Genomic DNA, 54,377 nt, shown 5'->3' on the forward strand with positions numbered 1-54,377 from the left:
CGAGCAGGCCGGCCCGCCGGAAGGCCGCGGCATAGACCGCGTCGGGGCGGGCGAGCGCGCCGGTATGGGTCACGGCGGCCCGGGTGTCGGGCCGGTGCCGGCCGGCGCGGAGCACCACCACGGGCTTGGCGCGGGCCGCGGTTGATGCCCCGCTGGATCTCGCCCAAAATCCCCCGGACCTGGCCGGTGGCCGCCTTGGCCTGGTCGGCGAGCAGCTTCATCTCGGAGGCCACCACCGCGAAGCTGCGCCCGCTCTCGCCGGCCGCCGCCGCCTCGATGGCGGCGTTGAGCGCGAGCAGGTGCGTGCGCTCCGAGATGTCGTTGACCGTCTCGATGATGTCGCCGATCGTCTGGGTCTTCTCCGACAGGCTGACGATGTTGCCGGCCACCGCCTCGGCCTGCTCGCGGATCGCGTCCATGGCCTTGGCGGTGTCGGAGACCGCGCGCAGGCCCTGGCGGGAGGTCTGGGCGGTGGCCTGGGCGGTAGCGATCACCTCGGTGGCGCGCTTGCCGATCTGGGCGCCGGAATGGGTGATCTCGTCGACCGTGGCGGCGGTCTCCTGGACGGCGGCGAATTGCTGCTCGACGGAGGCCGCCTGCTGCTGGGCGGAGGCGCGGATCTCGGCGGCGGCGGCGTTCAGATCCGATGTCGCGGCGCGGTTGGTCCGGGCGAGGTCGGACAGGCCGTCGACCATGGCGTCGAGGGTGCGCCCCAGCCGGGCGATCTCGTCGCGCCCGCCCGAGCGCAGACGGCCGGAGAGGTCGCCCGAGCCCACGCGCTCGACGAACCCCATCACCGCCCCGAGGGGCCGGACGATCAGGCGATTGATCGCGATCCCGATCCCGGCGCAGATCAGCAGCGTGAGCAGGGTGCCGCCCCACAGGGCGAGGCTCTCGTTGCGCTCGGCCCGGGCCACCCGCTGGTTCAGCGCCGCCCGATTGGCCTCCTCCAGGCCCTCGATGGCGCCGAGCCGGTCGCGCAGGGTGTCGAACAGCTGCTTGCCCGTGCCGTCGGCCTCAATCCGCACCGCCCCGGGCCGGGTCGCCGGATCGGCCGCCCCCTGGATGGCCGCCTGGCCGATATCGGTCTGCCAGCTGCGCGCCGCCGTCACGGCATCGGCCAGCAGGCGTGACGACGTGGCATCGGTGCCGATCAGGCCCCTGAGGTTGTCGATCGCCGCGTCCAGGGCCGGCCGTCCCTGCCGGTAGGGTTCGAGGCTGCCGTCCCGGCCGGTGAGCAGGTATCCGCGCAGGCCCGTCTCCTGGTTGAGCATGGCGTTGCGGAACGCGTCGAGGCCGCGGATCATCCGGTTCGCGCGGTCGAGCGCCTCGTTCGCGTCCTGCAGCTGGCCGCGGGTGAGCACGACCGCCCCGCTGCTGAGGACCGACACCAGCGCGATGATCCCGATGGCGCTCCCGAGGGTGCGGTTGAGGCCCAACGTGTTCGGCATGTTCGGCTTTTCCTGACCAGACTGGCGGACGGCCTCGGGCGGCCGCAGCAACCGGTGGCGGCGTAAGCCCATAGCGCCCAAACCCAGCCGGTGCGAGCCGCGGGCGGCGACCGTGCCCGTTCCTCCCGGAGATCGGCCCGATCCGGCCCTGGCGGAGGCGGGCGAGCGCCGACGCCGTTCAGTGCGGGCGCTGCGGCGGGGAGCGATTCAGGAGCCGTTCGACGTGAGGATGGCGAGCGGAGGATGAGGGGCATCCTCTGTTCCGGAGAGGCTTGAGATTGTGGGGCCGTGAACCCGCACAGGCCTGTGGACCTTCCGCCCCGTACGCGGTAGACTGTGCGTGAGGTTGATGACCGGTTCGTAATAACGTTTCAGGACCCGGGGGCGGTACCCGGCGCCTCCACCAGAAACATCCTGCCCCGGATATCGCGCGGGGGCAGTGCAGGCAGCCGTGGATGGGTTGCTTGCCGCGAGGGTGCTTTTGCTGGGGGCGAAGTTAGGTTCGACTGGACGGTAAAGGGACCGCGAGTTCTACCCTGTTTCGGCAGGATAAGATGCGACTTTCGGTAAGGACTCGACCGGTTCGGCGCAGGCAACCCCTGTTCCGGGCACCTGACCAAAACTCTAAATGCCAACGATAACGTTGTCATGGATGCCCGCCTCGCGGCGTAAGCATCTTGCGGCAGGGCAGCCGTAGAAACAGAACCCGGGGCTTCGGCCCCGGGGCCCACCTTTTCGGATAGAGCGAAGACGAAAACACGCTCCGCGGCGATGCCCGGGGCGCTCGACGCATGTGTGCCGCCTGGGTGGTGCTACGGCGTTGTCTTGTCGTGATCCATTTGCCGTCGACCTGCCGGTGCTTAAATCGGCATCCGGTTCGACGATATGGCTGCTCGCACGAAGCGCCTCGACGGCCTCAACGATCGGATCGTGGATCTTGGGCAACCCTTCGCCGTCGCGACCTCGCAGCGCTGCTCGATCTGGATCAGGTCGTGATCTTCGGGGGGGTAATGCGGCTCTGAGAGGCGCCGTCGGCCCGCAACGGGCCGGCTAAGTCATTGAGAATGGTGGAGACGACAGGGATCGAACCTGTGACCTTTCCCATGTCAAGGGAATGCACTACCGCTGTGCTACGTCTCCGTTCCGGACTGCTTAGATTCATCGAACCTGAAGCCGCCGAAATCGTTCAACCGGGTCTGCGACTTATTGGGAGGACCGCTACCATGTCAAGGTAGCGCTCTCCCGCTGAGCGACGCGCCCGGGCCGGTGCCGTGCGAGCACCGGTGGGCCGGGCCTATAGCCGGTGCTCGGCGGGGGCGCAAGCGGAAGGTTGGCGGTCGCGGTCGGTGGCCGGGGAAAGCCGCGATGGTGCACGCGGGGAAGAAAATGCGCTATGGGCCTGCCGACCGGCATCCGGCCGGGCCGCCGAGGCGGTTCGGGCATTCCGCCGCCTCAAGCTTCGGGACATGCGCTACTTCATCGATCACGATCACGGCGACTCGATCCGCGGCTGGATCGTGCCGGACAACCCCCTCGCCATCAGCCGGGTGACGGTCTCCGTCGGCGGCCAGCGCGTGGCCGAGGTCGCGGCCAGCGTCACCGACGAGGCATTCAAGCGCAACGGCTGGCATGCCACCGGGCAATGCACCTTCGTGGTGACATCGGCGGAGGTGCCGGGGTTGCCGGAGATCCCGCGCCTCGAACTCTACGACGCCGACACCAACGTCCTGGTCTATCGCCGCACGCCCCCGGACGGGCTGGTGCGGCTGCGGACCATGCTGATCAACACCGGGATCGAGCCCGAGACCGCGCTCCAGGCGGCTTTGTTCCCGCATTTCCAGCATTGCTATTTCGGCATCCACAAGCTGCCGGACGAGATTCTGACCTGCGTCCTGACCGGCCCGGCCGCCCCCTCGGCTTTCCTGTCGGGGGCCGTGACGATCCCGCGCTATGAGAACTTCATGACGCCGGACCTGATGATCACCGCGATCCTGGTGCAGGACCCCTACACCGAGATGGCGACCCGCATGCTCTGGCTGAAGGCCCGGGCCGGCGATGCCCTCGACCCCACCCGCGGCTGGCGCCTCGGGCCGCTCGCCGAGGCCGCCTCCTTCTCGGAGGACTACGACTTCACCGACGTGAAGAGCCTGAAGCGCTACTTCCGCATGCTGCCGGAGCCGGCCTACCGGCTGCTCTACAACCCGCTGACCCGCCAGCTCGGCACCCGCATGCCGGAGGACCGCCTGCATCCGGGCAATTCGATCGCTGCGATCGAGATCCTGGCCCGGGTCGGCATCGTCGGCCACAAGACCCGGTACCACGCCTTCGCGTCGACCCTGTTCGACCAGCTGGGCATCCACGCCCCGGTGCCAGCGCCGCCCCCGGTGCCGGCTGAGACCCAGGCGCTGGCCGAGCGCCTGCGCACGGTCAAGGCGGTGGAGGAGATGCTCGTGTTCGACGTCGCCATGTCGGATGCCGTAAAGGATTCGATCGACAAGAGCTGGAGCTGATGGTGCGGTCGACGGAGACGGGGGCGCCCGAAACGCGCCTTCCGCCGGCGCACCTGACCGGGACCGGGCGCAGGCGGCGCCCCCTGCCGGTTCGGGCGGCGGCGGACGGGTTGCGCATCGACCTCCCGGGGCTCGCCGGCCGCTGGCTCGAGATCACCCTGTCCAACGACCCGATGGAGGGCCTCGACACGGTCCCGGCCATGGCGTTCGCCGGACCGGAGGGGCGTCCCGGGCCGCTGCTGCCCCAGGAAGCGGCGGGCGGCGGGGCCTTCACGTGGATCGGCCGCCTCCCCGAGGGCGTCGTCGCGCTGCGCGTGGCCGATCCCGCCGGGCGGGTCCCGGCCCGGCTGCGCCGGGTCACGGTGCGCCGCCTCGACCGGCCGGTCCTGGTCCCGCGCGCATTGCTGCGCGAGCCGGCGCTGACCCTGCAGGCGCTGGTCTGGCGGATCCTGGGCAAGAAGGTGCGGGCGCGCGGCCTTCTGGGCCGGGCGCTCGCCCACCGCCGGGTGACCGGGTACGAGGCCTGGATCCGCGCCTACGGCTACCGCCGGGGGGAGCGCGCCGGGATCGCCGCCGAGATCGCCGCCTGGGCCGATCCGCCGCTGATCTCGGTCCTGATGCCGGTGCACGATCCCGATCCGAAGGTGCTTCAGGCCGCCCTCGCCTCCCTGCGCGCGCAGCTCTATCCGCACTGGGAGCTGTGCGTCGTCGACGACGCCTCGACCCGCCCGGCGATCCCCCGGATCCTGCAGCGCGCCGCCGAGGCCGACCCGCGCATCCGCGTGCTCGCCCGATCCGAGAACGGCCACATCGCCCGGGCGACCAACGACGCCCTGGGCCTCGCCTGCGGCACCGTCTGCGCCTTCATGGACCATGACGACGAGCTCACCGAGGACGCCCTCTACGAGGTCGCCCGGGCGCTCCGCCTCGATCCGGACCTGGTGCTGATCTACAGCGACGAGGACAAGATCGACGCACGCGGCCGCCGGTTCGACCCGCATTTCAAGGCGGGCTTCGACCGCGAGCTTCTCTACGCGCAGAACTACATCAACCACCTGACCGTGGTGCGCACCGACAGCCTGCGGGCGATCGGCGGCCTGCGCCCCGGCTTCGAGGGCAGCCAGGACCACGACCTGCTGCTGCGTCTCACCGACGGCCTCGACCCGTCCCGCATCCGCCACATCCCGCGGGTGCTCTACCATTGGCGCGCCGCGCAGGGGTCCGGGACGTTCTCCGACCGGGCGCTCGCCCGGGCCGAGGCGGCGCGCCTGCGCGCCCTCGACGAGGTCGTGGCGCCCTGGGGCGGCCGGGCCGAGCGCGGGCCCGGCGGATTCAACCGGCTGATCCGTCCGCTGCCGCTGCCGCCCCCCAGGGTCTCCGTGATCATCCCGACCCGGGACCGCGCCGAGATCCTGTCGGTCACCCTCGACGGGCTGCTCGCCAGCACCGACTACCCCGATGTCGAAGTCGTGATCGTCGACAACGACAGCCGGGAGCCCGAGACGGCGGCCCTGTTCGCCCGGTATCGTGACGACGCGCGGGTGCGCGTCGTGCCGGTGCCCGGGGCCTTCAACTTCTCGGACCTGTCGAATCGCGGCGCGGCCGCCGCCACCGGCCCGGTGCTCCTGTTCCTCAACAACGACGTCGAGGTGCTGGAGCCCGGCTGGCTCGGGGAACTGGTCCGCCACGCAGTGCGGCCGGAGATCGGCGCCGTCGGGGCCAAGCTCCTCTACCCGGACCGGACGATCCAGCACGGCGGCATCGTGCTGGGGATCGGGGGCGTCGCCGGGCACAGCCATCTCGGCGTGCCGGACGCGGATCCCGGCTATTTCTGCCGCATGGTCATCGCCCACGAGGTCTCGGCGGTCACGGGCGCCTGCCTCGCGATGCGCGCCGAGGTGTTCGATGCGGTCGGCGGCTTCGATGCCGAGGCCCTGAAGGTCGCCTTCAACGACGTCGATCTGTGCCTGAAGATCCGCCGGGCCGGCTACCGCATCGTCTGGACGCCGTTCGCCAAATTGATTCACCACGAGTCGAAGAGCCGCGGGGCCGAGGACACGCCGGAGAAGCGCAAGCGCTTCGAGGGCGAAGTCCTGACCATGCTCGATCGCTGGGGGCCCGAGCTGCGGGCCGACCCCTACTACAACATCAACCTGTCACGGAATTCGGCGCATTACCGGGTCTAGGACGGCGCACCGGCCCGGCCCCGCCGGGCCGGATTTGATCCCTTCCGGCGTGCCGCCCTCCTCGGGGTGCCATGCATGCGTCAGTGGGTGAACTTGCGTCGGAAGCCGGTTGCGATACCTCTGCACTTGCCGCATGAGGCGGTTCCGGCCATGGCGCCTGAACGAGCGCGCGGCGAGGGCGGCAGTCGACAATGAGTGCGAACACCCCAATGGCCTCGGCCACGACCCTGGAGCACGATGCTCAGCAGGCGATGGGAGACCACAAGGTCCACCCGAATGAGATCGCCATCGGCGTGGTCATCGGCCGCGCATCCGAATACTTCGATTTCTTCGTCTTCGGCATCGCCTGCGTGCTGGTGTTCCCGAAGGTGTTCTTTCCGTTCGTCGATCCGCTGACCGGCACGCTGTACGCCTTCTCGATCTTTGCCCTCGCCTTCATCGCCCGGCCGATCGGCTCGGTGATCTTCATGGCGATCGACCGTCGGCACGGCCGCAGCGTCAAGCTCACCATCGCGCTGTTCCTGCTCGGTGCTGCGACCGCGGCGGTGAGCTTTCTGCCGCGCTACGACAGCATCGGGATCTCGTCGGTCTACATCCTGGCGGTGCTGCGGGTGCTGCAGGGGCTGGCGCTCGGCGGCGCCTGGGACGGGCTCGCCTCGTTGTTGGCCATGAATGCGCCCCGGGAGCGCCGCGGCTGGTACGCGATGATCCCGCAGCTCGGCGCGCCCCTGGGCTTCATGGTCGCCAGCGCCCTGTTCGCGTTCTTCCTGGTCAACATCGACGAGGCCGACTTCATCGATTGGGGCTGGCGGTTCCCGTTCTACTGCGCCTTCACCATCAACGTCGTCGCCCTGTTCGCCCGGCTGCGCCTGGTCGCCACCGAGGAGTTCGCCCGGATGATGGATCTGGACCGGCTGCGGCCGGTTCCGGCCCTGGACCTGTTCCGCCACCATGCGGGCGACGTGATCCGCGGCGCCTTCGTGCCGCTGGCCGGCTTCGCGCTGTTCCACCTCGTGACGATCTTCCCGATCGCCTGGCTGGCGCTCAACAACACCCATCGCTCGCCGGGCGAGTTCCTGATCGTGCAGTTCTCCGGGGCGATCGTCTGCGCCGGCGCGATCGCGGCCTCCGGGCTGATCGCCGACCAGATCGGCCGCCGCAACTGCCTGATCATGAGCGCCTCGCTGATCGGCTTCTTCGCGGTCGGCAGCATCATCGCGCCGCTCCTGTTCGGCGAGAGCGCGATCGGCCAGACGATCTACGTCACGATCGGCTTCATGCTGCTCGGCCTCGCCTACGGCCAGACCGCCGGCGCGGTCACCGCCCGGCTCGGTAACCGCTACCGCTACACCGGCGCCGCGCTGACCTCCGACTTCGCCTGGCTGGTCGGCGCCGGCTTCGCCCCGCTGGTGGCGCTGTTCCTGTCGCAGCGCTACGGCCTGGCCATGGTCGGGGTCTACCTCCTGTCCGGCGCAGCCTGCACCCTCGCGGCGCTGTTCTTCGACCGCTCGGAAATGCGCCAGATGTAGCCGGCAGCCGCGCGGCTCGGGCCGCGCGGCCTTCTTCCAGAATCTGCCGGGAACGCCGCGTCACGCGGCGCGGCAGGGACGCCGCGCATGCGGCTTGGGATAAAGAGACGAGTGCTGTGACCGCTTCGACCCCTCTCCCGGACAGGATCGCGCCCGCCAGAAATCGGGGCGGCCTTGCGCGGCGCCTCGTGCCGCTCCTCGCCCTGCCGCCGGTCCTGGCGCTGCTGGGCGGTTGCAACCTCGTGGTCATGAGCCCGGCCGGCTACGTCGCCGAGCAGCAGCGCAACCTCGTGCTCGCCGCCACCGGGCTGATGCTCCTGATCATCATCCCGGTGATCTTCTTCACCCTGTTCTTCGCCTGGCGCTACCGCGCCTCCAACGCGGATGCGGTCTACGATCCCGAGTGGCACCACTCGACCCAGCTCGAGGTGCTGATCTGGACCGCGCCGCTGATGATCATCATCGCGCTCGGCGCGCTCACCTGGATCGGCACCCACACCCTGGATCCGTTCCGGCCGCTCAGCAAGATCGACGCGAAGCGCGACATTCCGGCTGGCGTCGAACCGCTCCAGGTCGAGGCGGTGGCCATGGATTGGAAGTGGCTGTTCCTCTACCCGCAATACGGGATCGCCACGGTGAACGAGCTCGCCGCCCCGGTGGACCGGCCGATCCAGTTCAAGATCACCGCAACCGACGTGATGAACACGTTCTACGTCCCGACCCTGGCCGGGATGGTCTACGCGATGCCGGGCATGCAGACCCAGCTCCACGCCGTGATCAACCGCGAGGGATCCTACGAGGGCCGCTCGGCGCATTACAGCGGCGCCGGCTTCTCGAACATGTTCTTCAAGTTCAACGGCGTGACCAACGAGGCCTTCGACCAGTGGGTCGCCAAGACCAAGGCGCAGGGCGGCGCGCTGACCCAGGAGGCCTATCTCGATCTGGAGAAGCCGAGCGAGTCCGAGCCGGCCCGCTTCTACAAGTCCTACGCTAAGGGCCTGTTCGACCGGATCATCGGCATGTGCCCCCGTCCGGAGCAGATGTGCGTCGGCGAAATGGTGAAGATCGACGCACGGGGCGGCGCCTCGGGGGCGGAGGCCCAGGCCAACTACGACCGGCTGCAGTACGACAACCGCATGGCCGATCGCGGCAACGAGGCCCCGGGCGCGACCGGGCCGGCCTCCGGGACCGGCCCGCACGGGCAGACGCAGCCGCAGGGCATGAAGCCCCGGCCCGACATGGGCAACCCGGACTCGCGCGGTCAGGGCGAGGCCGCGCTGCCGGGCCAGGAGAAGGCGCCGGAGGTCAAGGCGCCCGACAGCCAGGGCCAGAAAGAGGGCGGGCAGATCGCGCCCAAGCAGCTCAACCAGTAAGAACGCTCGCGTGAACGCGAGCCCCACACCCAAAACCGGCGGTCGCCGTCGAACCCATTGAACGGGCCGATCCCATGTTCGCAAACCTGGACCTACAACAGTTGATCCTCGGCCGATTTACGATCGAGCAGATCCCGTATCACGAGCCGATCCTGCAGGCGACGTTCGCCGGCGTGGCCGTGGTCGGCCTCGCTGTGCTCGGCGTCATCACCTATTTCAGCTTCTGGGGGCCGCTGTGGCGTGACTGGGTCACGTCCATCGACCACAAGAAGATCGGTATCATGTACTGTATCTTCGCGCTGATCATGCTGCTGCGCGGCTTCGCCGACGCGTTGCTGATGCGCTCGCAGCAGGCGGTGGCGTTCGGTTCGGAGCAGGGCTTCCTGCCGCCGCACCATTATGACCAGATCTTCACCGCCCACGGCATGATCATGATCTTCTTCGTGGCGATGCCGTTCGTCACGGGGCTCATGAACTTCGCGGTGCCGCTTCAGATCGGCGCCCGCGACGTGGCCTTCCCGTTCCTGAACAACTTCAGCTTCTGGATGACGGTGGCCGGCGGCATCCTGGTGATGGTCTCGCTGTTCGTCGGCGAGTTCTCGCGCGCCACCTGGCTCGCCTACCCGCCGCTCTCGGGCGCCGCCATGAGCCCCGGCGTCGGCGTCGACTACTACATCTGGGCGCTGCAGATCGCCGGCATCGGGACTTTGCTCTCGGGCATCAACCTGATCGCGACCATCGTGAAGATGCGCGCGCCCGGCATGACCATGATGAAGCTGCCGATCTTCGTCTGGTCGTCGCTGTGCACCAACATCCTGATCGTGGCCGCCTTCCCGATCCTCACGGCCGTTCTCGTGCTGCTGTCGCTCGACCGCTACGTCGGCACGCACTTCTTCACGAACGACCTCGGCGGCAACGCCATGCTGTACTTCAACCTGATCTGGATCTGGGGCCACCCGGAGGTCTACATCCTGATCCTGCCGGCTTTCGGCGTGTTCTCGGAGATCACCTCGACCTTCTGCGGCAAGCGGTTGTTCGGCTACACCTCGATGGTCTACGCGCTGGTGGTGATTACCATCCTCGCCTACCTGGTGTGGTTGCACCACTTCTTCACCATGGGCTCGGGCGCCGACGTGAACTCGTTCTTCGGGATCACGACGATGATCATCTCGATCCCGACGGGCGCGAAGATCTTCAACTGGATGTTCACGATGTACCGCGGCCGGATCCGGTTCGAGGTGCCGATGCTCTGGGTGGTGGCGTTCATCGTCACCTTCGTGATCGGCGGCATGACCGGCGTCCTGCTGGCGGTGCCCCCGGCCGACTTCGTGCTCCACAACTCGCTGTTCCTGATCGCGCACTTCCACAACGTGATCATCGGCGGCGTGCTGTTCGGCATGTTCGCCGGCGTGACCTTCTGGTTCCCCAAGGCCTTCGGGTTCAAGCTCGACGAGTTCTGGGGCAAGATGGCCCTCGTGTTCTGGGTGAGCGGGTTCTACATCGCCTTCATGCCGCTCTACGTGCTCGGCCTGATGGGCGTGACCCGGCGCATGCAGCATTTCGACGATCCGTCGCTGCAGATCTGGTTCGTCATCGCGGCCGGTGGCGCGGTCCTGATCGCCTGCGGTATCGCCTCGCAGATCATCATGTTCGTGGTCTCGATCCGCAACCGCGAGAAGCTGCGCGACCTGACCGGCGACCCGTGGGGCGGCCGGACCCTGGAATGGTCCACCTCCTCGCCGCCGCCGGACTACAACTTCGCCTTCACCCCGGTGGTGCACGATTCCGATGCGTGGTGGGACATGAAGAACCGCGGCTTCGCCCGGCCGATGACCGGCTACAAGCCGATCCACATGCCCAAGAACACCGCCAGCGGCGCCATCCTGGCGGGTCTGAACTTCACCTTCGGCCTGGCCATGGTCTGGTACGTCTGGTGGCTGGCGGCGCTCTGCTTCGTGGCGATCCTCGTCGTCGCGATCCTCCACACCTTCAACTACAACCGCGACTTCTACATTCCTGCCGACACGGTCAGTCGGACGGAAGGTCAGCGGTCGCGTGAACTGGAAATGGCCTGATTCGATGATGCACGGGGAGACTGCACCCCCCGGCGCCGCGGCGCCGGTCTTCTACCAGACCGACGAGGAGGGCCATCATTCCGAGGGCTCGACGATGCTCGGGTTCTGGCTCTACCTGATGAGCGATTGCCTCATCTTCGCGACCCTGTTCGCGACCTACGGCGTGCTCGGCCGCAGCTACGCGGCCGGGCCGACTCCGAAGGACCTGTTCGACCTGCCGGGCATCGCGGTGAACACCGCGATGCTGCTGTTCTCGTCCATCACCTACGGCTTCGCCATGCTGGAGATGGACCGGAATCGGATCAAGCAGACCCAGATCTGGCTTGCGATCACCGGCCTGTTCGGCGTGGCCTTCGTGTCCCTGGAGATCCGGGAATTCGTCCACCTGTTCCATGAGGGCGCCCCGCCCTGGCGCAGCGCCTTCCTGTCGTCGTTCTACACCCTGGTGGCGACGCACGGCCTGCACGTCTCGGTCGGCATCCTCTGGCTGGTCGTGCTGCTGGTGCAGCTGCGCAAGCACGGTCTGATCGTCGAGAACAAGCGCCGGCTGATGTGCCTGTCGATGTTCTGGCACTTCCTCGATCTGATCTGGATCGGGGTGTTCACCGTCGTCTACCTGATGGGAGTGCTCGAATGAGCGCCGACGCGCACCACCTGACCGGTCACGGCCAGGACACCCACGACGCGCACGCCCACAGCGAGGGCGGGCACGGCTCCTTCGGCAGCTACATCACCGGCTTCGTCCTGTCGGTGATCCTGACGGTGATCCCGTTCTGGCTGGTGATGGGCAACGTGCTCGACAACAGCCTCGTCACCAGCCTGGTGATCCTGGCGCTGGGCGGCGTGCAGATGGTCGTGCACATCATCTACTTCCTGCACATGAACACCAAGTCGGAGGGCGGCTGGACCTTCCTGGCGCTGATCTTCACCATCATGGTGGTGGTGATCATGCTCGCCGGCTCGGTGTGGGTGATGTACCACCTCAACCACAACATGATGCCGATGGATGCCCACGACGTCATGAACAACGCCCGCTGAGCGCGCGTCCTGAGATGAGGTCCACGGGGTCGGGAGGGGGGGCTGAGCCGGGCTCGGCCCCCTCCCCGGCCCCGCTCTCGTTGCTGCGGCGCGTCGTGTTCGGCGTCGCCGTGGGCTTCGTGTTCGTCGTCCTGATCGGGCTCGGGACCTGGCAGGTCCAGCGCCGGGCCTGGAAGCTCGACCTGATCGCCCGGGTCGAGGCCCGGGTCCACGCGCCCGCTGCGCCGGCCCCCGGCCCGGCCGAATGGCCGCGGATCGGCCCCGACGACGCCTACCGGCATGTCTGGCTGGCCGGAACCTTCCTCCACGACCGGGAAACCCTGGTCCAGGCTGTCACCGAGCGGGGCGGCGGCTTCTGGGTGCTGACGCCGCTGCGCCGGCCCGACGGCAGCCTCGTGCTGGTCAATCGCGGCTTCGTGCCGGGGGCGAACCGCGACCCCGCGACCCGGCAGGTGGCGGGCGAGACGCGGGTGACCGGCCTCCTGCGGCTCACCGAGCCCGGCGGCGCCTTCCTGCGGGCCAATGACCCGAAGGACGGGCGCTGGTACTCCCGCGACGTGGCCGCCATCGCGGCCGCCCACGGCCTGACCGACATCGCCCCCTACTTCGTCGATGCCGATGCGATGCCCAATCCCGGCGGCCTGCCGGTGGGCGGGCTCACGGTGATCGCCTTCCCGAACAGCCACCTCGTCTACGCGCTGACATGGTACGGGATGGCGCTGATGCTGGCGGGCGCGGTCTTCTACATCCTGCGCAACGGGCGGCGCCACAGACCCCCGGGGGAGTAGCCCGGTTCCCGGCGGTGTCTATAATGGTGCGACAAACGCCATAACGAGTCAGCACCATGACCACCCGCATCCCGAACTTCGCCGAGATTCCTTGGGTCGGCGACCCGCTTGCGGCGGCGTCTCCGGCCTTGCCCGAGCCCTGGATGACCCCGGAGGGCATTCCGGTGAAGGGCCGCTACGGACCTGAGGACCGCGAGGGCATCGAGTTCCTCGACACCTATCCCGGCATCGCGCCGTTCCTGCGCGGCCCCTACCCGACCATGTACGTCACCCAGCCGTGGACGATCCGGCAATATGCCGGCTTCTCCACGGCCGAGGATTCGAACGCCTTCTACCGGCGCAACCTCGCGGCCGGCCAGAAGGGCCTGTCGGTGGCCTTCGACCTCGCCACGCACCGCGGCTACGATTCCGACCATCCGCGCGTCTCGGGCGATGTCGGCATGGCCGGCGTGGCGATCGACTCGATCTACGACATGCGGACGCTGTTCTCGGGCATCCCGCTCGACGAGATGACGGTGTCGATGACGATGAACGGCGCGGTGCTGCCGATCCTCGCCCTCTACATCGTGGCCGCTGAAGAACAGGGCGTGCCGCCGCAAAAGCTCGCCGGGACGATCCAGAACGACATCCTCAAGGAGTTCATGGTCCGGAACACCTACATCTATCCCCCCAAGGGATCGATGCGGATTATTTCCGATATCTTCGCCTATACGTCGAAGAATATGCCGAAATTCAATTCGATCTCGATCTCCGGCTATCACATGCAGGAGGCAGGGGCGACGAACGACCTGGAGCTCGCCTACACGCTGGCCGACGGCGTCGAGTACATCAAGGCCGGGCTGGCCGCCGGGCTCACCATCGACCAGTTCGCCCCGCGCCTGTCGTTCTTCTGGGCGATCTCGACCAACTTCTTCATGGAGATCGCCAAGATGCGGGCCGCGCGCCTGATCTGGGCGAAGCTGGTGAAGGGGTTCGATCCGAAATCGGAAAAATCCCTGGCCCTGCGTACCCACTCGCAGACCTCCGGCTGGTCGCTCACCGCCCAGGACGTGTTCAACAACGTCACCCGCACCAACATCGAGGCGATGGCGGCCACGCAGGGCGGCACGCAATCCCTGCACACCAACGCGCTCGACGAGGCGCTGGCGCTCCCCACCAACTTCTCGGCCCGGATCGCCCGCAACACCCAGCTGTTCCTGCAGCAGGAGAGCGGCACCTGCCGGATCGTCGACCCGTGGGGCGGCTCCTACTACGTCGAGAAACTCACCGCCGACATCGCGGCGCGGGCTTGGGAGCATATTCGCGAGGTCGACCAGCTCGGCGGCATGGCCAAGGCGATCGAGGCCGGCATCCCCAAGCTGCGGATCGAGGAGGCCGCCGCCCGGGCCCAGGCCCGGATCGATTCCGGCCGCCAGACCATCGTGGGCATCAACAAGTTCAAGGCCGACGACGACATGGCCATCGACCTGCTGCGGGTCGATAACGGCAATGTCCGCCGCCTGCAGATCGACAAGCTCAAGCGCCTGCGCTCCGAGCGCGACGAGGCCGCCGTCACGGCCCGGCTCGAGGCGCTGACCAAGGCCGCCGACACGAACGAGAACCTGCTGGCGCTGGCCGTCGACGCGGCGCGCGCCAAGGCCACCGTCGGCGAGATTTCCGAGGCCCTGGAGAAGGCCTGGGGCCGGCACCGCGCCGAGATCCGCTCGATTTCCGGCGTCTACAAGCGCGAGGTTGGGGGCATGTCGCCAGTGGTCGAGGAGGTCCGGGCGCTGGTCGAGGCGTTCGAGGAGAACGATGGCCGCCGGCCGCGCATCCTGGTCGCCAAGATGGGCCAGGACGGGCACGACCGGGGCCAGAAGGTCATCGCCTCGGCGTTTGCCGATCTCGGCTTCGACGTGGATATCGGGCCGCTCTTCGCCACCCCGGCCGAGGCCGCCCGGCAGGCGGTGGAGAACGACGTGCACATCGTCGGCGTCTCGTCGCTGGCGGCCGGCCACCTCACCCTGGTGCCGGAGCTGAAGGCGGCGCTCACGGAGCAGGGCCGGGACGACGTGATGATCGCCATCGGCGGCGTGATCCCGCCGGGCGACTACGACGCCCTGGTGGCGGCCGGCGCCTCCGCGATCTTCCCGCCCGGCACGGTGATCGCCGAGGCCGCGGTCAAGCTGATCCGCGCCCTGAACGAGCGGCTGGGGTATGGGGCGCGGCAGGCGGCGGAATAAGCGAGCCAGGGGACAGAACGGAAGCACGGCCCCTGGTGGGCCGTGCGGATCGCCGAACTCATGAAAGAGCCTGACAGATGGATGCGGGGTCGATCGTGGACGTGAAGCAGGCTGTCGCGAAAGCGAGGGACTATCTCAAGGCCGTCTTCTCGGATGAGCAGATTTCTGAATTGCGGCTTGAGGAAGTGGAGTTCGATAAGCGCGATGATGCGTGGTTGATAACCTTCGGGCTCTTGCGGCCTGGTAGCGAAAACCTGGCGCGGTTTGGAGCAGTCCCCGGCGGGACAATGTTGAACCGAACCTATAAGGTTGTTCGCATTCCTAATGACGAAAACGAGTTGCCGTCGATCAAGATCCGTGAACTGGCCGAGGAATGACGCGTTCCATTCTTCTCGATACGCAACTGATGGTCTTTCTGGCCGTCGGTCTGACATTGGCCGGCATCATCGCCAAGCATAAGAATCTCACCGAATTCACGAGCGACGATTTCGATCTCCTTGTCCACTTGCTCGGTCACGATTGTCGTCTGATCCTGCTGCCCAACACGGTGTCCGAAGCGGCCAACTTGCTGCGGCATCACAAAAATCCCGAACGCAGAGCGATCATGGAGACGTTCAGGAGCCTCATCGCCGGCAACCGCGAATACTACATCGAGAGCGCGATCGTGGCGGCGCGCGACGAGTACCATCGGCTCGGCATCACCGACTCTGCGATCCTCCAATGTGGCTCGCCCGATCGTGAAATTCTGACGGCGGATGCCGGATTGTATGTCGCGGCCATGCAACTCGGGATGCATGCGACGAACTTCAATCACAAGCGTGAAGAGTTCGGCCTGGTCTGAGGGCCCCCGCACTGTCTCTGTCGCCCTGCGGGGAGCCCTGCGCCCTTACCTCAATTCAACGCCTGCGGGTCCGCCTCCGTGAGGAAGGCCGCGACCGCGTGGAGGAACTGCATGCGGTTTTTCTCCATCATCACCGTATGCGTGCCCTCTCCGAGCTCGATGAAGCGCTTGTAGGGGGCGTGCGTGAGCGTCGTGAAGTATTCCTGCGCCTGGTAGCTCGGCAGGTCCGCATCCCATTCGGCGTGGATGAGCAGCACGGGCACGCGGATATCGCCCGGATCGTAGAGCGGCTTGCCCGCCGCCCAGTACGCGTCCTTGTCGGCCACGGTGCCGTTCGGCGCGCGCAGCACCGGCGGCGATTGCCGGGCGCCGACCGGGTCGGTGGCGAAGGTCGCGTCGGCCCATTGGTCGAACCAGCCCGGCGGGATCAGGTCGGCCTGCTTGTCCTCGGGCACCCCGGTGAGCCAGCGCGCCTTGGCGCTGTCCCGGCTGACGCTGCGATAGGCGCCGAGCGGCCCGGAGCCGCCGGCCATCAGAGCCGGCGTGCGCGCCAGCCATTGCGGCGCGTAGAGGACCAGCCGGTTGACCCGGTCGTTGTGGGTGCTGGTGTAGAGCCCCATGGTCGAGGTCCCCCAGGACCAGCCCATCAGGTCGATCTTGTCGACGTTGCGCCGCTTCAGGATGAAGTCGACGACCTGCCCCACCACCTTGGCCGCGTCCGGCGTGCGCATGAACGGCGGATTGTCGGCGGCCGGGGCGCTCATCGGCGCCGGGCGCCCGGATTGCCCGTAGCCCGGCAGGTCCACGAGGTAGACGTCGAACCCCTGGCCGGCGAAGTAGTCCATCGCCGACATCCCGCCGAGCGGCAGGTCGAAGGCCGTGGAGGCCGGGTAGGTCGAGCCGTGCACGAACAGCAGGATCCTGTCGCCCGCGAAGCGGTCGGTTCCGGCGGGGTGCTTGTTGCGCACGTAGATGTCGATGCCCGGCTCGCTCCACGGCAGGCGGAATTCCTCCGTCTGCAACCGTGTCGACGGTGCGGCCGTCGCGGCGGAGGGCGGCAGGGCAGCGGCGAGGCCCGCCGCCGCGACCGCTCCGAACATCTGTCGCCGCGGCAATCCGGTCTCCGGTCGTGTCCTGCCCTGGCGCGGGCGCGTCTGCGAGGGTCCGTCCGACATGTATCCTCCCGGCCGCCTTATCTGGCGGGTCGGGCGATACAACCGTCGCGACCTGGCGGGCGCAACCGCTGGTGAACCGGACCGACACACGAAGAACCGGTTTCGTCGCCCGAACCGTTCAAACCGCTGTGACAAAGCGGGCGCTATTCCGCGCCGGACGGATGACGCCGGGCCCCCGGGCGGGCATTGAGGCGGGAGATCCAGGGAGACGTCGCCGCGATGCCGACCCCGAAGCACATCGACACCACGCCCTTCCCCGACCAGAAGCCGGGGACCTCCGGGCTGCGCAAGAAGGTGCCGGTGTTCCGGCAGCCGAACTACGTCGAGAACTTCGTCCAGGCGATCTTCGACACCCTGCCCGACAAGGCGGGCGCCACCCTGGTGCTCGGCGGCGACGGGCGCTTCCTCAATCGTGAGGTGGTGCAGAAGACCCTCCGGCTCGCCGCCGGCAACGGCTTCGGCCGGGTGCTGGTCGGGCGCGGCGGCCTGCTCTCCACCCCGGCGGCCTCCTGCGTGATCCGCAAGGCCCGGGCGATCGGCGGCATCATCCTGTCGGCGAGCCACAATCCGGGCGGCCCGGACGGCGATTTCGGCATCAAGTTCAACGCCGCCAATGGTGGCCCGGCCCCTGAGACGGTCACCGATGCGATCTTCGCGCGGGCCAAGGCGCTCACCCGCTACAGCCTGGTCGAGGCCCCGGATCTCGACCTCGACACCCTGGGCGAGATCCGGCTCGGCGCCATGACGGTCGCGATCATCGACCCGGTGGCCGACTACGCCGAACTGATGCGCACGCTGATCGATTTCGACGCGGTGTCCCGCCTGTTCGCCGCGGGCTTCCGCATGCGCTTCGACGCGATGAGCGCGGTGACCGGCCCCTACGCGGTCGCCATCCTGGAAGGCATGCTCGGCGCGCCCGAGGGGACGGTCGTCAACGCTATTCCAAAAGAAGATTTCGGCGGCCATCACCCGGATCCGAACCCGGTCCATTGCCACGACCTGTTCGACCTGATGCAGGGGCCGGACGCCCCGGATTTCGGCGCGGCTTCCGACGGCGACGGCGACCGCAACATGATCGTGGCCCCGGGCCTGTTCGTGACGCCGAGCGACAGCCTCGCGCTGCTCGCCGCCCACGCCCACCGGGCGCCGGGCTATGCGGGCGGCCTGGCCGGCATCGCCCGGTCGATGCCCACGAGCCGCGCCGCCGACCGGGTCGCGGCGGCTTTGGGCATCCAGGCCTACGAGACGCCCACCGGCTGGAAGTTCTTTGGCAATCTGCTCGATGCCGGCCTGATCACCCTGTGCGGCGAGGAGAGCGCCGGCACCGGCTCGAACCACGTGCGCGAGAAGGACGGGCTCTGGGCGGTGCTGCTCTGGCTCAACATCCTGGCCGCCACCGGCGAGCGCGCCGACGCGCTGGTCCGGGCACATTGGCGGACCCATGGCCGCGACTACTATGCCCGCCACGATTACGAGGAGGTGGACTCGGACGCCGCCAACGGCCTGATGGACGCGCTGCGCGAAAAGCTCGCCGGGCTGCCGGGCACGCGGCTGGGCGACCTCACGGTCTCGACGGCCGATGAGTTCGCCTACCGCGATCCCGTCGACGGCTCGCTCACCGAGCGCCAGGGCATCCGGATCAGTTTCGCCGAGGATGCCCGCGTGGTCTTCCGGCTCTCGGGCACCGGCACCGCCGGGGCGACGCTCCGGGTCTATCTGGAGCGCTACGAAGCCGATCCCGCGCGGCTCGATCTGCCCGTCGCCGAGGTGCTGGCCCCGGTCGTGGCGGCGGCCCGCGCCGTCGCGGAGATCGAGCCCCGCACCGGCCGGGCCGAGCCGAGCGTGGTGACCTGACCGGTCCGGGTTTCCAAAGGGCTCGGCCCTTTGGCGGGGTCTCGGGGCGGAGCCCGATAGCAAGGCTCTGCCCTTCACCCACGCCGAAGGTCGCTCATTGATCCTCGGCGCGCGCATAGACCCGCAGGCGATGCCCGTCCGGATCGACGGCGACGAAGCTCCGGCCGAAATCGAGATCGGTGGGCTGCAGCAGGATCTCGGCGCCCTTGGCCCGCCAGTCGTCGTGGATCGCGTCGACGCGTGCGGCCGTGTCCACCCGGAAGCCGATCTCACTGCCGCCGCCCGCCTGCGTGGGGGCCGGTACGATATCGGTCCGCGCCCACAGGCTCAGCGCCAGCCCCGAGGGCAGCGCGAACAGCACGAAGGTCGGGCTCGCCTCGACCGGCTCCCGGCCGAGCAGGCGCGCGTAGAGGCGGATGCTGGCCTCCGGGTTGGTGACGTAGAGAAGGATGTTGGTGGGCTCAGTCATTGGTCGCTCCTGTCGGTGGGGGCGCAACCTCGATATCCGGTGCTCCTGCCAGATTCCGGCAGCATCAGGCCGTGGCGTCGGCGATCCCCTCAGTGCGCCGCCAGTCCTTGAGCAGGGCCTGCCGACGCTTCGGGTAGCGGGTGTCGAGCAGGTCCGCCGCGGCGATCCGGTCGGTGCGGAAATGCCGGAAGCCCTGGCGCAGCTCGCACCAGCCCAGCAGGATGCGGGCGGCGTCGAAGAACGCCAGCGCGAACGGCCAGACGATCCGCTCGGACGTCGCCCCCGCCCCGTCGCGATAGCGGAGCGCCAGCTTGCGCTCGGTCCGGATCGCCTTGCGCAGCAGGGCGGGATCGACCGCCTCAGGTGGGGCGGGCGTGCCGGGGCCGACCAGCAACGCCGACCCCTCGAAGGTCTCGCGCAGGTCGTCGGGCAGGACCGCCCCGATCCGGGCGAGTGCGCTCCGAGCCGCGCCGCTCAGCCGGTCGTCGGCGCGGTCGGCCACCCAGCGCGAGCCCAGGACCAGCGCCTCGATCTCCTCCGGGCTGAACATCAGCGGCGGCAGCAAGAAACCCGGCTTCAGGACGTAGCCGATTCCGGGCTCCCCCGCGATGGACGCCCCCATCGCCTGAAGGCTCGCGATGTCCCGGTAGAGGGTGCGCAGGCTCACGCCGATGTCTTCGGCCAGCACCCGCCCGCTGACCGGACGCCGGTGGCGCCGCAGGGCGTGAAGCAGGTCGAACAGGCGTTCCGAGCGGGACATGGGGTGCATCTACGCCGGCATCGCTGCCAGCGGATGACAGCATCGGCCGGGTCAGTCCCTCTGCGGGGTGCCGGCTGCGAGGTCCTTCACCATGTGCACGATGATGTCGTCGTCCAGCGTCCGGCCCGGGCCGTCATACGGCTCCTCGCGCTCCACCCGGTAGCCGAGGGCGGCGTAGAGGCGCAGGTTCGCCGTGTACTTTTTATTCGTGTAGAGGCGCAGCCGCGAGAGCCCTGCCTCGGCAGCGATCGACTCGGCCTGTGCCAGGAGACCGGTGCCGTAGCCCCTGCCCTGATATTTCGGATGCACCGCCACGTTGACGACCAGCAGATGGTCGCTCTCCTGCGTCGTCTCGAGCAGCGCCGCCAGGTCTTCACCGGAATGCAGCAGGTCGAAGCGGTGGGCCAGCACGGCCTGCGCATAATCGGCCCGCATCGGCGTCGGCAGGCGCCCGATCAGCGGGATCCACTTGGCGTAGGCCGCATCCACCAGCGCCCGGATTGCCGCCGCGTCCGCCGGCTCCGCGCGCCTGATCTCGCCTGTCCCGGCCACCCCAAAAGACCTCCTGTGGTTGACCCGGGCGGGTCCATCCCCTAAAGACCCGGCCGTCGATGGGGCTCCGCACGGGGCCCCGTCGCGTTTTCACGCGCACCCGTGGGCTGGATCCTCCCGCCCTGTCGTCCCGGACCTGAGCGTCCCGGAAAAGGAGGGCGCGTTCCTCAATCTCGGTCACGAGAGGACGCGAAGTCATGTCGAAGCGGATTCAGGCGAAGCACAAGCTCGACCGCCGCATGGGCCAGAACATCTGGGGCCGCCCGAAGAGCCCCGTCAACCGCCGCGAATACGGCCCCGGCCAGCACGGCCAGCGCCGCAAGGGCAAGATGAGCGACTTCGGCACGCAGCTGCGCGCCAAGCAGAAGCTCAAGGGTTATTACGGCAACATCACCGAGAAGCAGTTCCGCCGCTACTACGCCGAGGCGATCCGCCTGCGCGGCGATTCCGGCGAGAACCTGGTCGGCCTGCTCGAGCGGCGCCTGGACGCCGTGGTGTACCGGGCGAAGTTCGTGGCGACCCCGTTCGCGGCGCGCCAGTTCGTCAACCACGGTCACGTCAAGGTCAACGGCATCCGGGTGAACATCCCGAGCTACCAGGTGAAGGCCGGCGACCTCATCGAGGTCAAGGAATCCTCCCGCCAGCTCGAGATCGTCATCGTGGCGACCCAGCTGCCCGAGCGCGACGTTCCGGACTACATCGAGGCCGATCACGCCAAGATGACCGCCCGCGTCACCCGCATCCCCAGCCTGTCCGAGGTGCCCTACCCGGTGCAGATGGAGCCGAACCTCGTCATCGAGTTCTACTCCCGCTGAGTGTTTCGGGATGCGTACCCCGGGGCCGAACCGGCGTCGGGGTGTGCGTCCGGAATTGGACGTGCGAAAAAAGGGGCTGCCCGCAGGGGCGGCCCCTTTGCTTATGCCGGCTCAGCAGCCGTGGCAGATCGTGCCCATCGTGTGGCGCATCTTGCTGTCCCAGGCCTTCGAACGGGCTTCGGCGGCCTTCTGCGCCTTGAGCATCGCGACCTCGTTCACCGGCCGGGACGTGCCCGTGACGGCCGGGCTCGGCGGCTTGGTCTGGCCCGTCGCGGTGATCCGGCGGCCGATCCGGGCGCCGTCCGGATTGGCCGGGCTCTGGGCCAGGGCCGGCGCCGCCCCGAGCAGGACGCTCAGGATCACCGCGTGACGGATCGTTGCCATGGACCTGATCTCCCCGACGGCGGGTTGTCTGCCTGCCCCGCCTCAACTGCCGATGACATTAGTGCCGCATCGGAGCGCGTTGCAATTGGATGCGGCGAGCGCTCTAGCCGCCCGCGGCGGCGAAATCATGGTGCCTGAACCGGAGGCCGCCCGGTGAGCGGCCCCCTGCCCCCACCCCGGAACCGCCGCGAGGCCGTGGCCGAGGCGCTCGCCCGCATCGCCCCGCGCCTGCCCGCCTTCGAGGCCGACGCCACCCTCGACCGGGCGCTGGCGAGCCCGGGCCTGCGCGGCGCCGCTCCCGAGACGGCCGCGCGCCTCGCCCTGGTGACCTATGCCCGCCACGTCTTCACCGATTACGACGACCTCCTGGGCGAGGGCTATGACCGCGACAGCGCCCGACACTTCGTCCTCGACGATCTCAACGCGACGCTGACCGCCTGGGGCGCCGCGCCGATTCCGGAGGAGGAGGAGGCCGAGGCCGATCCGGAGGGCGACGACCCGGGTTAGCGTTTCGTCCCGGTGGCGGGGGTTCGGGATGAGGGAATGGGAAGCCAGCTCTGGGCTCACGCGCGACGATGCCGCCCGACAGCCCGGCACCCGTCGCCGGCACGCTGTCGCGGATCACGATCGCGGTGCCTTTTGGAGGGGCTGCCTCCGACCAAAAGCGGCCTTTCGCACACCCCCCAAACATATGCGTGGCGTTGGCCGGTGATGGGTAAGAAGCTCAAGTTCGAAGCTTTACGTCCAAAATCGTGATACGGCGCGGCCGAAACGCCGACGTTCCGGGCAGGGCAACGGGTTTTGTCTCTCGGACTGTGCGCCAGATTTCTTCGTACAGCGGGCCGAGTTCGTAATCTTCATTCAAGTAAAATTCGAACACGAGATGCTGGCACTGCCAACTTTTATCGGAAGCGCTGACAATTGGATTGTGGCAGAACATAAGATCGATAGAGCGGTTTACTTGAGGCATGAAAGGTGATGCAGGGTGGGTGCTGCGCGTGATTTTGGCCTCAATCAATGTGATGCGATCTTCGCTTTCAGACTTTGAAACGACCCTGACGCCGTCGTTTACAAGGCGATCTCTAATAAAATCTTCAAGCCCGACGAAAATGGGCTGAGCAGGGAATGTCTTGAGCCCGAGAACTCGGCTGGCGGCAAAACGCTTAGCATCGTAATCTCGGTCCTCGTAGACTGCGACAGGCAGAGTACCAGCTTGAACTGGCCGAGCGACGACGGGGGCGTGCGCCAGCCATACGGATGCTGCCGACAAGGCCGCACCACCGAGCGAAAGAATGAGCGTTCGACCCTTCATCGCTCCAGCGTGAACCCCACTGCGTCGGCTTTCCACCCCCAACAGACACGCCGATCGCGCTTCAACCGTCATCTCAACGAGCCGGCTTCCACCGTTGCGAATCGTTTCCGATTCTCCTAGCCTCGTCACCGTCGCGCTCGCTTGAAGGAGGAGGCCGCATGAACACCGTCTATGCCGCTCTCCCCGTAGGAATCGCTGGCGTCGCCGCTCAGGTCGGCTAGCCGCCTTCCGTTCACGCCCGGCCTTTCGGCCCCGGCGTCCCCGAGCCCCCCTCCCGTCTGACCTCGCCGGTCCGCGTCATCGCCGACGCGGAAGCCGCGCCTCTCGGAGCCGACGCCTGCGCGTCGGGCATGTATATGTCTCTGTCCTCTCCCCGGCGGGCGGGCGCGGTCCGCCGCGTCCTCGCCTTCGTCGTCCGCGGTTGGCGCAAGCGCTGGCCCCGCGTCGCCGGCCTCTCCGGCGCGATCACGCTGGCCACCTTCGCGGAGGTGATGCTGCCGCTCTACGCGGGGCGGCTGGTCGACGCGCTCACCGGGCCGGAGCGGCATGCGGCGCTGGAGGCCGCCCTGCCGGCCTTCCTGGCGATGACGGCGCTCGGCCTCGCCACCGCGCTGCTGCGGCACGTGGCCTGGAGCCTCGTGGTGCCGCTCACCCTCCACACCATGAGCGACATGGCCCGGGACGGCTTCGCCCGGGTCCAGCGCTTCTCCACCGAGTGGCACGCCAACACCTTCTCGGGCTCGACCGTCCGAAAGATCTCGCGCGGCATGTGGGCCCTCGACGGGCTCAACGATACGCTGCTGCTGGCGCTGCTGCCCGCCCTGGTCGTGCTCCTGGGCACCGCCCTCGTGCTCGGCCTGCATTGGCCGGTCCTCGGCGCGGTGGTGGCGCTCGGGGCCGCCGCCTATGTCGGCGCGACCGCCCTGCTGGCGACCCGGGTCATCGCCCCCGCGGCCGCGCTCTCGAACGTCCTCGATACGCGGCTCGGCGGCGCCCTGAGCGACGCGATCGGCAACAACGCCGTGGTCAAGGCGTTCGGCGCGGAGGGCCGGGAGGACGCGCGCCTCGGCCGGCTCCTGGCCAAGTGGCAGCGGCGCACGCACCGCACCTGGATGATCATCACCTGGAGCGGCACAGGCCAGCTCGGGCTGCTGCTGGCGCTGCGCACCGCCATCGTCGCCACCGCCCTGTGGCTGTGGTGGCGGGGGGAGGCGAGCCCGGGCGACGTCGCCTACGTGCTCACCACCACCTTCGTGGTGCACGGCTACCTGCGCGAGATCGGCGGCCACATCAACCACCTGCAGCGGGCGGTCAACGAGATGGAGGAGCTGGTCGCCCTGGCGGTCGAGCCCGTCGGCGTCGCCGACCGGCCCGGGGCGGTTCCGCTCGCGGTCGCGGGCGGGACGATCCGCTTCGAGGACGTGCGCTTCCACTACGGCGCCCACGGAAACCCGCTCTACGACGGGCTGTCGGTGACGATTCCGGCGGGCCAGCGGGTCGGGCTGGTCGGCCGCTCGGGCTCGGGCAAGACCACCTTCGTCAAGCTGATCCAGCGGCTCTACGACGTCTCGGGCGGGTGCGTAACTCATCGATGGGCAGGACGTGGCGGCGGCGAGCCAGGCCAGCCTGCGGGCGCAGGTCGCGATCGTGCCCCAGGAGCCGGTGCTGTTCCACCGGTCGCTCGCCGAGAACATCGCCTATGCCCGGCCCGGCGCCTCGGCCGACGACATCGAGCGGGCGGCCCGGCTCGCCAACGCGCACGGCTTCATCGCGCGGCTGCCCAAGGGCTACGCCACGCTGGTGGGCGAGCGCGGCGTCAAGCTGTCGGGCGGCGAGCGCCAGCGGGTGGCGCTGGCCCGCGCCTTCCTGGCGGACGCGCCGATCCTGATCCTCGACGAGGCGACCTCGAGCCTCGACTCGGAGTCCGAGGCCCTGGTGCAGGAGGCGATGGCGCGGCTGATGCACGGGCGCACCGCGCTCGTCATCGCCCACCGGCTGTCGACGGTGCGGGCGCTCGACCGCATCCTCGTGTTCGACCACGGCCGCATCGTCGAGGACGGCCCGCACGCCGCCCTGATGCGCCGCCCGGGCGGGGCCTACCGGGCCCTGTTCGAGCGGCAGTCGGTCCTGGCCGAGAGCGCGTGAGGATCCTGTTCGTCTGCGGCCGGGCCCGCGCCCGCAGCCCAACCGCGGATGTCGTTTTCAGAAAACGCATTCAGCGTTGACCAGAAGCCGCCCTCAGTAGATCAGGCGTTTGGTTTCAGACACGTCCGACTCCTTGCACGCGACGTGCGATACTCTCGCCTTGGGCCGTTTGCACCTCGATCTGGCGCAGCGTCAGTCTCACCTGCTCCGTGCTCGGCTTCTGTCCTCGCTTCATCTCGAACTCCTCCGGTCCAGGCTGATCCTCCCGATCTGCCCGGTCCAAAGCCAGTTGGTCAGGTTACCCCAGACCATCTGATTTCTTCAAGCGATTGCCCTGGTCTTCGCGTTGCTGTCGGTTTGGGAACCTGGTCAGGCAAATCCCCCGTGCGCCGCGAGCGCATCGACATCCCGCGCGCCGTGCAGCACTCGGACGATGACGATTTCGCGCTCGTCGTGCTGATAGTAGATCGCGTAAGCCCGCTCGATTACCACGCGCAGCCCAGGCGCCAGTTGCTCGCGTGAGGGGCCGGCCTGCGGAAAGTCCCGCACGGGCGCACAGGCGGCCTCAATCCGCGCGATCAGGCGATCTGCCATGGCAGGGGAGGCGTCTGCCGCGACATAGGCCCAGATCGCGGCCAGATCGGCTTCCGCCGTCTCGGTTAGGCGGAGGGCGAGCGGTCCGCTAATAGCTTCCTCCCGCGCTCGACGATCCGAGCGGCATCGAAGGTTGTGACCCGGCCGGCGGCGACATCGGCGAGGCCGGCGTCGATGTCGACCTTGAGTGCCGTCAGCTCATCGAGTTGCAACGTGCGTTTCAGCTTCCAGTCGCGCAGCGCAGCCCGGACGACCTCGCTGGTGGACGCATAGTCGCCGGATTCGACGGCCTGTTTGACAACAGCCGCCATTTCGGCCGGCATCGTGACGGTCAGGCGTTCGATCTCGGGCATGGTGTCTCTCTCGGCAAGAAATCATACTTTATCATACTTGATATGATAATTCCAGTCTGATTGACACTGGCACAGGCTGTTCATCCGGCATCGTGACGGCGGCGGATTATGTTGCCGATTTCAGAAGACACGTTCAGTGTCGACCAAAAGCCGTCTCCAAGAACTCGGGCGTTCTGTCTGGTTTGGGGGTGGTTGATCTGAGCGACGCCATCGCTGCATACGGCCGATGCGCGAGGGCCGTCGATCGAGCGCGTTCGCTTGCACCGGGCCAGCCTCCGTGCCGGCGGCGCGCCCGGGTGGTCGCGCCGGTCCGCGCCATGCTGTAGGAGACCGCCGGATGCCGCCCGGTGCGGCCCGAAGGAGCTTGGCAGCACACCATGAAGATCAGCGCGCGCAACGTCATCAAGGGCACGGTGGTCTCGGTCGACAAGGGGGCGACCACGGCCCATGTGAAGATCGAGATCAGCCCCGGCCAGGTGATCACCGCCTCGATCACCAACGAGGCGGTCGATTCGCTCAAGCTCGTGGCCGGCGGCCCGGCCTACGCGGTGGTGAAGGCCTCCGACGTGATGATCGCGGTCGACTGAGCCTTCCACGGGTGTCCGGGCGGCCATTGCACCCGCTCGGCGCCCGGATTACCCCGGTCCGGCAGGCTCTCGGGCGGGGGCGTGCAGGTCCGTTGATCGAGGGATTGGCCCGTGAAGACCGTGCTCGGCATCGAGACCACCTGCGACGAGACCGCCGCTGCCGTGGTGTCCGTCGATGAGGGCGAACTCGGGCAGATCCGTGCCAACGAGATTCTGAGCCAGATCGCCGAGCATGCCGCCTATGGCGGCGTCGTGCCCGAGATCGCCGCCCGCGCCCATGTCGAGGTGCTCGACCGGCTGATCGCCCGCGCCCTCGACAAGGCCGGGATCGGGTTCCCGGATCTCGACGGGATCGCGGTGGCGGCCGGGCCCGGGCTGATCGGCGGCGTGCTGGTCGGCCTCGTCACCGCCAAGACCCTGGCGCTGGTGACCCGCAAGCCGCTGCTCGCCGTGAACCACCTCGAGGCCCACGCGCTGACCGCGCGGCTGACAGACAACCTGCCCTTCCCGTACCTGCTGCTGCTGGCCTCCGGCGGCCACACCCAGCTCGTCGCCGTGCGCGGGGTCGGCGATTACGTCCGGCTCGGCTCGACGGTGGACGACGCCATCGGCGAGGCCTTCGACAAGGCGGCCAAGCTGCTGGGCCTCGGCTATCCCGGCGGCCCTGAGGTCGAGCGCATGGCCGAATCGGGCGATCCCGAGCGCTTCGCCCTGCCCCGGCCGATGCTGGGCCGGCGCGAGGCCGATTTCTCCCTCTCGGGCCTCAAGACCGCCCTGCGGATCGAGGCCGAGCGGATCGCTCCGCTCGCCGAGCGCGACGTCGCCGACCTGTGCGCGAGCTTCCAGGCCGCGGTGGTCGACGTGGTGGTGGACCGCGCCCGGGTCGCCCTGCGCGCCTTCTCGGGCGTCGCCGGCCGGCCCACCGCCCTGGTGGCGGCGGGGGGCGTCTCGGCCAACGGTGCGATCCGGCGGGCGCTCGCGGCGTTGGCCGGCGAGGCCGGCCTCGGCTTCGTCGCCCCGCCCCTGCCGCTCTGCGGCGACAACGGCGCCATGATCGCCTGGGCCGGGCTGGAGCGGCTGCGGCTCGGGCTCGTGGATGACCTGACCGCCCCGGCCCGCCCCCGCTGGCCGCTCGCGGCCGACCCGGCCCGGGACGCGGTCCCGGCCGGATGAGCGCGGCCGCGGATCGGCGCGCGCATTGGCGGGATCTCGTCGCGGGCCGCCTGCCCGAGGCCGCCCGGCCCGGCTGGCCGGTCCATCTCGACCATTGCTTCGCCCGCATCCTCCTCGACACTGCCTGCGGCGGCCCCTGGCGCGACAGCGTGGCCCCGCCCGCCCACGCCAACATGCCGGCCGACGGCCTGGAGCACGCGATCGCCCTCGGCGAGGCCGTGCTCGCCGGCACCGCCGACCTCGCCCTGCTGAACCGGCGCTCCCTCGCCTGGCGCGGCAAGATCGCCATCGCCCCGGTGCCCGACGGCCTCCGGGACGGCGACCTGCTGCTGCGCCGCTGGCGCCCGGCGGATACGGCCCCGTTCGCGGCGCTCAACGCCGACCCGGCGGTGATGGAATTCTTCCCCCGGCCGCGGACGGAGCCGGAGAGCGCCGCCGAGGCGGGCAGCTACGACCGGCGCTTCGTGGCGGACGGGTTCGGCCCCTGGGCTCTGGAGCGGGACGGCCGGTTCGTCGGCTTCGTCGGCGCCTTCCGGATCATGCGGGCCATGCCGTTCCCGGGGGGCGAGCGGATCGGCGCGACGGTCGAGCTGGGCTGGCGCCTCGCCCGGGACGCCTGGGGCCACGGGCTGGCCACCCGGGCCGCGCGGCTGACGCTGGCCGACCTCGTCGGGCGCTGCGGTATCCGCGCCGTCGTGGCGTATACCGCGTCCGGCAATCGCCGCTCGCAGGCGGTGATGGAGCGCCTCGGCATGGTCCGGGCGGAGACTTTTTCGCATCCGGCGGTGCCCGAGGGGCCGCTGCGCAGCCACGTGCTCTATCGGCTCGAACCCGCGGAGATTTCGGCATGAGCGCGCCCATCAACGTCGTCGGCGGCGGCGCCTGGGGGACGGCGCTCGCCAACGCGGCCGCCGCCGCCGGGCACCCGGTCTCGCTCTGGCTACGCGACCCGGACGCCGCCGCCAGGCTCGAGGCCGAGCGGGAGAATCCACGCTACCTGCCAGGCGTGCCGCTCCATGCCCGGATCGCCGCGACGGCGCAGCCTGAAAAACTTGCGGGCGCCCGGGCGACCCTGCTGGTCGTGCCGGCCCAGACCGTGCGCGGCGTGCTGGAGAGCTTGCGCGAGCCCCTGGCCTCGGCCGGGCCGGTGATCCTCTGCGCCAAGGGGATCGAGCGCGGCACCGACAGCTTTCTGAGCGCGGTGGCCGAAGCGGTCCTGCCGCCGGGAACGCCGGTGGCGGTCCTGTCCGGCCCGAGCTTCGCGGCCGACGTCGCCCGCGGCCTGCCCACCGCCGTCACCCTGGCGGCGGCCGATCCCGGGCTCGCCGCCACGCTGAGCGCGCTGCTCTCGGGGCCGAGCTTCCGGCTCTATCACACCGACGACGTGCGCGGCGTCGAGATCGGCGGCGCCGGCAAGAATGTGCTCGCCATCGCCTGCGGGATCGTGGCGGGCCGCGGGCTGGGCGAGAGCGCCCGGGCGGCCCTGATCGCCCGCGCCTTCGCCGAGCTGATGCGCTTCGCCCGCGCCTTCGGGGGCCGGCCCGAGACCCTGATGGGCCTCTCGGGCCTGGGCGACCTCGTGCTCACCGCCTCCTCGCCGCAATCGCGCAACTTCGCCTTCGGCCAGCGCCTCGGCGCCGGGGCGAGCCCGGAGGACGCCGCAGGCGGCAAGCTCGCCGAGGGCGCTTTCACGGCGACCGCCCTGGCCGGCCTGGCGGCGGCAAGGGGCATCGAGATGCCGGTGGCCCAGGCCGTGGCCGCGATCGTGGCCGGCCAAGCCGGCGTCGAGGACGTGATCGCCGGCCTGCTGGCCCGGCCGCTGCGCGGCGAGACCGATTAGGGTTTCAAATGGTCCGGGACCTTTTGCGGGACCAGGGCAGAGCCCTGGTCCCCCGGAAAGGTGTCTCAGGGGCTCCGCCCCCGAACCCCGCCAAAGGGCTGAGCCCTTTGGGAACCCATGTTCCTCGTACGAGCGTCCTAACCCCTCCGGTGCTCGCGGAACGCCGCCGTGATCGCCCGGAGCGCATCCTTGCTGCGCGAGTCGGTGAGGGACGAGTGCAGCACGAGGGCGAGCGAGGGGATCGGCGGCAGGCCCAGCGCGTCGCCGACATCGATCACATCCGCCGGGGCGAGCCGGCGCGGGAAGGCCGAGACCGCTAGGCCGGCCGACAGGGCGGCGCTGATCGCCGCGGTGCCGCCGACGAACACCTCCGTCCAGGGGATCGCAGCCCGGTCCAGGAGCTGGATGGCGACGTCCCGGACGGAGCAGCAGGGCGAGGTCGCGGCCAGCCGCAGCGTCTCGCCGGCCCGATGCTCGAAATGCGGCGCCGCGAACCAGCCGAAATGCTCCGGCCCGAGGATGTCGCCGTCGCGCCGGTCGTCGTCGCTGCGGATGATCGCCGCGTCCAGCGTGCCGGCCTCGAACCCGTCGAGCAGGGGGCGGGCGTTGTCGAGCAGCACCTCGATCGCCAGCGCCGGGTCGAGGGATTTCAGCCGGGCGAGCAGGCCCGGCACCTCCGGACCCATGACGTGGGCGGCGATTCCGAGCCGGAACCGGCGGCGCGGCTCAGCGAGACCCGCCACCGCGCGCTCATGCGCGGCCAAAAACTCCCGCGCCGAGCCGATGAAGATCTCGCCCTGTGCCGAGAGCCGGACCTGACGGGGCGTGCGCTCGATCAGCCGCTGGCCGAGCCGGTCCTCCAGCCGCCGCAGCTTCACGCTGACGGCGCCCTGCGTCACCCCGAGCGCCTCGGCGGCGCGGGTGAAGCTCCGGTGATCCGCGACCGTCACGAAGGTCCGGACGGCGTCGACATCGAGGGTGACCACGCGGCCCATCCATTTCTGTCATCACTGAAATAGGATGCCATTCGATTGTGTTGTGATCAACCGCGCGCCAGGCTCCGCCGCATCCTCGTATCACCCGCGGAGGTGCGGATTCATGACGAGCAAGCTTGATGGCCTCCAAGACCTTCCGGATTCCCTGCGCGGGGCCGGTCCGGATCTTGTTCACGTCGATCGCAAGACTGGAAATAGCCTGGCTCTGACGGCGATCTGCCTGTCGGCGCTGATGCTGGGGCTGGAGATCTCCAGCATCCCGTCGATCCTGCCGACCCTGGAGCAGGTCCTGGGGGCCGATTTCCGGCAGCTCCAGTGGATCATGAACGCCTACACGGTGGCGATGACCACCTGCCTGATGGCCATGGGCACCCTGGCCGACCGGTTCGGCCGAAGGCGGGTTTTCTTGATCGGCGTGGCGGCGTTCGGGGCGGCCTCCCTCGTCTGCGGGCTGGCGCCGAGCGCCCCGGTGCTGATCGCGGCCCGGTTCTTCCAAGGATCGAGCGCCGCCGCGATGCTGGCCTGCCAGACCGCCGTGCTGTCGCACCAGTTCCGGGACGGGCCCGAGCGCGGGACGGCCTTCGGTTGGTGGGGGATCGTGTTCGGCTTCGGTCTCGGCTTCGGCCCGCTGGTCGGCGGCGTCACGGTCGCGGCCCTCAGCTGGGAATGGGTTTTTTGGGTCCACGTCCTGCTGGCGCTGGTCACCCTGGGCCTGGCCCGGGCCGGACTGGTCGAATCCGCCGATCCCCAGGCCCGGCGCGTCGACTTCGCCGGGATCGCGACGCTGTCGTTCGCGGTGTTCAGCCTGGTCTACCTGATCATCCGAGGGCAGGCGCTGCGCCTGGACGATCCGGTGAGCCTGCTGGCGCTCGCCGGCGCCGTCAGCCTCGCGGCGTTCGTCGTCGTGGAGACCCGGGCGGCGCGGCCGATGTTCGACTTCGCGGCGTTCCGGAACCGGCGCTTCGCGGGCGCCCTGCTCGGATCGAGCGCCATGAACTTCAGCTTCTGGCCGTTCGTGATCTACCTGCCGATCTATGTCCAGGCAGTGTTGGGCTACGACAGCGTCACCGCGGGCCTCGTCCTCCTGGCCTATACGCTGCCGACCCTGGTGGTGCCGCCGTTCGCCGAGCGGCTGCTCCTGCGCCACGGCCCGGGCCTGGTCATTCCGCTCGGCCTGTTCACCCTCGGCGCCGGCTTCCTGCTGATGCGGCTGGCTGCCACCGGCGCGCAGGCAAGCGGGCTGACGCTGCTGCCCGGCTGCATCCTCGCCGGCACCGGGCTCGGCCTCACCAACACGCCGGTCACTAACACCGCCACGGGCGCCCTGCCCCCGGAGCGCGCCGGGATGGCCTCGGGCATGGACATGAGCGCGCGGATGATCGCGCTCGCCGTCAACATCGCCCTGATGGGCTTCATCCTGCTCCAGGGCGTCCGGTCCGGCTTCGGCGCGCTGGCGCAGGGGACGGCGCTCGACGCCCTCGCGGAGGCGGTCGCCGCCGGCAACCTCGCCGTCGCCGGGGCCGCAGACCTCACCGAGTCGGTCGCCCGGCAGGCGCTGGTTCGGGGCTTCGCGTGGGTGATGCTGTATGGCGGGCTCTGCGCCTGGGCCTTCGCGGGCCTCAGCCGGATCGTGCTCGGCCGCAACGGACGGTGAACCGCCGCCGAAGGGGCCTGTCCGCATCGGGGACAGCTGCGCTATGGGGGCCGTGCCGCCGCGACGGGGCGGCCCTCGAGAGACGGCGTGATGGCGTACTGGCTGTTCAAATCCGAGCCCGCGACCTGGTCGTGGGCGCAGCAGGTCGAGGCCGGCGCGGCCGGGACGCACTGGAACGGCGTGCGCAACCACCTCGCCAAGAAGCACCTGATGGCCATGCAGGTCGGCGAGCGGGGCTTCTTCTACCACTCGAACGAGGGCAAGGCGGTGGTCGGCATCGTGGAAGTGATCCGGCCCTACTACCCCGACCACACCGACGAGACCGGCCGCTTCGGCATGGTCGACGTGAAGGCCGTCGAGGCCCTGCCCCGGCCGGTGACGCTGGACGCGATCAAGGCCGATCCGGCACTCGCCGACATGGTGCTGGTCAACAATTCGCGCCTGTCGGTGCAGCCGGTGACCGAGGCCGAATGGAACCGCATCCGCGCCCTGGCCGAGACCCCGTAAGGTCCCGGTTTCAAAAGGTCGTCGACCTTTTGCGGGTCCAGGGCGGAGCCCTGGTGTCTCAGGCGGCGCGGTTGAAGGCGTTGCGGGCCGGTACGAAGGCGTCGGCGCCGACATCGACCGGCGGCAGCGTGTCCATCACCCGGGAGGCCGGCAGGGTGACGATCACCTCGGTGCCCTCGCGCGGCCGCGACGACAGCTGGAACTGGCCGCCGTGGAGCTCCACCAGCCCCTTCACGATCGGCAGGCCGAGGCCCGAGCCCTGCTCGGCGGTCTTGATCGCCAGGGAGCCGCGGCCGAACGAGGACATCACCGTGCCCAGCTCGTCCTCGGGGATGCCGGGGCCGCTGTCCTTCACCGAGACGTACTGGCCGCCCGAGGCGGTCCAGCCGACCTTCAGCCAGATCTCGCCGCCCGGCGGCGTGAACTTCACCGCGTTCGACAGCAGGTTGAGCACGATCTGGCGCAGCGCCCGCTCGTCGGCCCAGAGCCGCGGCAGCGAGCCATCGACGAGGTCGTGGAAGGTCTGGTTCTTCGCCTTGGCGCGCAGGCCCATCATGTGGCGGCACTCCTCAACGATGTGGGCGAGCTGCACCGCCTCCTCGTTGAGCTCGTAGCGGCCAGCCTCGATGCGCGACAGGTCGAGGATCTCGTTGATCAGGTTGAGGAGGTGCATCCCGCTGTCGTGGATGTCGTTCGAGTATTCCCGGTAGGACGGCGCCGTGTGGATGCCGAACACCTCGTTCTTCATCACCTCCGAGAAGCCCAGGATGGCGTTGAGCGGCGTGCGCAGCTCGTGGCTCATGGTGGCGAGGAAGCGGGATTTGGCGAGGTTCGCCTCCTCGGCGCGGCGGCGCGCCTCGTCGGAATTGGCCTTGGCCTGCTCCAGCTCGCCGAACACCGCATCCTTCTCGGCCCGCGAGCGCAGGGCGCCCACCGTCGAGGCGTAGAGGCGGCGGGCCAGCCCGAGGAAGAACAGCTGCGCGCCGGCGGCCATCAGCACCAGCAGCAGCGCCTCCATGCCCTTGGAGCAGGCGGCGAGCGACGCGGTGGCGAGGACCAGCGGCACCAGCGCGGCGACCGCCGCCACCGGCACGGTCGCGGCCAGCATGGTCGAGACCGCGGCCGCGATGACGAGGCCGAACAGCGCGAAGGTCCAGCCGCCGGTGGTGCCGAGCCCGATCATCGCGGACCACGACAGGCTCTGCAGGACCTCGCCGATCAGGAAGCGGTTGCGCCAGCGGGCGAGCGGGATCGTCGCCGCGTCGGCGCGCAGGAAGCTCCGGCTCAGCGTGGTGTTGAGCGTGATCATCAGGATCGCGCCGAGCGCCCAGAGCGCGGCCACGACCGGGGCGATCCAGAAGGTCGCCGCCGTGGCGAGGGTGACCGCGAACAGCACCAGCGGGATGCCGGCCCCGGCCCGATACTGGGCGTAATGGCGCAGCAGTTCGTGGTCGAAGGCCCGCTCCAGGCCGGTCTGCGAGGTCAGCTTCTCGCGCGCCGAGCGGATCTCGCGGGCGACTCCGAGGCGCCGCGCGGCTTCCTCCGTCGAGGGGCCGCGACCGCGCTGCACCATCTCGACGGTGAGATCGGACATGGGTCTCTTGAAACTCGGCTCGAACGCGGCGGCGAGGCAGCTGGGCAGGGGGTGATCGCGCCAGGATGGGGCGGATGTCTTAAGAAGCGGCTGCCGGCATTGGTCGGATCTTACGCATCGGCGTCGGTTTCGCGGCGGCCGGCACTCCTTGCGTCCGTGCGCTGCCACACATCGTTGGCGTTGGGATGCCCGCTACGGTAGAACATGCACGTGGCGGGGCCGAGTGCCGCGATCCGGTGCGCGCCGGCTTCCGCGTGTCGACCGAGGGCCGCCGACCATGCCGAAGCTCACCGTCAACGGCGTCACCCACGAGGTCGACGCCGACCCGGACATGCCGCTGCTCTGGGTGCTGCGCGACCGCCTCGACGCCACCGGCACCAAGTACGGCTGCGGCATCGCCCAGTGCGGCGCCTGCACGGTCCATCTCGACGGGCAGCCGGTGCGGTCCTGCCAGACCAAGGTCGGCGATGTCGGCACCGCCCGGGTGACGACCATCGAAGGCGTGTCCGGCCGGGTGGCCGAGGCCGTCCAGGCCGCGTGGCGCAAGCTCGACGTCGTGCAGTGCGGCTACTGCCAGTCCGGTCAGATCATGTCGGCGATCGGGCTCCTGTCGGGCAACGCCAAGCCCAGCGACACCGATATCGACGGCGCCATGGACGGCAACATCTGCCGCTGCGGCACCTACCAGCGCATCCGCGCCGCGATCCACGAGGCCGCGCGCGATCTCGCCTGACACCGAACACCCCTTCCCGCGGTCCTGACCGGAGCATCGCCGCCATGCTGAACGCCCGTCGACCGAACGCAGTCCCCGTCCGACCCAGCCGCCGCGGCCTCCTGGCCGGCGCCGGCGCCATCGTGGTCGCCTTCCGGCTCGACGCGAAGCCCGCCCGGGCCGCCGCCGGCCCGGACCTCGCGAGCGTCAAGGCCCAGCCCAACGCCTTCGTGCGGATCGCCCCGGACGACACCGTCACGGTGATCATCAAGCATCTCGACATGGGCCAGGGGAACACGACCGGGCTGGCCACGATCCTGGCCGACGAGCTCGGCGCCGCCTGGAGCCAAGTCCGCACCGAGTTCGCGCCGGCCGACGCGACGCTCTACAACAACTCGCTGATGGGCCCGATCCAGGGCACCGGCGGCTCCACCGCGGTGGCCAATTCCTGGTTCCAGCTGCGCAAGGCCGGGGCGGCCGCCCGCGAGATGCTGATGGCCGAGGCGGCCTTCCGCTGGAAGGTCCCGGTCGCGCAGATCACCGTCGCGGACGGCGTGGTCCGGCACGCGCCCTCGGGCCGGCAGGCCCGGTTCGGCGAGCTCGCGGCCTCCGCCGCCTCCCTGCCGGTCCCGTCCGAGCCGCGGCTCAAGGACCCGAGCGAGTGGACGCTGATCGGCCAGAAAGTGCCGCGTCTCGACTCCGTGGCCAAGACCAACGGCTCGGCGATCTACTCCCTCGACATCCGCCGCCCGAACCAGGTCACCGCCGTGGTGGCCCGCGCCCCGCGCTTCGGCGCCACCGTGAAGAGCTTCGACGCCGCCGCCGCCCGCAAGGTCGCGGGCGTGCTCGACGTGGTGCAGGTGCCCACCGGCGTCGCGGTGATCGCCCGCGATACCTGGGCGGCCATGAAGGGGCGCGAGGCGCTCACCGTTGCCTGGGACGACAGCACCGCCGAGACCCGCTCCTCCGAGGCGATCCTGGCCGAGTACCGGGAGCGCGCCAAGGGCCCCGGCCTCACCGCCTCGGAGCGCGGCGACCCGCAGGCCGCGCTGAAGGGCGCCGCCACGGTGATCGAGGCCGAGTTCACCTTCCCGTACCTGGCCCACGCCGCGATGGAGCCGCTCAACGCCACGATCGAGCGGGCGGCCGACGGCGGCTACGACGTCTATGGCGGCTTCCAGTTCCAGACCGTGGAGCAGGCGACCATGGCGGCGATCCTCGGGGTGACGCCCGACCGGGTGCGGCTGCACAGCAACTGGGCCGGCGGTTCCTTCGGGCGCCGGGCGACGCCCACCGCCGACTACCTCGCGGAGGCCGCCACGGTGCTGAAGGCCGCCGGCGAGAAGGCGCCCATCCACCTGGTCTGGACCCGCGAGGACGACATGGCCGGCGGCTATTACCGCCCGACCGTGCTGCACAAGGTCCGGGCCGGCATCGACGCCAAGGGCGCTGTGGTCGGCTGGGACCACGTCATGGTCGGCAAATCGATCATGATCGGCTCGCCGTTTGAGGCGATGATCGTCAAGAACGGCATCGACTCGACCACGGTCGAGGGCGCCTCCGACACGCCCTACGCGCTGCCGGCCTATCGCTTCGGCGTCCATAACGGCCGCGAGGGCGTGCCGGTGCTGTGGTGGCGCTCGGTCGGCCACACCCACACGGCGCATGTCATGGAGGTGATGATCGACGAGCTGGCCCACGCCGCCGACGTCGATCCGGTGGCCTACCGGCTGTCGCTGCTCGCGCAGGCGCCGCGGCTCGCCGGCGTGCTGAAGCTCGCCGCCGACAAGGCCGGCTGGACGGACAAGCCGCAGGAGAAGGGGCGCGGGCTCGGGGTGGCGGTCCACGAATCCTTCGGCTCCTACGTCGCCATGGTGGCCGACGTCTCCGCGCAGGAGGCCGGGATCCGGGTGAACCGGATCGTGGCGGCGGTGGATGTCGGCGTGCCGGTCAATCCGGATGTGATCCGCGCCCAGGTCGAGGGGGCGGTCGGCTTCGCCCTCTCGGCGGTGCTGCGCAACCGCATCACCCTAAAGGACGGACAGGTGCAGGAGCACAATTTCGACGCCTACGAGCCGACCCGGATGAGCGAGATGCCGCAGGTCGCGGTGCATATCGTGCCGAGCCAGGCGGCGCCCACCGGCATCGGCGAGCCGGGCGTCCCCGTGCTGGCGCCGGCCATCGCCAACGCGGTGTTCTCCGCCACCGGCCAGCGCCTGCGCGCCCTGCCCCTCGACCTCTCCGGGGTGAAGGGCGCGTGACGAATCGCACGCCGCGCCTGTCCGCGCCGGCGTAGGACGGAGGGGCCTTCCCCCCAAGGCAAGAGACCCGACTGACGACGGCGCGGCGCGACACCGCGCCGTTTTTTTTGGCGCCGTTTTTTTTGGTTTGCGCGCGGCGGCTCGCCATCTTGAGGCCGATGCCCGCACTCGCCCCGTTCGAAGACACCGCCGCGCGCCTGCGCGCCTGCCGCCTCTGCCGGGACAGCCCGCTCTACGGGCCGCCCCTGCCCCAGGAGCCGCGGCCGATCGTGCAGGGCAGCACCGGCGCGCGGCTCTGCGTGGCGAGCCAGGCCCCCGGCACCCGGGCCCACCGCACCGGCCTGCCGTTCACCGACCCGTCCGGCGTGCGGCTGCGGAGCTGGCTCGGCCTCGACGAGGCGCGGTTCTACGACCCCGCGCAGGTCGCGATCGTGCCGATGGGCTCGTGCTTCCCCGGGCTCGACCCCAAGGGCGGCGACCGGCCGCCGCGCCGGGAATGCGCCGAGCGCTGGCGCGCGGAGCTGTTCGCCGGCCTGCCGAACCTCGATCTCATCCTGGTGATCGGGCAGTACGCGCAGGCCTGGCACCTGGGCCGGATGGAGGACGGCCTGACCGGCACCGTGCGACGCTGGCGCGCGATCCTCGCCGAGCCCCGCCGCCCGCGGGTCCTGCCCCTGCCCCACCCGTCCTGGCGCAACAACGGCTGGCTCAAGCGCGAGCCCTGGTTCGAGGCGGACTTGCTGCCGGTGCTGAAGGCGGAGGTGGCGCGGGTGCTGGGTGGGTGAGCAGGCCCTGAAAAGGCTCGACGGAGCTGCCATCCGGGCGCTACAAAAATCGTGTGCGGATGGTCTGGGACGAGCCGAAGCGTCAGAGGAACCTCAGGCCTCCGCCCGAGGGGCACGGCCTCGATTTCGCCGACGCACAGTCCCGCTTCGAATGGGAGACCGCCCTGGTCAGCGAGACCTATGCGAGCAAGACGGGCGGGCGCCGCTTCAAGGCCGTCGGTTTCCTGGACTCGCAGCTCGTGACCCTCACGTTCGCAGTGCTCGGAACGGAGGCGGTTTCGGCGATCAGCCTGCGCCCTGCGAGTCGGAAGGAGCGGATGGCCTATGACGACACGTGATACGACCAAGCGGAGGGCGCCTCCGCTCAGCGATGCCGAGGAGGCGCTCCTCCAGGCGTCCATCACCAACAATCCCGATTCGGAGGAACTGACCGACGCGGAACTGGCACGCCTGCGCCCGGCCCGCGACGTGCTTCCGCCCGCCGTCTACGCCGCCCTGACCCAGGGGAGTTCCTCGCAGAGGGAGACCAAGCGCGTACAACTCACTCTGAGCATCGATCCCGACGTGCTCGCCGCCTACAAGGCCGGCGGTCCCGGCTGGCAGGCGCGCATGAACGAGGCCCTGGCCGAGGGGCTCGCGCGCGGCAAGCGGCGGTCTAAGGCCGTCAAGCGCGGCTGACGCGCCGGGGTTGGATTGACAGGGATCGCCGCGGCGTGATCCGTGCCGCCAGCCCGAAGGACGCCCCGATGACCGTGCGTGCAGACCCCCGCGACCGCTTGATCGTGGCCCTCGATCTCCCGGCCGTGCCCGAGGCCGAGGCCCTGATCGACCGGATCGGCGATGCCGCGACCTTCTACAAGATCGGCTACCGGCTGGGCTATGCCGGCGGCCTGGCGCTCGCCGAGCGGCTGGCGGCGCGCGGCCTCAAGGTATTCCTCGACCTGAAGCTCCACGACATCGGCAACACCGTCGAGGAGGGCGTGCGCTCGGCCCAGGGCTCGGGCGCCACCTTCCTCACCGTGCATGCCTATCCCCAGACCATGCGGGCGGCCGTGCGCGGACGGGGCGCCGGCCTGAAGATCCTGGCCGTGACGGTGCTGACCTCCTACGACGATGCCGATGCTGCGGAGGCCGGCTACGGCCTGCCTGTGGCGGAGCTGGTGGCCAAGCGCGCCGCCCAGGCCGCGGAAATCGGCGTCGATGGCCTGGTCTGCTCGGCGGCCGAGGCGGCCTCGGTCCGGCGGATCGTCGGGCCGGACCGGTTGATCGTCACCCCGGGCATCCGCCCGGCGGGCGCCGAGGCCGGCGACCAGAAGCGGGTGATGACCCCCGGGGACGCCCGCAAGGCCGGCATCGATCACGTCGTGGTCGGGCGCCCGATCACCGGCGCCGCCGACCCGCGTGCCGTGGCGCAGGCGATCGTGGCCGAGCTCGCCTGAATCTCGGCCTTGCCTTCGGGCAGCCGGAATCCATCTCAACTCCGCAACCGATGAGGCGCAGGATGGCAAAGGGCTACTGGATCGCGCGGGTCGATGTCCGCGACGCCGAGGCCTACAAGGATTACGTCGCCGCCAACGGTGCCGCCTTCGCCAAGCATGGCGGTCGCTTCCTGGTGCGCGGCGGCGCCTTCGAGGCGGTGATGGGTCAGCCCCGGTCCCGCAACGTGGTGATCGAGTTCCCGAGCTACGCCGACGCCCTCGCCTGCTGGAACTCCGACCTCTACCAGGCGGCCAAGGCCAAGCAGCGCGGCGGGGTCGACGCCGAGATTTTGGTGATCGAGGGCTATGACGGGCCGCAGCCGAGCACTTCCGAGCCCGCGCCGGAGGCCGGGCGGGCCTCGGAGTAGGGTTTTCGGACCGGCTCAGCGCTTCGTGTCGGGGATCGGATCCGGATCGAGGCGCTGAGGCCTGAAACGGTGGTACGCGGCTTCGACATCTGCCGTGGTCGCGAACCGACCCGCGCGCAGATCGGCTAAGCCGCGCTGAGCGGCAGCGCGCTCCTCATCGGTCAGTCGTTCCGGCGGGTCGCGATCGATATCCGATGGATCCCGCACGCCGCCCTTGTTCGTCAGGGCTGTGCTGCGAGGCAGGCGACGACGCGTCATCGGTTCAACCTGGACGCGCCCCCGACGCCGCCTCGGTACCGCTCCGCTCCCTCGGCGCCAGGGCGCGCAGCAGGAACGCCGTCATGGACTCCAGCGAGGGCACCGGCTGCAGCGCGGTCTGCCCGACCAGCAGCGGATGCGTGTAGCGGGCGATGCCGGCATGGATGCAGGCGGCCGCTTCCGCCGGGTCGGCGGCCTCGAACTCGCCCCGGGCCACGCCTTCGCGGATGATCCGCTCGAACCCGGCGGTGACCCGGGCGATGTGGTGGCGGCAGACCTCCCAGCTCTCGCCCATGGCCGCCTCGACCATCTCGTGGAGCCGGGGAAATTCCTCGCAGCGCCGGGTGCAGTCGCGGTGCAGGAGGTCGATCGCCTCCACCAGGCGCTCGGTGGCGGTGAGGCCCGGCCGGGCGGCGACCTCCGAGACCAGGACCTCGATCTCGCCGATCAGCCGCTCCAGCACCGCCTCGTTGATCGCTTTCTTCGAATCGAAGAACCGGTAGACGTTGGCCGGGCTCATCTTCAGGGTCCGGGCGATGTCCGCCACGGTGGTCTTCTGGTAGCCGATCTCGCGGAAATACGACGCCGCCGTCGCCAGGATGCGGCAGCGGGTGGTGGGCGCGCTCTCCTCCGCGAGCAGGGGGGTCGGGGCATCCAGGGACATGCACCTTCAGTAGGGCACCGGCGCAGCGGGCGTCAAAGCGCCCGGCCCGGGCCCTCGCCCGAGGCGGGACAACCTGCGGCGGGGCGGCGCGCACGGAACCGTCCCCGGCCGCACCGATTGCCCCGGCATCCGGTCGCTTCGAGGGCGGCGAGCGAGCGAGACGCGCACGATGATCCTGACCGACAAGCGAGCCCTGATCACCGGAGCCGATTCCGGCATCGGGCAGGCGACCGCGGAGCTGTTCGCTCGCGAGGGCGCCGACGTGGCGATCACCTACCACACCGACGAGGCGGGCATCCGGGAGACCGCCGCCCGCGTCGAGGCGGTCGGCCGCCGCGCCCTGGTGCTGCAGCTCGACGTCGGCGATCCGGCCGCGGTGAACGCCGCCTACGACCGCATCGGCAGCGAGCTGGGCGGTCTCGACATCCTGGTGGCCAATGCCGGCCAAGCGATGAGCGGCGTGCCGGTGGCCGAGATGGACGACGCGCTGCTGGAGCGGATCCTGCGGGTGAACCTGATGGGACCGCTGTTCTGCGCCCGCCCGTTCATCGGGATGCGCCGCGCTGAAGGCGGCGCCGGCAAGATCGTGTTCGTCTCCTCGGTGGCGCAGCACCTGCCGACCCCGGAGAGCGCCCCCTACGGCATGTCGAAGGCCGGGCTCGGCTCTCTGTGCCGCAGCCTGTCGCGGGAGCTCGCCGAGGACCGGATCAACGTCAACAACGTCGCCCCCGGCCTGATCGAGACGCCGATGACCGCCGACCGCTTCGAGAAGACCGAGGTGCTCGACCAGTCGCTGGAGCGGATCCCGTGGCACCGCGCCGGCCAGCCCGAAGAGATCGCCCGGGCGATCCTGTATCTCGCCTCGGATGCGGCCGATTACGTCACCGGGCACACCCTGGTGGTGGATGGCGGGTTGACCATGCAGTGGGGCGGGGCCTGAACGGCCAAGGGCGCCGGGTTTTTTGACCCGGCGCCCTTGGCTGATGTCGACGATTTGAGGGACGTCCTGATCGGCCTGTTGCCGGCCGGGCAGACGCCGATTTCGACCTACGAACCGAACTGCGAGCCGAGCTGCTCCAAGTACTCAGCGAGGTCGAGGCCGCCGACGCGCTTGCCGTAATCGAAGCGCATGCCCTGGCGGATGTCGATGCTGGCGTCGCGCGTGTTCAGGGTGAACGGCCGGACACACACCCAGGCCCCGTCGCGGCGGTGCTCGAAGTAGCCGAGGATCTCGTGCTTGGCCATGTCCTGCCCTCTGGAATAGTGTTCGAGGACATAACGGAGCCGCTGCCATTCGGTTCGCCCGGCGCGACTGTTTTTCGCGCGTGAATCGGTGCGAATCGCGTATTCGTGCTCCGAAGCCGGTCCGGACTGACCTGGTCATAGCTTGGCTATAACAGTTCAAGGCATCGAGCGGCGGTCCGCCGGTGCTCGAGTATCACGTCAGCCCCCATGATTGTGATCCGACCACCGTGGCACAACGGTGGCGACGGTCCTGCACCGTTAGGCCGGCCGGCCCGATCGGAGCCGGCCGGGGCCCGATGACGTCAGCGGTCGGCCTTCTTGCCGGCCGTGGTCAGCGCGAGGTAGCGCTCGGTGGTCGGCTTGATCAGCGACCGCACCGCCTCGGCCATGCCCTGCTCCTCCTTCAGCGATTGCTCGAAGCCGGTCCGATGGCCCTGCTGGCCGGCCGCGTCAGCGATGGTCAGCAGCGACTCGTAGGCCGCGATCTCGAAATTCTCGAAGGCGTGGTTGGCGTAGGTGTTCTTCAGGATCTCGTCCTGGGCCGGCGCGTGGCCGAGCGCCATCATGTTGCCGACGAAGCCCAGGAATCCCTCCTTGAGCGCGGAGGGGCTGTCGCCCAGGCTCTGAAGGGCTTCCTCCAGGCGATGGCGCTGGCCATGGGTCTCCTCGATGTGCCGGCGCAGGGCCTTCTCCATCTCCGGGTAATGCTCCAGGCGCTCGACCTGCCGCTCCATGATCTGCAGGGCCTGCATCTCGACGGCGTGGGTGTTCTTCAGGGCCGTGACGTAGATCGAACGTGTGTCGAGGGTCATGTCGGGGTCTCGCGATGGCTGGGGATCGGGGCGATCCGTTCATCCGGCCAACGTCGGCTCCGCACGGCCAAGTTCCGGCCGGGAAGGTCGCAGGCCCCCGCCCGTGCCGGGCCGGGTCGCGTCTGCCGGGCGCCGCGGCCGTGGCGCCGCGGCCGTGGCGTCGCGGCCACAGCGCGCGCGTCTCCGCATCCCGAGGACAGCTTTCCCGCCAGTTGTACGGATGGCGTGCTAGCCGCGTCATGCCGGCGTCGCACGCCGTATCCGACAAGTCCGAACACCGCCTCCGGACCGCCCGCCGGATCCGCGCTCGCACGGGGTGACCAGTGATGTTCCGATCGATCCTGCCGAGCGTCGTGCCGGCTGCCCTGGCCCTCGCGGCCGGTCTCACGGTCGTTCCCGCCCGCGCCCAGACCGCCGCCGAGATGGCGGCCCGGATGGACGCGATGCAGCGGCAGATGCAGGCGATGCAGCAGGAACTCGCGGCCCTGCGCCGGCAGGCGGGAGCACAGCGCCAGACCCTCGCCGGCGAGACGCGCGCCCGCCGGGCTCTGTCGCACGAGCAGGCGCGCCTCGCCGCGCGGACCGAGCGCCAGCAACAGTTGGCGCAGGCGGGCGGCCCCGGCGGGGCGCGGCCGGCCGCCTCCGAGCACACGCCGGTGATCCTCGCCAACGACCTGGTCTGCAACGCCGGCAGCTACGCGCTGGGGCCGGCGATCTGCTTCACCCCGGGGGGCTTCGTCGAGCTGGCGGGCGTCTTCCGCAACCCCAACCTCGTCTCGGACGTCGCCACCGACTTCAACGGCATCCCGTTCCGCAACAGCCCGCAGGCCCGCGAGAGCGAGTTCCGCTTCTCCGCCCGGCAGAGCCGCCTGAGCGGCCTGTTCACCGCCAAGGTCGAGCCGACGCTGCAGATCTCGGGCTATTACGAGATCGACTTCCTGGCGGCGGGGACCACCTCGAATTCCCGCGAGAGCAACAGCTACACGCCGCGGGTCCGGCAGATCTTCGCCACCGTCGATGCCCTGGAGTCCGGCTGGCACGTGCTGGCGGGCCAAGCCTGGAGCCTGATCACCACGGACCTCTCCGGGATCACGCCGCTCAAGGAGCAGATCCCGCTCACCATCGACGCGCAATACGTGCCGGGCTTCAACTGGACCCGCAACCCGCAGGTGCGGGTGGTCAAGGACCTGGCGCCGGGCCTCTGGGCCGGCCTGTCGGCGGAATCACCCCAGAGCGTGCTGCCGCCGAGCCCGTTCGCCGCCCCGGGCCTCGTCAACCTCAACAACACCGGCGACGGCGCCGGCCTGCTCAACACCGCCACCACCTACTCGAACAACAGCGTCCCCGACATCGTCGGCAAGCTCGCCGTGGAGCCGGGCTTCGGCCATTACGAGGTCAAGGGGCTGGTGCGGTTCTTCGACGACCGCCTGAGCGCAACCAACATCACCGCCGCGACCCGCCTCCCCGGCCGCTCGGACAGCGCCCTGGGCTACGGGATCGGCGGCGCCGCGACCCTGCCGGTGATCGACAAGGCCCTCGACATCCAGGTCAGCGGCCTCGTCGGCCAGGGCATCGGCCGCTACGGCTCGGCGCAGCTGCCGGACTTCGCCCTCAAGGCCGACGGCTCGATCGCCCCGATCCCGGCCTTCCAGCTGCTGACCGGCGCCGTCGCCCATATCCAGCCGGGCACCGACGTCTACCTCTATGCCGGCTGGGAGCACGCGTCGCGGGCCGGCGCCCGCAACGCCACGGGCTACGGCGCGCCGACCCTGGTGGTGACCGGCTGCGACGTCGAGGGGGCGGCCAGCGGCACCTGCCAGGCCGAGAGCCACGACATCCGGCAGATCACCGGCGGCTTCTGGCACGACCTGTACTAGGGCTCGTACGGGCGCCTCGTGGCGGGCGCCCAGGCCTCCTACACCGAGCGCGACGCCTTCCGGGGCCTGTACGGGATCCAGCCCTCCGCCCACCTCGTCACCGGGCTGGCCTCGCTGCGCTACTATCCGTTCTGACGGCCCGGAACCGGCGGCCTTATGCCAGCCCCTCCTCCTGCAACGCCGCCTTCACCGCCGGGCGCCCGCGGACGCGGCCGTACCAGGCCCGCAGGTTGTCCAGGTGGTCGAAGTGGATGTCGGCCCGGTAATACGAGCTCAGCCACGGGGCCTGGCCCCAGCCGGTGAGCGCGAACAGGTAGGCGTCGGCGACCGTGAAGGTGTCGCCCAGGAGGAAGTCCTGCGCGGCGAGCTGGGCGTCGATCCAGGCATAGCGCGCTTCGAGCTTCGGCTTGGCGGTCTCGACCCAGCGCCCCGCCAGCCGGGCGTAGAGCAGGGGAACGAAGCCCTTGTGGATCTCGGAATTGAGGAAGCCGAGCATCTCCTGAAGGCGGTAGCGATCGAAGCTCCCGTTCGCCGGGGCGAGGCCCGCCTCCGGCTTCAGGTCGGCCAGGTATTGCAGGATGGCGGGGCCTTCCCGCAGGACACGGCCGTCGCCGAGTTCGAGGGCCGGGACGTAGCCGTGCGGGTTGACGGCGTAGTAATCCTCGCCCTCTTCGGTCTTGTGGTCGGCGTGATCGACTCGACAGACGGCCAGGTCGAGGCCGAGTTCGTGGGCGACAATGTGCGGCGCGAGCGAGCAGCTCGCGGGGATGGCATACAGTTTCATGGACAGGCTCTGAAGACGTGCCGTAACGTCGGTGCCGGAAACGGTGGTTTCCTGGAGTTTTCGTAGCGCAGTCGAGACGATGACGGAAGAACGCAGTAATTTGAGCGCTGGGCACAAGAATTATACTGTGCCCGTCTCGGGGTCGCGTCGATGAGGGCGACCGTGACCGGGTGCTCCGTCGAGCACGCGATGCACCTGCTCGGCGGCCGCTGGCGCCTGCTGCTGGTGAGCTATCTGATCGATGGCCCGAAACGCTTCAACGAACTCCGGCGCGACCTGCCCGGCATCTCGCAGCGGATGCTGACGCTGGATCTCCGCGCCCTCGAATCCGCCGGCCTCATCAGGCGCACCGTCTATCCGACGACGCCCGTCAAAGTGGAATACGCGCTCACCGAGGACGGGATGCGGCTGAAGAAGGTCGTGTCCGTCGTCCAGGAATTCGGCCTCTGGCTGAAGCAGCGCGGCGCGGTCTGAGCGGTTCTGTCCGCCCTCCCCCGGTCCCGCCCGCCGCGGTCAATGCAGGGATTGGTTCGCCGGCGCGCGCTGCCGATCGGCGAGGTGTTTGCCGACTTCGAGCAGCAGGGTTTCCGTCAAAGCGACGATGCGCGTGTCGCCGAGGTCCGAGACGGCGTTGTGCAGGGACAGGCACAGGTCGGCGGTCTTGTTCAGAGCGTCCTCGATCGTGCCCCCGTCCCGGGTCGCGAAGGCGATGCCCGCGGACTTGCTGTCCGAGATCTCGACGACGACGCCCCGGCCCGTGGTCGGGCGGCCGGCCTCGTCCAGGTAGAAATGCCCGCGGGTGAACACCCAGCGCAGCCGCCCTTCCGGGGAGCAGACCCGGTACTCGGCGGTGTACGACCCGCCGGATTGCACGCAGTCCAGGATGACTTGCGAGATATGCGCCTGATCGTCGTGATGGACGGCCTTCATGATCTCGGCGAGGCTGACGCCGGCCCGCGACCGGGCCGGGCTGATGTTGAACAGCAACGCCGTGACCGGATCGGCGCGCGCGTCGTCGTTGGGGATGTCCCACATCCAGAAGCCGACCCCGCCGGATGCTTCGAGCGCCGCGATCAGCGCCGCCTCGGAGACGACGTCGTCCGAATGGTCCACCAAGATATACCCCGATATCGGTATCGCGCGTGCTCGCCATGCCGGTTACTGTGTCGGCCTGACCGTTCTGGCCGGATGTACCAGAAATCGTCGGGCGAACAGAGCGCGGCGGCAACAGCCGGGCCGATTCCCGGGTGGATCACGATCGCGCCGTCCGTATGCCGTCACCCCCGAAAGGGGCGGTCCGGGCAGCTCCTCAGACCTTGCCCTTCCAGGGCACGAGCGCGCGCTCCAGGCGGCGCATCCCGAACTCGAACAGGGCCGCGAACAGGCCGATCATCAGGATCCCCATCACCACCACGTCGGTGCGCAGGAAGTTCGAGGCGTTGAGGACGAGCTGGCCGAGCCCGGCCTGGGCGGCCACCATCTCGGCGGCGACCAGGGTGGTCCAGCCCACGCCCATGCCGATCCGCAGGCCGATCAGGATCTCCGGCAGGGCTGCCGGCAGCACCACGTAGCGCAGCACCTGCCAGCGGCTCGCCCCCAGCGCCCGCGCCGCGTTGATCTGGTCGCCGGAGGCGGAGAGAACGCCGGAGCGCGTCGCCAGGGCCACCGGGGCGAAGCAGGCCAGGACGATCAGCAGTACCTTCGACAGCTCGCCGATCCCGAACCAGATGATCATCAGCGGCAGGTAGGCCAGGGGCGGCAGCGGCCGGTAGAACTCGATCAGCGGGTCGAGCACGCCCCGGGCGATCCGGCTCGTCCCCATGGCGAGGCCGGCGGGAATCCCGGCGGCGGCGGCGATCAGGAAGGCGCCGACCACGCGCAGCAGGCTGTCCCGGACGTGGACGCCCAGCGGCGCCCCGTCGAGATCGCCGTTCCAGGCCTGCGCGAAGGCCGACAGGATCGCCCCCGGCGGCGGCAGGAACAGCGGCTTGACCCAGCCGGCCCCGGTCGCGAGCGCCCAGAGCCCGAGGATGGCAAGCACCGTGGCGAGGCTGATGGCCGGGACCAGGGCGCCGTCGCGCAGGGTCCGGCGGCCGGCTCCGGGGCGTCGGCGCGGCGCGTCTTCCGCGGGGGCCGGCGCGTCGAGGGGCAATCCGCTCATCGGGAGGCTCCGAACGCCGTGACGGGGCGATGATGGATCCGCCCTAGCACGCGCTCGCGCATGGCGATGAAGTCGGGATCGGACTTCACCGCCCGGGCCTCGCGCCCGGCCAGGAAGGCCCGGGAGAACGGCAGCGCGATCGTCTCGACGATGCGGCCCGGGCGCGGGCTCATGATCAGCAGCGTGGTGGCGAGGAAGACCGCCTCCTCGACATCGTGGGTGATGAAGAACGCCATCTTGCCGGTCCGGTCCCAGACCCGCAGGATCAGCTCCTGGACCTGCTCGCGGGTGAAGGCGTCGAGCGCCCCCAGCGGCTCGTCCATCAGCAGGGCGCGCGGGTCGCTGGCCAGCGCCCGCGCGAGGCCGACCCGCTGCTGCATGCCGCCCGAGAGCTCGTAGACCTTGCGGTCGGCGAACTCGGCGAGGCCGACGAGGTCGAGCATGGCGAGCGCGATCCGGCGCCGCTCCGCCCGCGGGACGCCGCGCATCTTCGAGCCGAAGGCGACGTTCTCGGCGACATCCAGCCAGGGCATCAGGGCGTGGCGCTGGAACACCACGCCCCGGTCGGCCCCCGGCCCCCGGATCGGCGCACCGTCGAGCAGGATGCTGCCGGTGGTGGGTTCGAGGAAGCCCGCGATCGCCGACAGCAGGGTGGTCTTGCCGCAGCCCGAGGCGCCCAGGGCGACCACGAACTCCCCCGGCCGGATGGTCAGGTCGATCCCCGAGAGGGCGGCGATGCCGGAATCCCCCTCTCCGTAATGGACGCTGACGTTGCGGATCTCGATCATGGGCCGCTCCGAACCTGCCGCCGGGGAGCCGTCGCTATTTCCGGGCCGCGGCCACGTAGTCGGTGGTGACGAATCGGCCATAATCCGGCGCCAGCGCCTGCACGCGGCCCTGCGCCTTCAGGAACTCGGCGGTCTCGGTCAGGGCCTTGGCGGCGCCGCCGCCGAGCCAGGCCGGGGAGGCCTGCGCCTCGAGGGTCGGGAAGCGGTAGGCCGCCAGGCTCGCCGGCACCTCCTCGGGGGTCGAGCCGGTGATCTTGGCCGTGGCCTTCACCTCCGGGGCATCGGCGGCCCAGGGCTTGGCCGCGTAGGCCGCGTCCTGGGCGGCGATCAGCTTCACCAGGGTCACCAGAAAATCCCGGTTCCTGGCCGCCCAGGCCCGGTCCACCACCAGGCCGTCGAAGGTCGCCTTGCCCTGGCGGGCGATGTCGCCGGCCGAGATCAGCACCGTGCCGGACTTCTTCACCCGGGCGAGCACCGGATCCCAGATGAAGGTCGCGTCGATGTCGCCGCGCTCCCAGGCGGCGGCGATCTCGGGCGGGCGCATGTTGAGGATCGTGACGTCCTTCTGGGTCAGCCCGGCACCGGCGAGCGCCGCGATCAGCTGGTAGTGCGAGGTCGACACGAACGGCACCGCGACCGTCTTGCCGCGCAGGTCGGCGACGCGCGTCACGCCGCTGCCGGTGCGCGCGACCAGCTGCTCGGCATCGGCGATCTCGTCGAGGATCCAGAACAGCTCGATGTCGAGCCCCTGGGAGGCCGCCGCCGCGATCGGGCTCGACCCCGCCTCGCCGACCTGGACGTTGCCGGACGCCATGGCGCGGATCACGTCGCCGCCGCCGCCGAACTTGCGCCAGTGCACCGTGTAGCCGGTCGCCTTCTCGATGGCGCCCGACTCCATCAGGGCCCGGAACGGCACGACCATGTCCTGATGGGCGAAGGTGACCTCCTTGTCGGCGGCCCCGGCCCGGCCCGGCGCGAGGGTGCCGAGGACCAGCGGCGCGAGCGCCGCGAGAACAGCCAGCGCGCCGGGTCGGCGGCGGTGAGACCTTGCTGAGATCATGAAGACATTCCCCCTCCGGCAAGCCGACTCAATGCCAAGCCGGCTCGCCGACGGCAGGGTCGGACAAGTTAAGCTTCGCAGGCAAGGGCAAGGCGTCCCCGGTGCCCATGCGATGAGCGAAGTCACGCGGAAATCCGCGCGCCGCGGTTCCACGACCGCCGGCTTCCGGACGACCGGGTGGCGACCGGCCGCCGCAGCGCCCAGGAAGCCGCGCGGCGCCTCGATCCGCGCATGCCGTGCCGCTGGTACCGCCCCCGCGGCGAGGCATCCGGACCGGCCCGGTGTTGCGTGGTGCGGATCCGGCCTTGCGACCCCGACAGGGGATGGCCCGCGCCGGCGGCCACGACTGAAATCTGTGGATCCCACTGCGCTCCGATAGATTTGCCTTTCAGAATTGAAAGCTTTATAAAATCTGGCAATTCGATTCAAAAAAATGAATTTAGGCTAGATCATGTCGGCATTACGATATAGTCTTCTCGGACTCTCCGCCCTATCGTTGGCCCTCGTGGTGGTTTTCTGGGCCGTGAGTGGGCACGTCGGCGATCTGAGTGTATTTTTGGTGGCGGCTTTTCTGCTCGCCAACAGCGTATATATTTTATTCTCCAGGCCAACACTTCGCGCGAGCTCTGTGTTAGACCGCGCGGCCACAGGACTTGCTTTCGCATCGCTCGAACTTCAGCACCAGGCCAAGGAGGCGAAGATCCGGGAGGCCGAGGCCGAGCGGATCAGGGTGCAGGAGGCCGAGCAGAACAAGTCGAAGCTGCGGGCGGCCGAGGAGTTCATCAGCTACGTGCGCCAGAACCCGCTGATGCGGAGCCGGCAAACGCTCGCGATCAAGCAGATCACGCTGCTCAGCGACACGAAAAGCATCGCCCTTCCGGGTCCGGAACTGCTCCGCCCCGGCCAGTCCGAGCTGAACGGCCGGCACCATGCCGATCTGGGTGCGACGACCCTGACCCAACCGGCCCCGCCCGCCGATGCGCCGCCGCGCCTCGAAGCCTGACCGGCCTGCGTCGCCTGCGCACGCGGCGCTCGAGACACCGCCAACCGGAACTTCCCTTCGTAGCTTGGTCGCCCGTCACGGAGCCTCGAGGGTCGCGCCTGCGACGACCTCACGACCCGGCGGGCCGCGTCGCGCCGGGATGCGATTCCCCGCGGAACCATCCCGGCTGCCTGCGGCTTGCTGAGGCGGACCTGGGAAGGATTTGCTCCTCTCACGGATCCTAGGGAAACCACCGCCCACCAACGGCGGCATGAGAGGAAACATCCTTTGCGCACCACGCTCATCACCGCGGCCCTGCTCGCCGCCTTCGGCGCTGCCGTCGCAGCGCCTGCGTCCGCTGCCCCGATCGGCCCCGGCGCGGTCGCCGCCCCGGCCGACATCGTCGCCACCGTCCAGATGGACCGTATGGAGCGCCACATGGAACGTCGGCACATGGAGCGCCGGATGATGCGGCGTCACATGGAGCGTCGCATGATGCACCGTGAGATGCGTCACCGCATGATGCGCCGGGATATGATGCATCGCATGTAAGGCGAAACGGCACCCGGGCCTCGTCCCGGCGGGCATCGTGGGCTTGGCCGCGGCGGAAACCGCGGCCAAGCCTTTTTCATGTCCAGATCTTTTTCACGTGCAGCGCGGTCAACGGACGGAGCGCGCCCGTGAGGGCGTCGTGGGCCGATCGAACCATCTGCGGCGCAACGCGTTTCAAGCGTCCGGTAGGAGACAGGTACGATGAAAGCGTTTTTGGCAGCGGTCGCCGTCGGTTTCGGCGTGATGTCCGTGCTCGGGCCGGCTCAGGCTCAGCGCGGCCCCGATTACGGCTACGGCGATCGGGATTACGGGGGGCGGGATCGCGACGATTATCGGGGCCGCGACCGCGATTATCGGGACCGCGGCTACGGCGAGCGCGCCTATGGCGGGTTCGACGAGCGCGAGTATCTGCGCTGCAACCCGGATGTCCGCCGGGCGATCGCGAATGGCCAGATGGAATCCGGCGCGGCCCATTACCGGACCTTCGGCCGCCGCGAGGGTCGTCGCCTGAGCTGCTGACGCGCTTACCGCGGTCGGGCGCGGTCGCGCAGCAGGTTGAGGATCAGCGCGGTCCAGCCTGTCTGGTGTGAGGCGCCGAGGCCCCGGCCGGTGTCGCCGTCGAAGAACTCGTGAAACAGCAGGGCCTCCTCGGCGCCGGGCGCCGGGGGGATCGGCGGCCGCGCCCCGAAAGCCGGCCGGCGCCCATCCTGGTCCTTGGCGAACAGGGCGATCAGCCGATCTTCCAGGGCGTCGGCGATCGCGCGGAGCGTGAGCATCGCGCCCGATCCCGTCGGGTATTCCACCACGAACTCGTCGCCGTAATAGGTGTGGAACCGCCGCAGCGCCTCGATGATCAGGTAGTTCATCGGCATCCACACCGGCCCGCGCCAGTTCGAATTGCCGCCGAACATGTTCGAGGTCGAATCGGCCGGGTCGTACCGGACTGTGAACGAGGCCCCCAGCTCGTTGAGGACATAGGGTTCGTCCCGGTGGACCTTCGACAGCGAGCGCACGCCGTAGGGCGAAAGGAACTCGGCCTCGTCGAGCATCCGCCGCAGCAGCGCCTTCATCCGGTGCCCGCGCAGCAGCGACAGGAGCTTGCGGTCCTTCACGCCGCCCTCGTTCCAGCGCGAGACCAGACGGGCGAGGTTCGGCCGGTTCTCCAGCGCCCAGTTCAGGCGTCGGGCGAAGTCCGGCAGCCGCTGGAGCACGGAGGGCTCGATCACCTCCACGGCGAAGAGCGGCACCAGCCCGACCATCGAGCGGACCCGCAAGGGCAGCATCCCGCCGCCGGGGATGTCGACCTCGTCGTAGTAGAATTCATCGACCTCGTCCCAGAGGCCGAACCCCTCCTCGCCGCCCCCCTGCCCGCCCATCTCGGTCATCGCCTCGGCGATCAGCAGGAAATGCTCGAAGAACTTCGAGGCGGTGCTCTCGTAGACGTCGTTGTGGAGCGCCAGCTCCAGGGCGATGCGCATCATGTTGAGGGCGTACATCGCCATCCAGGCGGTGCCGTCGGCCTGGTGGACCACCCCGAAGCCCGGGGGCGGCCGCGACCGGTCGAACACCCCGACATTGTCGAGCCCCAGGAAGCCGCCCTGGAAGACGTTGCGCCCCTGGGCGTCCTTGCGGTTCACCCACCAGGTGAAGTTGATCAGCAGCTTGTGGAACACGCCCTCCAGGAAGGCGAGGTCGCCGCGCCCGCCCCGCCGGTCCCGGTCGATCTCGAACACCCGGTAGGCCGCCCAGGCATGGACCGGCGGGTTGGCGTCGCCGAATTCCCACTCGTAGGCCGGGAGCTGCCCGTTCGGGTGCATGTACCATTCGCGGGTGAGCAGCAGGAGCTGCTTCTTGGCGAAGTCCGGGTCGAGCAGGGCGAGCGGCAGGCAGTGGAAGGCGAGGTCCCAGGCGGCGAACCACGGGTATTCCCAGGTGTCGGGCATCGACAGCACGTCGGCCGCCGCGAAATGGCGCCACTGGCTGTTGCGGCCGCCCTCGCGCTCCCGGGGCGGAACCGGCTGGAGCGGGTCGCCCTCCAGCCAGCGCCGCACGTCGTAGCAATAGAGCTGCTTCGACCAGATCAGGCCGGCGGCGGCCTGCCGGAAGATCGTGCGGGCATCCGGATCCGTGATGCCGTCCTGAAGCCCCTCGTAGAACGCGTCCGCCTCGGCCACCCGGCGCCGGACGACGGCGCCCTCGGCGTCGACCGGGCGCACCCTTGAGCCGGCCGACAGGCGCAGCCGGATCTGGGCGGTGGCGCCGGGCTCCAGCCGCAGGGCGTAGTGCAGGCCGAGCTTCGTGCCCGCATCCCGGCGGATCGCCGAGGTCTCGCCCGCGACGATCGCCGCGTGCAGGCCGTCCTTGAATGGGCCGGTCGCGTCCGGCTGGCACCCGTGCAGCCGCAGGTTGGTGTCGTTCTCGCAGAACAGCAGCTCCGGCGCGCCGTCATAGGCGAGGCGATAGGGGCCGAGCCGCGGATGCGCGCAGGTCACGCCGCCCTCGGGATCGGCGGCGATCCGCGGGCGCGCCTGCCCGTCCTGCCACGACCAGGTGTTGCGGAACCAGAGCTGCGGGATCAGGTGGAGCTCGGCGGTCTCCGGGCCCCGGTTGAGCGCGGTGACGACGGCGTGGATGTCGTCGGCATCCGCCTTGGCGTATTCCACGGTGATGTCGAAGAACCGGCCGTCCTCGAAGATCCCGGTCTCCTCGATCTCGTATTCCGGCTGGTCGCGCCCGCGCGCCAGGTTCTCGCGCACCAGCGCCTCGTAGGGGAACGCCGCCTGCGGGTAGCGGTAGAGCAGCTTGAGGTAGGCG

General features: G+C 69.7%; 55 protein-coding genes, 1 tRNA gene, 1 other RNA gene and 3 pseudogenes (1 of these 60 running past the window's edge). 36 read left to right on the forward strand and 24 right to left on the reverse strand.

Annotation, left to right across the window (positions count from 1 at the left end):
* On the reverse strand, positions 1–121 hold a 121-nt coding region (locus MKL09_RS31015), incomplete at its 3' end, for a hypothetical protein (RefSeq protein WP_313901221.1).
* A gap of 19 nt (positions 122–140) precedes the next feature.
* Positions 141–1,451: pseudogene (locus MKL09_RS31020) on the reverse strand (methyl-accepting chemotaxis protein); the annotation flags it as partial.
* 324 nt (positions 1,452–1,775) lie between these two features.
* Between MKL09_RS31020 and ssrA the strand changes: the two are divergent.
* Positions 1,776–2,156: a transfer-messenger RNA gene (gene ssrA / locus MKL09_RS31025) on the forward strand.
* Positions 2,157–2,516: 360 nt separating this feature from the next.
* On the opposite strand, the gene MKL09_RS31030 is transcribed toward ssrA, so the two are convergent.
* Positions 2,517–2,591 (reverse strand) — tRNA-Val (locus MKL09_RS31030).
* 326 nt (positions 2,592–2,917) lie between these two features.
* On the opposite strand from MKL09_RS31030, the gene MKL09_RS31035 reads away from it, so the two are divergent.
* The 11 genes from MKL09_RS31035 (at position 2,918) to MKL09_RS31085 (ending at position 16,013) form a co-directional block, all read left to right on the forward strand.
* Positions 2,918–3,961: a hypothetical protein gene (locus tag MKL09_RS31035; RefSeq protein WP_244025796.1), complete on the forward strand. Its 1,044-nt coding sequence runs from the start codon at positions 2,918–2,920 to the stop codon at positions 3,959–3,961.
* Complete coding sequence (locus tag MKL09_RS31040; protein WP_244025797.1) at positions 3,961–6,147, forward strand: glycosyltransferase family 2 protein; 2,187 nt, start codon at positions 3,961–3,963, stop codon at positions 6,145–6,147. The genes MKL09_RS31035 and MKL09_RS31040 overlap by 1 nt, the downstream gene beginning before the upstream one ends.
* A 191-nt stretch (positions 6,148–6,338) precedes the next feature.
* The gene (locus MKL09_RS31045; RefSeq protein WP_244025798.1) at positions 6,339–7,676 is read left to right on the forward strand and encodes an MFS transporter; all 1,338 of its coding nucleotides are present in this window, start codon (positions 6,339–6,341) and stop codon (positions 7,674–7,676) included.
* 116 nt (positions 7,677–7,792) lie between these two features.
* Positions 7,793–9,049, forward strand: a complete 1,257-nt coding sequence (gene cyoA / locus MKL09_RS31050) for a ubiquinol oxidase subunit II (RefSeq protein WP_244025799.1) — start codon at positions 7,793–7,795, stop codon at positions 9,047–9,049.
* Between the two features lie 74 nt (positions 9,050–9,123).
* Positions 9,124–11,124 carry a cytochrome o ubiquinol oxidase subunit I gene (gene cyoB / locus MKL09_RS31055; RefSeq protein ID WP_244025800.1) on the forward strand — a complete coding sequence of 667 codons (2,001 nt, stop codon included), beginning with the start codon at positions 9,124–9,126 and terminating at the stop codon, positions 11,122–11,124.
* A gap of 4 nt (positions 11,125–11,128) precedes the next feature.
* Complete coding sequence (gene cyoC / locus MKL09_RS31060) at positions 11,129–11,761, forward strand: cytochrome o ubiquinol oxidase subunit III (RefSeq protein WP_243944826.1); 633 nt, start codon at positions 11,129–11,131, stop codon at positions 11,759–11,761.
* Positions 11,758–12,162 carry a cytochrome o ubiquinol oxidase subunit IV gene (gene cyoD / locus MKL09_RS31065; protein ID WP_244025801.1) on the forward strand — a complete coding sequence of 135 codons (405 nt, stop codon included), beginning with the start codon at positions 11,758–11,760 and terminating at the stop codon, positions 12,160–12,162. Before cyoC ends, cyoD begins: the two co-directional genes overlap by 4 nt.
* Before the next feature lie 14 nt (positions 12,163–12,176).
* Positions 12,177–12,950 (forward strand): SURF1 family protein, encoded by a 774-nt coding sequence (locus MKL09_RS31070; RefSeq protein ID WP_244025802.1) that lies wholly within the window; start codon positions 12,177–12,179, stop codon positions 12,948–12,950.
* Between the two features lie 56 nt (positions 12,951–13,006).
* Positions 13,007–15,172, forward strand: a complete 2,166-nt coding sequence (scpA, locus tag MKL09_RS31075) for a methylmalonyl-CoA mutase (RefSeq protein WP_244025803.1) — start codon at positions 13,007–13,009, stop codon at positions 15,170–15,172.
* Positions 15,173–15,249: 77 nt separating this feature from the next.
* Positions 15,250–15,549 carry a hypothetical protein gene (locus tag MKL09_RS31080; protein ID WP_244025804.1) on the forward strand — a complete coding sequence of 100 codons (300 nt, stop codon included), beginning with the start codon at positions 15,250–15,252 and terminating at the stop codon, positions 15,547–15,549.
* Positions 15,546–16,013: a PIN domain-containing protein gene (locus MKL09_RS31085; RefSeq protein ID WP_244025805.1), complete on the forward strand. Its 468-nt coding sequence runs from the start codon at positions 15,546–15,548 to the stop codon at positions 16,011–16,013. The genes MKL09_RS31080 and MKL09_RS31085 overlap by 4 nt, the downstream gene beginning before the upstream one ends.
* 50 nt (positions 16,014–16,063) lie before the next feature.
* Here the strand turns inward: MKL09_RS31085 and MKL09_RS31090 are convergent, their stop codons facing one another.
* Positions 16,064–17,188 (reverse strand): alpha/beta hydrolase, encoded by a 1,125-nt coding sequence (locus MKL09_RS31090; RefSeq protein ID WP_244025806.1) that lies wholly within the window; start codon positions 17,186–17,188, stop codon positions 16,064–16,066.
* 219 nt (positions 17,189–17,407) lie between these two features.
* Between MKL09_RS31090 and MKL09_RS31095 the strand changes: the two genes are divergently transcribed.
* Positions 17,408–19,042, forward strand: a complete 1,635-nt coding sequence (locus MKL09_RS31095) for an alpha-D-glucose phosphate-specific phosphoglucomutase (RefSeq protein ID WP_244025807.1) — start codon at positions 17,408–17,410, stop codon at positions 19,040–19,042.
* A 94-nt stretch (positions 19,043–19,136) separates the two neighbouring features.
* Here MKL09_RS31095 and MKL09_RS31100 read toward each other — a convergent pair whose 3' ends face one another.
* The 3 genes from MKL09_RS31100 to MKL09_RS31110 form a co-directional block, all read right to left on the reverse strand.
* The gene (locus tag MKL09_RS31100; RefSeq protein WP_244025808.1) at positions 19,137–19,511 is read right to left on the reverse strand and encodes a VOC family protein; all 375 of its coding nucleotides are present in this window, start codon (positions 19,509–19,511) and stop codon (positions 19,137–19,139) included.
* A 64-nt stretch (positions 19,512–19,575) separates the two neighbouring features.
* A complete protein-coding gene (locus MKL09_RS31105) occupies positions 19,576–20,271 on the reverse strand; it encodes a helix-turn-helix transcriptional regulator (RefSeq protein ID WP_244025809.1) in 696 nt (231 codons plus the stop codon).
* Between the two features lie 51 nt (positions 20,272–20,322).
* Complete coding sequence (locus MKL09_RS31110; protein ID WP_244025810.1) at positions 20,323–20,823, reverse strand: GNAT family N-acetyltransferase; 501 nt, start codon at positions 20,821–20,823, stop codon at positions 20,323–20,325.
* Positions 20,824–21,020: 197 nt separating this feature from the next.
* Between MKL09_RS31110 and rpsD the strand changes: the two genes are divergently transcribed.
* Positions 21,021–21,638, forward strand: coding sequence for a 30S ribosomal protein S4 (gene rpsD, locus MKL09_RS31115; protein WP_058190956.1), 618 nt, complete (start codon positions 21,021–21,023; stop codon positions 21,636–21,638).
* Positions 21,639–21,749: 111 nt separating this feature from the next.
* On the opposite strand, the gene MKL09_RS31120 is transcribed toward rpsD, so the two are convergent.
* Positions 21,750–22,022, reverse strand: coding sequence for a hypothetical protein (locus tag MKL09_RS31120; protein ID WP_244025811.1), 273 nt, complete (start codon positions 22,020–22,022; stop codon positions 21,750–21,752).
* On the opposite strand from MKL09_RS31120, the gene MKL09_RS31125 reads away from it, so the two are divergent.
* Both MKL09_RS31125 and MKL09_RS31130 read left to right on the forward strand, forming a co-directional pair.
* The gene (locus MKL09_RS31125; protein WP_244025812.1) at positions 22,021–22,179 is read left to right on the forward strand and encodes a hypothetical protein; all 159 of its coding nucleotides are present in this window, start codon (positions 22,021–22,023) and stop codon (positions 22,177–22,179) included. The two genes, MKL09_RS31120 and MKL09_RS31125, sit on opposite strands and share 2 nt — an antisense overlap.
* Positions 22,176–22,529 carry a DUF2293 domain-containing protein gene (locus MKL09_RS31130; protein WP_244025813.1) on the forward strand — a complete coding sequence of 118 codons (354 nt, stop codon included), beginning with the start codon at positions 22,176–22,178 and terminating at the stop codon, positions 22,527–22,529. The genes MKL09_RS31125 and MKL09_RS31130 overlap by 4 nt, the downstream gene beginning before the upstream one ends.
* 217 nt (positions 22,530–22,746) lie before the next feature.
* Here MKL09_RS31130 and MKL09_RS31135 read toward each other — a convergent pair whose 3' ends face one another.
* Complete coding sequence (locus tag MKL09_RS31135) at positions 22,747–23,406, reverse strand: hypothetical protein (RefSeq protein ID WP_244025814.1); 660 nt, start codon at positions 23,404–23,406, stop codon at positions 22,747–22,749.
* A gap of 284 nt (positions 23,407–23,690) precedes the next feature.
* On the opposite strand from MKL09_RS31135, the pseudogene MKL09_RS31140 reads away from it, so the two are divergent.
* Positions 23,691–25,479 (forward strand): annotated as a pseudogene (locus tag MKL09_RS31140) (ABC transporter ATP-binding protein).
* A 114-nt stretch (positions 25,480–25,593) separates the two neighbouring features.
* Here the strand turns inward: MKL09_RS31140 and MKL09_RS31145 are convergent.
* The 3 genes and pseudogenes from MKL09_RS31145 to MKL09_RS31155 form a co-directional block, all read right to left on the reverse strand.
* Positions 25,594–25,714, reverse strand: a pseudogene (locus tag MKL09_RS31145) (IS3 family transposase); the annotation flags it as partial.
* Between the two features lie 134 nt (positions 25,715–25,848).
* Positions 25,849–26,166: a type II toxin-antitoxin system RelE/ParE family toxin gene (locus MKL09_RS31150; RefSeq protein ID WP_313901223.1), complete on the reverse strand. Its 318-nt coding sequence runs from the start codon at positions 26,164–26,166 to the stop codon at positions 25,849–25,851.
* The gene (locus MKL09_RS31155; RefSeq protein ID WP_244025815.1) at positions 26,139–26,426 is read right to left on the reverse strand and encodes a type II toxin-antitoxin system ParD family antitoxin; all 288 of its coding nucleotides are present in this window, start codon (positions 26,424–26,426) and stop codon (positions 26,139–26,141) included. The genes MKL09_RS31150 and MKL09_RS31155 overlap by 28 nt, the downstream gene beginning before the upstream one ends.
* Before the next feature lie 377 nt (positions 26,427–26,803).
* Between MKL09_RS31155 and MKL09_RS31160 the strand changes: the two genes are divergently transcribed.
* The 4 genes from MKL09_RS31160 (at position 26,804) to MKL09_RS31175 (ending at position 30,026) form a co-directional block, all read left to right on the forward strand.
* Positions 26,804–27,013, forward strand: a complete 210-nt coding sequence (locus MKL09_RS31160; protein ID WP_244025816.1) for a molybdopterin-binding protein — start codon at positions 26,804–26,806, stop codon at positions 27,011–27,013.
* A 111-nt stretch (positions 27,014–27,124) separates the two neighbouring features.
* The gene (gene tsaD, locus MKL09_RS31165; RefSeq protein ID WP_244025817.1) at positions 27,125–28,186 is read left to right on the forward strand and encodes a tRNA (adenosine(37)-N6)-threonylcarbamoyltransferase complex transferase subunit TsaD; all 1,062 of its coding nucleotides are present in this window, start codon (positions 27,125–27,127) and stop codon (positions 28,184–28,186) included.
* Complete coding sequence (locus MKL09_RS31170) at positions 28,183–29,037, forward strand: GNAT family N-acetyltransferase (RefSeq protein WP_244025818.1); 855 nt, start codon at positions 28,183–28,185, stop codon at positions 29,035–29,037. Before tsaD ends, MKL09_RS31170 begins: the two co-directional genes overlap by 4 nt.
* Entirely contained in the window at positions 29,034–30,026 is a 993-nt protein-coding gene (locus tag MKL09_RS31175) for an NAD(P)H-dependent glycerol-3-phosphate dehydrogenase (RefSeq protein ID WP_244025819.1), read from the forward strand. Before MKL09_RS31170 ends, MKL09_RS31175 begins: the two co-directional genes overlap by 4 nt.
* A 137-nt stretch (positions 30,027–30,163) precedes the next feature.
* Here MKL09_RS31175 and MKL09_RS31180 read toward each other — a convergent pair whose 3' ends face one another.
* Positions 30,164–31,021, reverse strand: a complete 858-nt coding sequence (locus MKL09_RS31180) for a LysR family transcriptional regulator (protein WP_244025820.1) — start codon at positions 31,019–31,021, stop codon at positions 30,164–30,166.
* A gap of 103 nt (positions 31,022–31,124) precedes the next feature.
* On the opposite strand from MKL09_RS31180, the gene MKL09_RS31185 reads away from it, so the two are divergent.
* Complete coding sequence (locus tag MKL09_RS31185) at positions 31,125–32,675, forward strand: MFS transporter (protein WP_244025821.1); 1,551 nt, start codon at positions 31,125–31,127, stop codon at positions 32,673–32,675.
* 90 nt (positions 32,676–32,765) lie between these two features.
* The gene (locus tag MKL09_RS31190) at positions 32,766–33,182 is read left to right on the forward strand and encodes an EVE domain-containing protein (protein ID WP_244025822.1); all 417 of its coding nucleotides are present in this window, start codon (positions 32,766–32,768) and stop codon (positions 33,180–33,182) included.
* Positions 33,183–33,240: 58 nt separating this feature from the next.
* Here MKL09_RS31190 and MKL09_RS31195 read toward each other — a convergent pair whose 3' ends face one another.
* On the reverse strand, positions 33,241–34,776 hold the full coding sequence (locus MKL09_RS31195; protein WP_244025823.1) for a sensor histidine kinase: 1,536 nt from the start codon (positions 34,774–34,776) through the stop codon (positions 33,241–33,243).
* A 277-nt stretch (positions 34,777–35,053) separates the two neighbouring features.
* On the opposite strand from MKL09_RS31195, the gene MKL09_RS31200 reads away from it, so the two are divergent.
* From MKL09_RS31200 to MKL09_RS31230, 7 genes are all read left to right on the forward strand, one after another.
* Positions 35,054–35,509, forward strand: coding sequence for a (2Fe-2S)-binding protein (locus MKL09_RS31200; protein ID WP_244025824.1), 456 nt, complete (start codon positions 35,054–35,056; stop codon positions 35,507–35,509).
* A gap of 44 nt (positions 35,510–35,553) precedes the next feature.
* Positions 35,554–37,749, forward strand: a complete 2,196-nt coding sequence (locus MKL09_RS31205; protein WP_244025825.1) for a xanthine dehydrogenase family protein molybdopterin-binding subunit — start codon at positions 35,554–35,556, stop codon at positions 37,747–37,749.
* A 158-nt stretch (positions 37,750–37,907) separates the two neighbouring features.
* Positions 37,908–38,534: a uracil-DNA glycosylase family protein gene (locus tag MKL09_RS31210; RefSeq protein WP_244025826.1), complete on the forward strand. Its 627-nt coding sequence runs from the start codon at positions 37,908–37,910 to the stop codon at positions 38,532–38,534.
* Positions 38,535–38,593: 59 nt separating this feature from the next.
* On the forward strand, positions 38,594–38,872 hold the full coding sequence (locus tag MKL09_RS31215; protein WP_244025827.1) for a BrnT family toxin: 279 nt from the start codon (positions 38,594–38,596) through the stop codon (positions 38,870–38,872).
* Positions 38,859–39,212, forward strand: coding sequence for a BrnA antitoxin family protein (locus MKL09_RS31220; protein WP_244025828.1), 354 nt, complete (start codon positions 38,859–38,861; stop codon positions 39,210–39,212). Before MKL09_RS31215 ends, MKL09_RS31220 begins: the two co-directional genes overlap by 14 nt.
* 68 nt (positions 39,213–39,280) lie before the next feature.
* Complete coding sequence (gene pyrF / locus MKL09_RS31225; protein ID WP_244025829.1) at positions 39,281–39,973, forward strand: orotidine-5'-phosphate decarboxylase; 693 nt, start codon at positions 39,281–39,283, stop codon at positions 39,971–39,973.
* A 62-nt stretch (positions 39,974–40,035) separates the two neighbouring features.
* Entirely contained in the window at positions 40,036–40,380 is a 345-nt protein-coding gene (locus MKL09_RS31230; protein WP_244025830.1) for a DUF1330 domain-containing protein, read from the forward strand.
* A 15-nt stretch (positions 40,381–40,395) separates the two neighbouring features.
* Here the strand turns inward: MKL09_RS31230 and MKL09_RS31235 are convergent, their stop codons facing one another.
* Complete coding sequence (locus tag MKL09_RS31235) at positions 40,396–40,638, reverse strand: hypothetical protein (RefSeq protein WP_244025831.1); 243 nt, start codon at positions 40,636–40,638, stop codon at positions 40,396–40,398.
* A gap of 4 nt (positions 40,639–40,642) precedes the next feature.
* The gene (locus MKL09_RS31240; RefSeq protein ID WP_244025832.1) at positions 40,643–41,302 is read right to left on the reverse strand and encodes a TetR/AcrR family transcriptional regulator; all 660 of its coding nucleotides are present in this window, start codon (positions 41,300–41,302) and stop codon (positions 40,643–40,645) included.
* 169 nt (positions 41,303–41,471) lie between these two features.
* Here MKL09_RS31240 and MKL09_RS31245 point away from each other — a divergent pair, with 169 nt between their 5' ends.
* Positions 41,472–42,242 carry an SDR family NAD(P)-dependent oxidoreductase gene (locus MKL09_RS31245; RefSeq protein ID WP_244025833.1) on the forward strand — a complete coding sequence of 257 codons (771 nt, stop codon included), beginning with the start codon at positions 41,472–41,474 and terminating at the stop codon, positions 42,240–42,242.
* 107 nt (positions 42,243–42,349) lie between these two features.
* Here MKL09_RS31245 and MKL09_RS31250 read toward each other — a convergent pair whose 3' ends face one another.
* Both MKL09_RS31250 and MKL09_RS31255 read right to left on the reverse strand, forming a co-directional pair.
* Positions 42,350–42,547 carry a hypothetical protein gene (locus MKL09_RS31250; RefSeq protein WP_244025834.1) on the reverse strand — a complete coding sequence of 66 codons (198 nt, stop codon included), beginning with the start codon at positions 42,545–42,547 and terminating at the stop codon, positions 42,350–42,352.
* A gap of 302 nt (positions 42,548–42,849) precedes the next feature.
* A complete protein-coding gene (locus MKL09_RS31255) occupies positions 42,850–43,359 on the reverse strand; it encodes a ferritin-like domain-containing protein (RefSeq protein WP_244025835.1) in 510 nt (169 codons plus the stop codon).
* A 326-nt stretch (positions 43,360–43,685) separates the two neighbouring features.
* Here MKL09_RS31255 and MKL09_RS31260 point away from each other — a divergent pair, with 326 nt between their 5' ends.
* Positions 43,686–45,236 (forward strand): hypothetical protein, encoded by a 1,551-nt coding sequence (locus MKL09_RS31260; protein ID WP_244025836.1) that lies wholly within the window; start codon positions 43,686–43,688, stop codon positions 45,234–45,236.
* Between the two features lie 154 nt (positions 45,237–45,390).
* Here MKL09_RS31260 and MKL09_RS31265 read toward each other — a convergent pair whose 3' ends face one another.
* Positions 45,391–46,020: a glutathione binding-like protein gene (locus MKL09_RS31265; protein ID WP_244025837.1), complete on the reverse strand. Its 630-nt coding sequence runs from the start codon at positions 46,018–46,020 to the stop codon at positions 45,391–45,393.
* A gap of 150 nt (positions 46,021–46,170) precedes the next feature.
* Between MKL09_RS31265 and MKL09_RS31270 the strand changes: the two genes are divergently transcribed.
* Positions 46,171–46,494, forward strand: a complete 324-nt coding sequence (locus MKL09_RS31270; RefSeq protein ID WP_244025838.1) for a winged helix-turn-helix transcriptional regulator — start codon at positions 46,171–46,173, stop codon at positions 46,492–46,494.
* A 39-nt stretch (positions 46,495–46,533) separates the two neighbouring features.
* Here MKL09_RS31270 and MKL09_RS31275 read toward each other — a convergent pair whose 3' ends face one another.
* The 4 genes from MKL09_RS31275 to tauA all read right to left on the reverse strand — a co-directional run bounded on the left by MKL09_RS31275 (position 46,534) and on the right by tauA (position 50,029).
* On the reverse strand, positions 46,534–47,133 hold the full coding sequence (locus MKL09_RS31275) for a PAS domain-containing protein (RefSeq protein ID WP_244025852.1): 600 nt from the start codon (positions 47,131–47,133) through the stop codon (positions 46,534–46,536).
* 196 nt (positions 47,134–47,329) lie between these two features.
* Positions 47,330–48,181, reverse strand: coding sequence for an ABC transporter permease subunit (locus MKL09_RS31280; RefSeq protein ID WP_244025839.1), 852 nt, complete (start codon positions 48,179–48,181; stop codon positions 47,330–47,332).
* Positions 48,178–48,969, reverse strand: coding sequence for a taurine ABC transporter ATP-binding protein (locus MKL09_RS31285; RefSeq protein ID WP_244025840.1), 792 nt, complete (start codon positions 48,967–48,969; stop codon positions 48,178–48,180). Before MKL09_RS31285 ends, MKL09_RS31280 begins: the two co-directional genes overlap by 4 nt.
* Positions 48,970–49,003: 34 nt before the next feature.
* A complete protein-coding gene (tauA, locus tag MKL09_RS31290) occupies positions 49,004–50,029 on the reverse strand; it encodes a taurine ABC transporter substrate-binding protein (RefSeq protein ID WP_244025841.1) in 1,026 nt (341 codons plus the stop codon).
* 496 nt (positions 50,030–50,525) lie between these two features.
* Between tauA and MKL09_RS31295 the strand changes: the two genes are divergently transcribed.
* From MKL09_RS31295 to MKL09_RS31305, 3 genes are all read left to right on the forward strand, one after another.
* Positions 50,526–51,032, forward strand: a complete 507-nt coding sequence (locus tag MKL09_RS31295) for a hypothetical protein (RefSeq protein ID WP_244025842.1) — start codon at positions 50,526–50,528, stop codon at positions 51,030–51,032.
* 267 nt (positions 51,033–51,299) lie between these two features.
* Positions 51,300–51,563, forward strand: a complete 264-nt coding sequence (locus MKL09_RS31300) for a hypothetical protein (RefSeq protein WP_244025843.1) — start codon at positions 51,300–51,302, stop codon at positions 51,561–51,563.
* A 201-nt stretch (positions 51,564–51,764) separates the two neighbouring features.
* Entirely contained in the window at positions 51,765–52,082 is a 318-nt protein-coding gene (locus MKL09_RS31305) for a hypothetical protein (protein ID WP_244025844.1), read from the forward strand.
* Between the two features lie 5 nt (positions 52,083–52,087).
* Here the strand turns inward: MKL09_RS31305 and MKL09_RS31310 are convergent, their stop codons facing one another.
* A protein-coding gene (locus MKL09_RS31310; RefSeq protein ID WP_244025845.1) for an MGH1-like glycoside hydrolase domain-containing protein crosses the window boundary here: on the reverse strand, positions 52,088–54,377 show its 3' portion. It continues 383 nt past the right edge of the window; the window shows 2,290 of its 2,673 coding nt (coding positions 384–2,673); its start codon lies beyond the right edge, outside the window — the gene reads right to left on this strand; its stop codon occupies positions 52,088–52,090.

Source organism: Methylobacterium sp. J-048 (genome assembly GCF_022829515.1).
Lineage (GTDB): Bacteria > Pseudomonadota > Alphaproteobacteria > Rhizobiales > Beijerinckiaceae > Methylobacterium.

Coding starts and splice junctions, on each gene's coding strand:
- MKL09_RS31245 (WP_244025833.1), top strand. CDS start 41,472: ATGATCCTGACCGACAAGCGAGCCCTGATCACCGGAGCCGATTCCGGC.
- MKL09_RS31040 (WP_244025797.1), top strand. CDS start 3,961: ATGGTGCGGTCGACGGAGACGGGGGCGCCCGAAACGCGCCTTCCGCCG.
- MKL09_RS31250 (WP_244025834.1), bottom strand. CDS start 42,547: ATGGCCAAGCACGAGATCCTCGGCTACTTCGAGCACCGCCGCGACGGG.
- MKL09_RS31230 (WP_244025830.1), top strand. CDS start 40,036: ATGGCAAAGGGCTACTGGATCGCGCGGGTCGATGTCCGCGACGCCGAG.
- MKL09_RS31210 (WP_244025826.1), top strand. CDS start 37,908: ATGCCCGCACTCGCCCCGTTCGAAGACACCGCCGCGCGCCTGCGCGCC.
- MKL09_RS31260 (WP_244025836.1), top strand. CDS start 43,686: ATGTTCCGATCGATCCTGCCGAGCGTCGTGCCGGCTGCCCTGGCCCTC.
- MKL09_RS31180 (WP_244025820.1), bottom strand. CDS start 31,021: ATGGGCCGCGTGGTCACCCTCGATGTCGACGCCGTCCGGACCTTCGTG.
- MKL09_RS31135 (WP_244025814.1), bottom strand. CDS start 23,406: ATGACGGTTGAAGCGCGATCGGCGTGTCTGTTGGGGGTGGAAAGCCGA.
- MKL09_RS31085 (WP_244025805.1), top strand. CDS start 15,546: ATGACGCGTTCCATTCTTCTCGATACGCAACTGATGGTCTTTCTGGCC.
- MKL09_RS31160 (WP_244025816.1), top strand. CDS start 26,804: ATGAAGATCAGCGCGCGCAACGTCATCAAGGGCACGGTGGTCTCGGTC.
- MKL09_RS31195 (WP_244025823.1), bottom strand. CDS start 34,776: ATGTCCGATCTCACCGTCGAGATGGTGCAGCGCGGTCGCGGCCCCTCG.
- MKL09_RS31205 (WP_244025825.1), top strand. CDS start 35,554: ATGCTGAACGCCCGTCGACCGAACGCAGTCCCCGTCCGACCCAGCCGC.
- MKL09_RS31265 (WP_244025837.1), bottom strand. CDS start 46,020: ATGAAACTGTATGCCATCCCCGCGAGCTGCTCGCTCGCGCCGCACATT.
- MKL09_RS31155 (WP_244025815.1), bottom strand. CDS start 26,426: ATGCCCGAGATCGAACGCCTGACCGTCACGATGCCGGCCGAAATGGCG.
- MKL09_RS31280 (WP_244025839.1), bottom strand. CDS start 48,181: ATGAGCGGATTGCCCCTCGACGCGCCGGCCCCCGCGGAAGACGCGCCG.
- MKL09_RS31070 (WP_244025802.1), top strand. CDS start 12,177: ATGAGGTCCACGGGGTCGGGAGGGGGGGCTGAGCCGGGCTCGGCCCCC.
- MKL09_RS31235 (WP_244025831.1), bottom strand. CDS start 40,638: ATGACGCGTCGTCGCCTGCCTCGCAGCACAGCCCTGACGAACAAGGGC.
- MKL09_RS31220 (WP_244025828.1), top strand. CDS start 38,859: ATGACGACACGTGATACGACCAAGCGGAGGGCGCCTCCGCTCAGCGAT.
- MKL09_RS31255 (WP_244025835.1), bottom strand. CDS start 43,359: ATGACCCTCGACACACGTTCGATCTACGTCACGGCCCTGAAGAACACC.
- rpsD (WP_058190956.1), top strand. CDS start 21,021: ATGTCGAAGCGGATTCAGGCGAAGCACAAGCTCGACCGCCGCATGGGC.
- MKL09_RS31200 (WP_244025824.1), top strand. CDS start 35,054: ATGCCGAAGCTCACCGTCAACGGCGTCACCCACGAGGTCGACGCCGAC.
- scpA (WP_244025803.1), top strand. CDS start 13,007: ATGACCACCCGCATCCCGAACTTCGCCGAGATTCCTTGGGTCGGCGAC.
- MKL09_RS31080 (WP_244025804.1), top strand. CDS start 15,250: ATGGATGCGGGGTCGATCGTGGACGTGAAGCAGGCTGTCGCGAAAGCG.
- cyoC (WP_243944826.1), top strand. CDS start 11,129: ATGATGCACGGGGAGACTGCACCCCCCGGCGCCGCGGCGCCGGTCTTC.
- MKL09_RS31035 (WP_244025796.1), top strand. CDS start 2,918: ATGCGCTACTTCATCGATCACGATCACGGCGACTCGATCCGCGGCTGG.
- MKL09_RS31270 (WP_244025838.1), top strand. CDS start 46,171: ATGAGGGCGACCGTGACCGGGTGCTCCGTCGAGCACGCGATGCACCTG.
- MKL09_RS31215 (WP_244025827.1), top strand. CDS start 38,594: ATGGTCTGGGACGAGCCGAAGCGTCAGAGGAACCTCAGGCCTCCGCCC.
- pyrF (WP_244025829.1), top strand. CDS start 39,281: ATGACCGTGCGTGCAGACCCCCGCGACCGCTTGATCGTGGCCCTCGAT.
- MKL09_RS31170 (WP_244025818.1), top strand. CDS start 28,183: ATGAGCGCGGCCGCGGATCGGCGCGCGCATTGGCGGGATCTCGTCGCG.
- MKL09_RS31240 (WP_244025832.1), bottom strand. CDS start 41,302: ATGTCCCTGGATGCCCCGACCCCCCTGCTCGCGGAGGAGAGCGCGCCC.
- MKL09_RS31045 (WP_244025798.1), top strand. CDS start 6,339: ATGAGTGCGAACACCCCAATGGCCTCGGCCACGACCCTGGAGCACGAT.
- MKL09_RS31095 (WP_244025807.1), top strand. CDS start 17,408: ATGCCGACCCCGAAGCACATCGACACCACGCCCTTCCCCGACCAGAAG.
- MKL09_RS31105 (WP_244025809.1), bottom strand. CDS start 20,271: ATGTCCCGCTCGGAACGCCTGTTCGACCTGCTTCACGCCCTGCGGCGC.
- MKL09_RS31090 (WP_244025806.1), bottom strand. CDS start 17,188: ATGTCGGACGGACCCTCGCAGACGCGCCCGCGCCAGGGCAGGACACGA.
- MKL09_RS31285 (WP_244025840.1), bottom strand. CDS start 48,969: ATGATCGAGATCCGCAACGTCAGCGTCCATTACGGAGAGGGGGATTCC.
- MKL09_RS31100 (WP_244025808.1), bottom strand. CDS start 19,511: ATGACTGAGCCCACCAACATCCTTCTCTACGTCACCAACCCGGAGGCC.
- MKL09_RS31190 (WP_244025822.1), top strand. CDS start 32,766: ATGGCGTACTGGCTGTTCAAATCCGAGCCCGCGACCTGGTCGTGGGCG.
- MKL09_RS31305 (WP_244025844.1), top strand. CDS start 51,765: ATGAAAGCGTTTTTGGCAGCGGTCGCCGTCGGTTTCGGCGTGATGTCC.
- cyoD (WP_244025801.1), top strand. CDS start 11,758: ATGAGCGCCGACGCGCACCACCTGACCGGTCACGGCCAGGACACCCAC.
- MKL09_RS31120 (WP_244025811.1), bottom strand. CDS start 22,022: ATGGCAACGATCCGTCACGCGGTGATCCTGAGCGTCCTGCTCGGGGCG.
- MKL09_RS31125 (WP_244025812.1), top strand. CDS start 22,021: ATGGACCTGATCTCCCCGACGGCGGGTTGTCTGCCTGCCCCGCCTCAA.
- tauA (WP_244025841.1), bottom strand. CDS start 50,029: ATGATCTCAGCAAGGTCTCACCGCCGCCGACCCGGCGCGCTGGCTGTT.
- MKL09_RS31175 (WP_244025819.1), top strand. CDS start 29,034: ATGAGCGCGCCCATCAACGTCGTCGGCGGCGGCGCCTGGGGGACGGCG.
- MKL09_RS31185 (WP_244025821.1), top strand. CDS start 31,125: ATGACGAGCAAGCTTGATGGCCTCCAAGACCTTCCGGATTCCCTGCGC.
- cyoB (WP_244025800.1), top strand. CDS start 9,124: ATGTTCGCAAACCTGGACCTACAACAGTTGATCCTCGGCCGATTTACG.